52 protein-coding genes (2 of these 52 only partly in view) are annotated in these 56,758 nt (G+C 72.6%); 23 read left to right on the top strand and 29 right to left on the bottom strand.

The features are described 5' to 3' along the window. Window positions 1-2,095 carry the 3' portion of a DEAD/DEAH box helicase gene (locus ABZT87_RS26870; protein ID WP_355068648.1) on the top strand. The gene continues 707 nt to the left of window position 1, outside the view, so only the last 2,095 of its 2,802 coding nucleotides appear in the window; its start codon lies off the left edge, out of view; the stop codon is at window positions 2,093-2,095. Window positions 2,096-2,261: 166 nt separating this feature from the next. Then, window positions 2,262-3,146 carry an MHYT domain-containing protein gene (locus ABZT87_RS26865; protein WP_355139041.1) on the top strand — a complete coding sequence of 295 codons (885 nt, stop codon included), beginning with the start codon at window positions 2,262-2,264 and terminating at the stop codon, window positions 3,144-3,146. Between the two features lie 25 nt (window positions 3,147-3,171). Here the strand turns inward: ABZT87_RS26865 and ABZT87_RS26860 are convergent, their stop codons facing one another. Next, on the bottom strand, window positions 3,172-3,540 hold the full coding sequence (locus tag ABZT87_RS26860) for a nuclear transport factor 2 family protein (protein ID WP_355068644.1): 369 nt from the start codon (window positions 3,538-3,540) through the stop codon (window positions 3,172-3,174). A gap of 137 nt (window positions 3,541-3,677) precedes the next feature. Between ABZT87_RS26860 and ABZT87_RS26855 the strand changes: the two genes are divergently transcribed. From ABZT87_RS26855 to ABZT87_RS26830, 6 genes are all read left to right on the top strand, one after another. Then, entirely contained in the window at window positions 3,678-4,496 is an 819-nt protein-coding gene (locus tag ABZT87_RS26855) for a helix-turn-helix transcriptional regulator (protein WP_355139039.1), read from the top strand. Between the two features lie 97 nt (window positions 4,497-4,593). Beyond that, on the top strand, window positions 4,594-5,445 hold the full coding sequence (locus tag ABZT87_RS26850; protein WP_355139037.1) for a fumarylacetoacetate hydrolase family protein: 852 nt from the start codon (window positions 4,594-4,596) through the stop codon (window positions 5,443-5,445). Then, on the top strand, window positions 5,442-6,191 hold the full coding sequence (locus ABZT87_RS26845; protein ID WP_354861928.1) for an SDR family oxidoreductase: 750 nt from the start codon (window positions 5,442-5,444) through the stop codon (window positions 6,189-6,191). The genes ABZT87_RS26850 and ABZT87_RS26845 overlap by 4 nt, the downstream gene beginning before the upstream one ends. Before the next feature lie 19 nt (window positions 6,192-6,210). Further along, the gene (locus ABZT87_RS26840; RefSeq protein WP_354861926.1) at window positions 6,211-6,978 is read left to right on the top strand and encodes a (Fe-S)-binding protein; all 768 of its coding nucleotides are present in this window, start codon (window positions 6,211-6,213) and stop codon (window positions 6,976-6,978) included. A 20-nt stretch (window positions 6,979-6,998) separates the two neighbouring features. Continuing rightward, complete coding sequence (locus tag ABZT87_RS26835; protein WP_355139087.1) at window positions 6,999-8,435, top strand: LutB/LldF family L-lactate oxidation iron-sulfur protein; 1,437 nt, start codon at window positions 6,999-7,001, stop codon at window positions 8,433-8,435. After that, window positions 8,417-9,031 carry an LUD domain-containing protein gene (locus ABZT87_RS26830; protein WP_355139035.1) on the top strand — a complete coding sequence of 205 codons (615 nt, stop codon included), beginning with the start codon at window positions 8,417-8,419 and terminating at the stop codon, window positions 9,029-9,031. Before ABZT87_RS26835 ends, ABZT87_RS26830 begins: the two co-directional genes overlap by 19 nt. 77 nt (window positions 9,032-9,108) lie before the next feature. Here the strand turns inward: ABZT87_RS26830 and ABZT87_RS26825 are convergent, their stop codons facing one another. Together ABZT87_RS26825 and ABZT87_RS26820 are read right to left on the bottom strand one after the other, a co-directional pair. After that, complete coding sequence (locus ABZT87_RS26825) at window positions 9,109-11,553, bottom strand: DUF4132 domain-containing protein (RefSeq protein WP_355139033.1); 2,445 nt, start codon at window positions 11,551-11,553, stop codon at window positions 9,109-9,111. Window position 11,554: 1 nt separating this feature from the next. After that, entirely contained in the window at window positions 11,555-11,947 is a 393-nt protein-coding gene (locus ABZT87_RS26820; protein ID WP_354861919.1) for a hypothetical protein, read from the bottom strand. Between the two features lie 156 nt (window positions 11,948-12,103). Between ABZT87_RS26820 and ABZT87_RS26815 the strand changes: the two genes are divergently transcribed. Beyond that, window positions 12,104-13,894, top strand: coding sequence for an HSP90 family protein (locus ABZT87_RS26815; protein ID WP_355139031.1), 1,791 nt, complete (start codon window positions 12,104-12,106; stop codon window positions 13,892-13,894). Then, the gene (locus ABZT87_RS26810; protein ID WP_355139029.1) at window positions 13,891-15,957 is read left to right on the top strand and encodes a hypothetical protein; all 2,067 of its coding nucleotides are present in this window, start codon (window positions 13,891-13,893) and stop codon (window positions 15,955-15,957) included. The genes ABZT87_RS26815 and ABZT87_RS26810 overlap by 4 nt, the downstream gene beginning before the upstream one ends. 10 nt (window positions 15,958-15,967) lie before the next feature. On the opposite strand, the gene ABZT87_RS26805 is transcribed toward ABZT87_RS26810, so the two are convergent. Next, entirely contained in the window at window positions 15,968-16,873 is a 906-nt protein-coding gene (locus ABZT87_RS26805; protein WP_355139027.1) for an endonuclease/exonuclease/phosphatase family protein, read from the bottom strand. A gap of 101 nt (window positions 16,874-16,974) precedes the next feature. Here ABZT87_RS26805 and ABZT87_RS26800 point away from each other — a divergent pair, with 101 nt between their 5' ends. Next, a complete protein-coding gene (locus ABZT87_RS26800) occupies window positions 16,975-17,304 on the top strand; it encodes an NIPSNAP family protein (protein WP_355139025.1) in 330 nt (109 codons plus the stop codon). Window positions 17,305-17,349: 45 nt separating this feature from the next. On the opposite strand, the gene ABZT87_RS26795 is transcribed toward ABZT87_RS26800, so the two are convergent. Next, entirely contained in the window at window positions 17,350-18,543 is a 1,194-nt protein-coding gene (locus ABZT87_RS26795; RefSeq protein ID WP_355139023.1) for an endo-1,4-beta-xylanase, read from the bottom strand. A 321-nt stretch (window positions 18,544-18,864) separates the two neighbouring features. After that, window positions 18,865-24,327: a carboxyl transferase domain-containing protein gene (locus tag ABZT87_RS26790; RefSeq protein ID WP_355139021.1), complete on the bottom strand. Its 5,463-nt coding sequence runs from the start codon at window positions 24,325-24,327 to the stop codon at window positions 18,865-18,867. Window positions 24,328-24,814: 487 nt separating this feature from the next. Here ABZT87_RS26790 and ABZT87_RS26785 point away from each other — a divergent pair, with 487 nt between their 5' ends. Then, entirely contained in the window at window positions 24,815-25,792 is a 978-nt protein-coding gene (locus ABZT87_RS26785) for an NAD(P)-dependent oxidoreductase (protein WP_355139019.1), read from the top strand. A 121-nt stretch (window positions 25,793-25,913) separates the two neighbouring features. Here the strand turns inward: ABZT87_RS26785 and ABZT87_RS26780 are convergent, their stop codons facing one another. The 14 genes from ABZT87_RS26780 to ABZT87_RS26715 form a co-directional block, all read right to left on the bottom strand. Continuing rightward, on the bottom strand, window positions 25,914-26,717 hold the full coding sequence (locus tag ABZT87_RS26780) for a methyltransferase (protein WP_355139017.1): 804 nt from the start codon (window positions 26,715-26,717) through the stop codon (window positions 25,914-25,916). Between the two features lie 33 nt (window positions 26,718-26,750). Beyond that, window positions 26,751-27,521: an ABC transporter ATP-binding protein gene (locus ABZT87_RS26775; protein WP_354862134.1), complete on the bottom strand. Its 771-nt coding sequence runs from the start codon at window positions 27,519-27,521 to the stop codon at window positions 26,751-26,753. After that, entirely contained in the window at window positions 27,521-28,264 is a 744-nt protein-coding gene (locus ABZT87_RS26770) for an ABC transporter ATP-binding protein (protein WP_355139015.1), read from the bottom strand. Before ABZT87_RS26770 ends, ABZT87_RS26775 begins: the two co-directional genes overlap by 1 nt. Beyond that, window positions 28,261-29,289, bottom strand: a complete 1,029-nt coding sequence (locus ABZT87_RS26765) for a branched-chain amino acid ABC transporter permease (RefSeq protein ID WP_355139013.1) — start codon at window positions 29,287-29,289, stop codon at window positions 28,261-28,263. Before ABZT87_RS26765 ends, ABZT87_RS26770 begins: the two co-directional genes overlap by 4 nt. Further along, the gene (locus ABZT87_RS26760; RefSeq protein WP_354862129.1) at window positions 29,286-30,182 is read right to left on the bottom strand and encodes a branched-chain amino acid ABC transporter permease; all 897 of its coding nucleotides are present in this window, start codon (window positions 30,180-30,182) and stop codon (window positions 29,286-29,288) included. The genes ABZT87_RS26765 and ABZT87_RS26760 overlap by 4 nt, the downstream gene beginning before the upstream one ends. Next, the gene (locus ABZT87_RS26755) at window positions 30,179-31,372 is read right to left on the bottom strand and encodes an ABC transporter substrate-binding protein (RefSeq protein WP_354862127.1); all 1,194 of its coding nucleotides are present in this window, start codon (window positions 31,370-31,372) and stop codon (window positions 30,179-30,181) included. The genes ABZT87_RS26760 and ABZT87_RS26755 overlap by 4 nt, the downstream gene beginning before the upstream one ends. A 38-nt stretch (window positions 31,373-31,410) precedes the next feature. Then, window positions 31,411-31,815 (bottom strand): roadblock/LC7 domain-containing protein, encoded by a 405-nt coding sequence (locus tag ABZT87_RS26750; protein ID WP_007460021.1) that lies wholly within the window; start codon window positions 31,813-31,815, stop codon window positions 31,411-31,413. Window positions 31,816-31,831: 16 nt separating this feature from the next. Continuing rightward, window positions 31,832-34,210 (bottom strand): nitrate- and nitrite sensing domain-containing protein, encoded by a 2,379-nt coding sequence (locus ABZT87_RS26745; protein WP_355139011.1) that lies wholly within the window; start codon window positions 34,208-34,210, stop codon window positions 31,832-31,834. Window positions 34,211-34,464: 254 nt separating this feature from the next. Next, on the bottom strand, window positions 34,465-34,944 hold the full coding sequence (locus ABZT87_RS26740) for a helix-turn-helix transcriptional regulator (protein WP_354862059.1): 480 nt from the start codon (window positions 34,942-34,944) through the stop codon (window positions 34,465-34,467). A gap of 241 nt (window positions 34,945-35,185) precedes the next feature. Beyond that, a complete protein-coding gene (locus ABZT87_RS26735) occupies window positions 35,186-36,478 on the bottom strand; it encodes a cytochrome P450 (RefSeq protein ID WP_355139009.1) in 1,293 nt (430 codons plus the stop codon). Between the two features lie 369 nt (window positions 36,479-36,847). Beyond that, the gene (locus ABZT87_RS26730; protein ID WP_355139007.1) at window positions 36,848-37,798 is read right to left on the bottom strand and encodes a hypothetical protein; all 951 of its coding nucleotides are present in this window, start codon (window positions 37,796-37,798) and stop codon (window positions 36,848-36,850) included. Between the two features lie 86 nt (window positions 37,799-37,884). Then, window positions 37,885-40,800: a glycosyl hydrolase gene (locus ABZT87_RS26725; protein WP_355139005.1), complete on the bottom strand. Its 2,916-nt coding sequence runs from the start codon at window positions 40,798-40,800 to the stop codon at window positions 37,885-37,887. Window positions 40,801-40,988: 188 nt separating this feature from the next. Next, window positions 40,989-41,372 carry a hypothetical protein gene (locus ABZT87_RS26720; RefSeq protein ID WP_355139003.1) on the bottom strand — a complete coding sequence of 128 codons (384 nt, stop codon included), beginning with the start codon at window positions 41,370-41,372 and terminating at the stop codon, window positions 40,989-40,991. Between the two features lie 88 nt (window positions 41,373-41,460). Then, on the bottom strand, window positions 41,461-42,210 hold the full coding sequence (locus tag ABZT87_RS26715; protein WP_355139001.1) for a DUF1223 domain-containing protein: 750 nt from the start codon (window positions 42,208-42,210) through the stop codon (window positions 41,461-41,463). Between the two features lie 304 nt (window positions 42,211-42,514). Here ABZT87_RS26715 and ABZT87_RS26710 point away from each other — a divergent pair, with 304 nt between their 5' ends. Next, a complete protein-coding gene (locus tag ABZT87_RS26710; protein WP_355138999.1) occupies window positions 42,515-42,784 on the top strand; it encodes a GlsB/YeaQ/YmgE family stress response membrane protein in 270 nt (89 codons plus the stop codon). A 97-nt stretch (window positions 42,785-42,881) separates the two neighbouring features. Beyond that, the gene (locus ABZT87_RS26705; protein ID WP_355138997.1) at window positions 42,882-43,172 is read left to right on the top strand and encodes a GNAT family N-acetyltransferase; all 291 of its coding nucleotides are present in this window, start codon (window positions 42,882-42,884) and stop codon (window positions 43,170-43,172) included. A 9-nt stretch (window positions 43,173-43,181) separates the two neighbouring features. On the opposite strand, the gene ABZT87_RS26700 is transcribed toward ABZT87_RS26705, so the two are convergent. The 3 genes from ABZT87_RS26700 to ABZT87_RS26690 are packed head-to-tail and all read right to left on the bottom strand — an operon-like array spanning window position 43,182 to window position 44,432. Beyond that, window positions 43,182-43,625, bottom strand: a complete 444-nt coding sequence (locus tag ABZT87_RS26700; RefSeq protein ID WP_355138995.1) for an SRPBCC domain-containing protein — start codon at window positions 43,623-43,625, stop codon at window positions 43,182-43,184. A 1-nt stretch (window position 43,626) separates the two neighbouring features. Continuing rightward, a complete protein-coding gene (locus tag ABZT87_RS26695) occupies window positions 43,627-43,977 on the bottom strand; it encodes a metalloregulator ArsR/SmtB family transcription factor (protein WP_355138993.1) in 351 nt (116 codons plus the stop codon). Further along, window positions 43,974-44,432, bottom strand: coding sequence for an SRPBCC domain-containing protein (locus ABZT87_RS26690; RefSeq protein WP_354862077.1), 459 nt, complete (start codon window positions 44,430-44,432; stop codon window positions 43,974-43,976). Before ABZT87_RS26690 ends, ABZT87_RS26695 begins: the two co-directional genes overlap by 4 nt. A gap of 190 nt (window positions 44,433-44,622) precedes the next feature. On the opposite strand from ABZT87_RS26690, the gene ABZT87_RS26685 reads away from it, so the two are divergent. Continuing rightward, the gene (locus ABZT87_RS26685; RefSeq protein ID WP_354862079.1) at window positions 44,623-45,339 is read left to right on the top strand and encodes an isocitrate lyase/phosphoenolpyruvate mutase family protein; all 717 of its coding nucleotides are present in this window, start codon (window positions 44,623-44,625) and stop codon (window positions 45,337-45,339) included. A gap of 82 nt (window positions 45,340-45,421) precedes the next feature. On the opposite strand, the gene ABZT87_RS26680 is transcribed toward ABZT87_RS26685, so the two are convergent. Further along, window positions 45,422-46,348: a 5'-3' exonuclease gene (locus tag ABZT87_RS26680; RefSeq protein ID WP_354862081.1), complete on the bottom strand. Its 927-nt coding sequence runs from the start codon at window positions 46,346-46,348 to the stop codon at window positions 45,422-45,424. Between the two features lie 59 nt (window positions 46,349-46,407). Further along, complete coding sequence (locus ABZT87_RS26675; RefSeq protein WP_355068830.1) at window positions 46,408-46,635, bottom strand: hypothetical protein; 228 nt, start codon at window positions 46,633-46,635, stop codon at window positions 46,408-46,410. Between the two features lie 50 nt (window positions 46,636-46,685). Here ABZT87_RS26675 and ABZT87_RS26670 point away from each other — a divergent pair, with 50 nt between their 5' ends. After that, window positions 46,686-46,967 (top strand): hypothetical protein, encoded by a 282-nt coding sequence (locus tag ABZT87_RS26670; RefSeq protein WP_354862084.1) that lies wholly within the window; start codon window positions 46,686-46,688, stop codon window positions 46,965-46,967. Here the strand turns inward: ABZT87_RS26670 and ABZT87_RS26665 are convergent. Next, window positions 46,951-48,213, bottom strand: a complete 1,263-nt coding sequence (locus ABZT87_RS26665) for an MFS transporter (RefSeq protein ID WP_355138990.1) — start codon at window positions 48,211-48,213, stop codon at window positions 46,951-46,953. The genes ABZT87_RS26670 and ABZT87_RS26665 overlap by 17 nt on opposite strands. Window positions 48,214-48,326: 113 nt before the next feature. On the opposite strand from ABZT87_RS26665, the gene ABZT87_RS26660 reads away from it, so the two are divergent. After that, window positions 48,327-49,214 (top strand): winged helix-turn-helix transcriptional regulator, encoded by an 888-nt coding sequence (locus ABZT87_RS26660; protein WP_355138988.1) that lies wholly within the window; start codon window positions 48,327-48,329, stop codon window positions 49,212-49,214. Between the two features lie 40 nt (window positions 49,215-49,254). Here ABZT87_RS26660 and ABZT87_RS26655 read toward each other — a convergent pair whose 3' ends face one another. Further along, on the bottom strand, window positions 49,255-50,424 hold the full coding sequence (locus tag ABZT87_RS26655; protein WP_355138986.1) for a glycosyl hydrolase family 18 protein: 1,170 nt from the start codon (window positions 50,422-50,424) through the stop codon (window positions 49,255-49,257). Between the two features lie 406 nt (window positions 50,425-50,830). Between ABZT87_RS26655 and ABZT87_RS26650 the strand changes: the two genes are divergently transcribed. The 3 genes from ABZT87_RS26650 to ABZT87_RS26640 all read left to right on the top strand — a co-directional run bounded on the left by ABZT87_RS26650 (window position 50,831) and on the right by ABZT87_RS26640 (window position 53,649). Then, complete coding sequence (locus ABZT87_RS26650; protein WP_355138984.1) at window positions 50,831-51,940, top strand: Xaa-Pro peptidase family protein; 1,110 nt, start codon at window positions 50,831-50,833, stop codon at window positions 51,938-51,940. Beyond that, complete coding sequence (locus ABZT87_RS26645) at window positions 51,937-53,079, top strand: acyl-CoA dehydrogenase family protein (RefSeq protein ID WP_355138982.1); 1,143 nt, start codon at window positions 51,937-51,939, stop codon at window positions 53,077-53,079. The genes ABZT87_RS26650 and ABZT87_RS26645 overlap by 4 nt, the downstream gene beginning before the upstream one ends. A gap of 63 nt (window positions 53,080-53,142) precedes the next feature. After that, a complete protein-coding gene (locus tag ABZT87_RS26640) occupies window positions 53,143-53,649 on the top strand; it encodes an Lrp/AsnC family transcriptional regulator (RefSeq protein ID WP_007460055.1) in 507 nt (168 codons plus the stop codon). On the opposite strand, the gene ABZT87_RS26635 is transcribed toward ABZT87_RS26640, so the two are convergent. Then, the gene (locus tag ABZT87_RS26635) at window positions 53,579-54,190 is read right to left on the bottom strand and encodes a histidine phosphatase family protein (RefSeq protein WP_355138980.1); all 612 of its coding nucleotides are present in this window, start codon (window positions 54,188-54,190) and stop codon (window positions 53,579-53,581) included. The two genes, ABZT87_RS26640 and ABZT87_RS26635, sit on opposite strands and share 71 nt — an antisense overlap. Window positions 54,191-54,346: 156 nt before the next feature. Between ABZT87_RS26635 and ABZT87_RS26630 the strand changes: the two genes are divergently transcribed. The 3 genes from ABZT87_RS26630 (at window position 54,347) to ABZT87_RS26620 (ending at window position 56,059) form a co-directional block, all read left to right on the top strand. Further along, window positions 54,347-54,541 (top strand): CsbD family protein, encoded by a 195-nt coding sequence (locus ABZT87_RS26630; protein WP_354862191.1) that lies wholly within the window; start codon window positions 54,347-54,349, stop codon window positions 54,539-54,541. A gap of 74 nt (window positions 54,542-54,615) precedes the next feature. Further along, a complete protein-coding gene (locus ABZT87_RS26625; protein ID WP_355138978.1) occupies window positions 54,616-54,957 on the top strand; it encodes a YnfA family protein in 342 nt (113 codons plus the stop codon). A 403-nt stretch (window positions 54,958-55,360) separates the two neighbouring features. After that, the gene (locus ABZT87_RS26620; protein WP_355138976.1) at window positions 55,361-56,059 is read left to right on the top strand and encodes a polysaccharide deacetylase family protein; all 699 of its coding nucleotides are present in this window, start codon (window positions 55,361-55,363) and stop codon (window positions 56,057-56,059) included. Window positions 56,060-56,084: 25 nt separating this feature from the next. On the opposite strand, the gene ABZT87_RS26615 is transcribed toward ABZT87_RS26620, so the two are convergent. Further along, a protein-coding gene (locus ABZT87_RS26615; protein ID WP_355138974.1) for a lysine 2,3-aminomutase crosses the window boundary here: on the bottom strand, window positions 56,085-56,758 show its final stretch. The gene runs 739 nt beyond the window's last position; 674 of the gene's 1,413 nt are visible here — the last part of the coding sequence; its start codon lies off the right edge, out of view; the stop codon is at window positions 56,085-56,087.

Below are 56,758 nucleotides of genomic sequence, written 5' to 3'. Positions count from 1 at the left end.
GCGGATGTTCGACCTGTTCCACGACGCCGACGCCGCCCGCAAGCACGACGTGCACCCGGAGCTGCTGCGCTACACCCGCGACACCGTGCGCCGCCTGGAGCTGGGGGAGGGGCGCAGCGCCGGGCCGGGCGCCGGTCGGCGCGGCCCCCGCTGGCGTGGGCCGATGCGCCCGGACATCGTCGACCGGCTGGACCGCGAGGGGCTGCTGCCGGCGATCCTGTTCATCTTCAGCCGGGCGGGCTGCGCCGCCGCCGTGCAGCAGTGCCTGGCCGCCGGGCTGCGGCTCACCTCGCCCGAGGAGCGGGCCGAGATCCGCCGGGTGGTCGAGTCCCGGGTCACCGCCATCCCCGGCGAGGACCTGACGGTGCTGGGCTACTGGGAGTGGCTCGACGGGTTGGAGCGTGGCCTCGCGGCCCACCACGCCGGCATGCTGCCGGTGTTCAAGGAGATCGTCGAGGAGCTGTTCGTCCGGGGTCTGGTCAAGGCGGTCTTCGCCACCGAGACCCTGGCGTTGGGCATCAACATGCCGGCCCGCTGCGTGGTCCTGGAACGGCTGGTCAAGTACAACGGCGAGGCGCACGTCGACCTGACCCCGGGGGAGTACACCCAGCTCACCGGCCGTGCCGGTCGGCGTGGCATCGACGTCGAGGGGCACGCCGTCGTGGTGTGGTCCCCGGAGACCGACCCACGGCACGTGGCCGGGCTCGCCTCCACCCGCACCTATCCGCTGCGCTCCAGCTTCCGGCCCTCGTACAACATGGCGGTGAACCTGGTCGGCACGGTCGGCGCGGAGCCCGCCCGGGCGCTGCTGGAGTCCTCGTTCGCCCAGTTCCAGGCCGACCGGTCGGTGGTCGGCCTGGCCCGGCAGGTGCAGCGCAACACCGAGACCATCGAGGCGTACGGCGCGGAGGCCGCCTGCCACCACGGCGACTTCGACGAGTACTTCGCGCTGCGGGTGGCGATCGCCGACCGGGAGAAGGCCATCGCCCGGCAGGGGCAGACCCAGCGCAAGGCCGCCGCCGTGGCGTCGCTGGAGCGCCTGCGGGTCGGCGACGTGATCCGCGTGCCGTCGGGCCGGCGGGCCGGCCTGGCCGTCGTGCTCGACCCGGCCACCGGTGGTTTCGGCGAACCTCGTCCGCTGGTGCTCACTCAGGACCGCTGGGCGGGGCGGGTCAGCCCCGGCGACTTCACCACCCCGGCCGAGGTGCTGGCCCGCATCCGGGTGCCCAAGCACTTCAACCACCGCTCGCCGGGTGCCCGGCGGGACCTGGCCGCCGAGGTCAGCGGCACCGGCCTGGACCGGCACGGCGGTCGCCGCGGTGGCCGCTCCCGGCAGGCGCCCGGCGAGGACCACCGGCTCACCCAACTCCGCACCGAGCTGCGTAACCATCCCTGCCACGCCTGCCCGGAGCGCGAGGAGCACGCCCGCTGGGCGGAGCGGCGCCGTCGGCTGGAGCGGGACACCGAGGAGCTGCGCGAGCGGGTGTCCGGGCGCACCGGGTCCCTCGCGCGGACCTTCGACCGGATCGTCGCGCTGCTGACCGACCGTGGTTACCTCGCCCGCGACGGCGTGGTCACCGACGCCGGTCGGATGCTCGGCCGGATCTGGACGGAAGCGGATCTGCTGGTCGCCGAGTGTCTGCGCCGACGGGTGTGGGACGGGCTCTCCCCGGCCGAGCTGGCCGCCGCGGTGTCCGTGGTGGTCTTCGAGGCGCGTCGCGACGTCGACGAGCGGGCGTCGCTGCCGCGCGGCCCGGTGGCCGACGCCGTCGACGAGACGCTGAAGCTGTGGGGTGAGATCGAAGCCGACGAGGCGGCGCGCGGTCTGGCCGCGACCCGGGAGCCGGATCTGGGCTTCGCCTGGCCGGTCTACCGGTGGGCGCGGGGCGAGGCGCTGGCCAAGGTGCTCGGCAGCGGGCACGAGATCGACGGGGAGATGCCGGCCGGTGACTTCGTCCGGTGGGCCCGGCAGGTGGTCGACCTGCTCGGTCAACTTGCCGACTCCGGCGGCGCCTCGCCGGAGCTGCGCTCCACCGCCCGACAGGCGATAGCGGCCATCAACCGGGGCGTGCTGGCGTACCACACCTCCGCCTGATCATCATTTTCGGTCAGCGTCGCCCGCGAACCGACGCATCGGACGGTCACCGCGACGGCACCCCCCGAACAGCCCGGGGGGCGCTGTTGCGCCTGGTCGGGGCACCCCTGATCATTGCCCGAGCGCCGTACTTACGCGCCGGTAACGAATGGGGGAGAGGACCGCCGTGGCGGACATCAATCACTTTGAGTACGGGTGGATCACACCCGCGCTGAGCTACGCGCTGTCCGTGCTCGGCTCGATCCTCGGGCTCGTCTGCGCCGGTCGCATCCGTACCGCCCGTACCGCCGGTCAGCGCGCCTGGTGGGGCCTGCTGGCCGCCTGGGCGCTCGGCGGCACCGCGATCTGGGCGATGCACTTCATGGCCATGCTCGGCTTCGCCGTCGGCGGCACCCGCATCCGGTACGACGTGCCCCTCACCGCCGCCAGCACCGCCATCGCGGTGGTCGCGGTCGGTATCGGCCTGGCCATCGTCGGCACCGGCCGGCTGAATCCGGTACGCCTCGTCGCCGGTGGCGTCTTCACCGGCGTCGGCGTCGCCGCCATGCACTACACCGGCATGGCGGCGATGCGCCTCAACGGCAGCCTCGGCTACGACAGCACCCGCGTCATCCTCTCGGTGGTCGTCGCGGTCGTCGCCGCCACCGTCGCGCTGTGGCTCGCGATGACCGTCCGGCGCCCACTGGCGATCTTCGCGTCCGCGCTGGTCATGGGCGTCGCCGTGAACGGCATGCACTTCACCGGCATGAGCGCGCTCTCGGTGCACCTGCACGAACGTGCGGGTGGGGTGACCGGCACCAGGGTGAGCGCCTTGCTGGTGCCGATCATCGTGGCGGTGATCTTCGGGGTGGTCGGGCTGCTCTACGCTCTGCTCGCCGCGCCCACCGACGACGATCGGGCCGCCGCCGCGTACCTCGACGCGCGCCGGGGACCGGAGTCGGCCCCGGCTGCGCCGGTGGCCGCTCCGGACCCGGTCGGGCTGCGTGCGCGCTCCACCCTGGGGCAGCCCGGCACCCCGTTCCCGTCGCGTCGGGACACCCCGCCGCGCTGACGCCCAGCACCCGGGGAGGGAGTGATCAGGCCACCGGGACCCGGTCCAGGAAGCCGAGCACCTGGCTGAGCTGCCCGTTGCCGTCCAGCACGGCGACGTCGAAGCCCACGACCGGCGCCTCGACCCCGTCGGGCCCCAGCTCCCAGGTGAACCGGACCTGGTCGTGGTGGCCGTCGACCGGGCCGGCCAGCCGGAACGTCATGCCGGGAAACTGGCCCTGCACGGCCGCGATCGTCGCGTCGATCGCCTCCCGGCCCTCGGCGACGGTGAGCGGGTCGACGTAGCGGGCGTCGGGGGCCCACACGTCGGCGATCTGGGTGCGGCGACGGGCCGGGTCGGTCTCGTTCCAGATCGCGATGTACCGCTCGGCCAGCGCGTCGAAGCTCGTAGCCATGGCTCTCTCCTCATCGTCGGGTGACGAGCGGCGGTGGGCGCCGCTCTCGGGAGAGATGGTTGCGGCCCGCCCGGGGCGCTGTCGATTACGTCGGAGGTAATGGTCCGTGCGCCGGCGCGATCACTAGGGTCGGTCGCGTGACGACGACGACCAGGCCGGTACGACGGGTCGGCGAGCTGCTGCGCGACTGGCGCCAGAGCCGCCGGATGAGCCAACTCGACCTGTCGATCGAGACGGGGATCTCCGCTCGACATCTGAGCTTCGTGGAGACCGGGCGGTCCCGGCCGAGCCCCGAGCTGATCCTGCGGCTCGCCGAGCAGCTCGACGTACCGCTGGCGGACCGCAACACCATCCTGCTCGCCGGCGGGTACGCGCCCGCCTATCCCCGCCACGAGCTGGACGACCCGGAGCTGGCCCCGGTGCGTGCCGCCGTACGGCGGATCCTCGACGGCCACGGCCCGTACCCGGCGGCGCTCATCGACCGGCACTGGCAACTCGTCGAGGCCAACCCCGCCGTGGCGTTGTTCACCGACGGCGCGGCGCCGCACCTGCTCGTCCCTCCGGTCAACGTCCTGCGGCTCAGCCTGCACCCCGACGGCATGGCCCCGCGGATCGGCAACCTGCCCGAGTGGCGTACGCACCTGCTCACCCGGCTGCGCCAGACGGCCGCCGCCACCGGCGACGCGGCCCTGCACGACCTGTACGAGGAGCTGCGCGGCTATCCCGGCGACAACGGCCATTCGCAGGCTTTGGACGACCCGGTCTCGCGGGTCGCCGTCGGACTCCGGTACCGCCACCACGGCCGGGAACTGTCCTTCCTCAGCACCACCACCGTGTTCGGCACCCCGCTGGACGTCACCGTCGCCGGGCTGGCCGTCGAGTCGTTCTTCCCCGCCGACGCAGCGACGCTGCGCGCCCTCGGCGTACGGGGCGGCGACGAGGTCCCACCGAGCTGACCGAGGTGCTCCCGCTGTGCCGGTCGCGGGGCGTGTCGGTGTTGAATGCGGGGGTGTCCGCCACCCGTCAGTCAGCCCGGACACAGAGGAGAGTGAGATGAACTTCCAGCGCCTCGGCCCGAGCGGCCAGGAGATCCCGGTCGTCCAGCGCGACGGTGCGACCTTCGACCTGCGGCCGCTCACCGCAGACCTGGACGGGGCGTTCTGGGCGTCGGACGGGATCGCGCGGACGCGGGTCGCCCTCGACAGCGGCGAGCTGGCCGAGTTGCCCGACGCGGACAGCCTGCGGGTGGGTGCTCCCATCGCCCGACCTCACAAGATCGTCTGCATCGGACTCAACTACCGCGATCACGCGGCGGAGACGGGTGCGGCGCTGCCGGCCGAGCCGGTGGTCTTCATGAAGGACCCGATGACGATCGTCGGGCCGTACGACGACGTTCTCGTTCCGCGCGGCTCGACGAAGACCGACTGGGAGGTCGAACTCGCGGTCGTCGTCGGCACGACCATCCGCTACGCCGACTCCCCGCAGGAGGCCATGCGGCACATCGCGGGGTACGCGGTGTCGCACGACGTCTCCGAGCGGGCGTTCCAGTTGGAGCGCGGGGGCCAGTGGGACAAGGGCAAGAGCTGCGAGACCTTCAACCCGCTGGGGCCGAGCCTCGTGCCGGCCGACGAGGTCGACGACCCGCAGTCGCTGGCGCTGCGGTTGTGGGTCAACGGGGTTCTCCGCCAGGACGGGTCCACCAAGGACATGATCTTCCCGGTCGCGCACGTCGTCTGGTACCTCAGCCAGTTCATGGTCCTGTACCCCGGCGACGTCATCAACACGGGCACGCCCGCCGGGGTGGCGCTGGGCCTGCCGGACCACCCGTACCTGCGCGCCGGCGACGTGGTGGAGCTGGAGGTCGCCGGCCTGGGGCGGGCACGCCAGACGTTGGTGGCGGCATGAGCGCGGAGTTCGCCGGGCTGGCCGCGCTGGTCACGGGAGGCGCCTCCGGCATCGGCCGCGCCACCGCCGTGGAGCTGCGCGAGCGGGGGGCCCGGGTGGCCGTCCTCGACCTCGACCCGAGCGGCCTGCCGGAGGGCATCGCCGGCATCGCCGCCGACGTGTCGAGCCGCCCGTCGGTGCAACAGGCTGTCGCCGCGGCCGCCGACGCGCTCGGCGGCATCGACGTGGTGGTCAACAACGCCGGGATCGGCGCGACCGGGACCGTCGCCGACCAGACCGACGACGAGTGGCACCGCGTGCTCGACGTCAACGTGGTCGGCATGGCGCGCGTCGTCAGCGCGGCCCTGCCCTGGCTGCGCCGCTCGGAGCACGCGTCGGTCGTCAACCTCTCGTCCATCGCCGCGCTCAACGGATTGCCCGGCCGGGCGCTCTACTCGGCCAGCAAGGGCGCCGTGCTGTCGCTGACCCTCGCCATGGCCACCGACCACGTCCGCGAGGGCATCCGGTTCAACTGCGTCTGCCCCGGCACGGCCGACACGCCCTGGGTGGGACGACTGCTGGCGCAGGCGGACGACCCGGCCGCCGAGCGCCTGGCGTTGCAGGCCCGCCAGCCCATCGGACGACTGGTCACGCCGCAGGAGGTCGCGAACGCGATCGTCTACCTCGCGTCGCCGCTCTCGGCGTCGACCACGGGTACGGTGTTGGACGTCGACGGTGGCCTCACCCATCTGCGGGTCCGGCCGTGACGACGGGCGGGGGTGTGCGGTGCGGATCGCGCTGTTCGTGACCTGCCTGGCCGACACCATGTTCCCGCAGGCGGCCACCGCGACGGTGCGGCTGCTGGAGCGGCTCGGCCACGAGGTGGTCTTCCCGCCGGAGCAGACCTGCTGCGGGCAGATGCACGTCAACACCGGCTACCAGCGCGAGGCCGTTCCCCTGGTACGCCGGCACGTGCGGGTCTTCGACCCGTACGACGTGATCGTCGCGCCGTCGGGCTCCTGCGTCGGGTCGGTGCGCCACCAGCACGCGATGGTGGCCCGGCGGGCCGGCGACGTACGGCTGGCCAGCCGGGCCGAGTCGGTGGCCGAGCGGACGTACGAGCTGTCGGAGCTGCTCGTCGACGTGCTCGGGGTGACCGACGTGGGCGCGTACTACCCGCACCGGGTCACCTACCATCCGACCTGCCACTCGCTGCGGATGCTGCGGGTGGGTGACCGGCCGCGACAGTTGCTGCGCGCGGTGCGCGGCCTCGACCTGGTCGAGTTGCCGGCGGCGGAGCAGTGCTGCGGGTTCGGCGGCACGTTCGCGGTGAAGAACCCGGAGACGTCCACGGCGATGCTGGCGGACAAGATGCGCCACGTGCTCGCCACCGGCGCCGACGTGTGCGCCGCCGGGGACGTCTCGTGTCTCATGCACATCGGCGGCGGCCTGTCGCGACTGCGGACCGGGGTGCGCACCGTGCACCTCGCCGAGATCCTGGCCTCGACCGAGCAGAGCGGCACGGTCAGCGCCCGGTCGGCGGTCCGGTCGTGACCCGCCGGACGTTCCTCGGCATGCCGGCGACCACCCCACCGGTGACCGCGCCGGCGGGCGTGGGGCACCTGCGCGGCGACGAGTCGTTCCCGAGCGCCGCGCGGCGCAGCCTGGCCGACCCGCAACTGCGGCGCAACCTCCGCCACGCCACGTCGACGATCCGGGCCAAGTCCGCGGGTGTGATCGCCGAGCAGGCGGACTGGGAGCAGTTGCGCGCGGCGGGCGCGGCCATCAAGGCCGACACCCTGCACCGCCTGCCCGACCTGCTGGAACAGCTCGAAGAGAAGGTCACCGACGCCGGCGGCGTGGTGCACTGGGCGGCGGACGCGGTTGAGGCCAACCGGATCGTCACCGACCTCGTCCGCGCGGCCGGCGCGGACCGGGTCATCAAGGTCAAGTCCATGGCGACCCAGGAGATCGGCCTCAACGAGGCCCTCGAAGCGGCCGGGATCACCGCCGTCGAGACGGACCTGGCGGAGTTGATCGTGCAGCTCGGCGACGACCGGCCGAGCCACATCCTGGTGCCCGCGATCCACCGCAACCGGGCCGAGATCCGGGAGATCTTCCTCCGCGAGATGCCCGGCGTCGACCCGGCGCTCACCGACGACCCGGCGGCCCTCGCGGCCGCCGCGCGCCGGTTCCTGCGCGAGACGTTCCTGAGTACGCCGGTGGCGGTGTCCGGCGCGAACTTCGCCGTCGCCGAGACCGGCACCCTGGCCGTGGTCGAGTCCGAGGGCAACGGGCGGATGTGCCTGACCCTGCCGGAAACCCTCATCACCGTCATGGGCGTGGAGAAGGTGGTGCCGACCTGGCGGGACCTGGAGGTCTTCCTCCAGCTGCTGCCGCGGGCGTCGACGGGGGAGCGGATGAACCCGTACACCTCGATGTGGACGGGCGTGACCCCGGGCGACGGGCCGCAGGCGTTCCACCTGGTCCTGCTCGACAACGGGCGCAGCGCGGTGCTCGCCGACGAGGTCGGCCGGCAGGCGCTGCGGTGCATCCGCTGCTCGGCCTGCCTCAACGTGTGCCCGGTCTACGAGCGCGCCGGCGGCCACGCCTACGGGTCGGTGTACCCGGGGCCCATCGGGGCGGTGTTGTCGCCCCAGCTCACCGGCATCGAGGACAACGCCTCCCTGCCGTACGCGTCGACGCTCTGCGGCGCCTGCTACGACGCCTGCCCCGTCAAAATCAACATCCCGGAGCTGCTGGTGCACCTGCGTGCCGAGGCCGTCGAGTCGCGACCGCGGCCCACCGCCGAGTCGATCGCGATGGCCGCCGCCGCGTACACGATGGACCGACCCCGGCTGTACGCGGCCGGGCAGCGCGCCGCGCGGCTGAGCCGGCTCGCCGGTCGGCGTGGCCGAGGGCTGCCCCCACCGCTGAACGGCTGGACCGCCAGCCGGGACCTGCCGGACCCGCCGGCGCAGACGTTCCGCGAATGGTGGGCCGGGCGGTGACCTCCCGGGACCTCGTCCTCGGCCGGCTGCGGGCCGCGCTCGCCACCGGCAGCCCCGCGCCGGCGCCGGCGCCCCGCGACTACCGGCAGGCCGACACCGTCGACCTCGACCAGCTGGCGCAGCGGCTGACCGACTACCGGGCGCACGTGCACCGGGTCGCCGAGGCCGCCGTCGCCGACACGATCGCCGACCTCCTGCCGGTGGGGGGCACCGTCGTCGTACCGCCGGGTCTGCCGCCCGCCTGGCTGCCGCCGACGGTGACCGCGCTGACCGACGACGGCCTCGACCACGCGCGGATCGGCGCCGCGGACGCCGTCGTCACCGCCGCCGTCGTCGCCATCGCCCAGACCGGAACGATCGTCCTCGACGGCTCGCCCGACCAGGGCCGCCGGGTGCTCAGCCTCCTACCGGACCGGCACGTGTGCGTCCTCCGCGCCGACCAGGTGGTGGCCACCGTGCCCGAGGCCCTGGCCCGACTGACGCCGCACCGCCCGCTGACCTGGATCAGTGGGCCGTCGGCCACCAGCGACATCGAGTTGATCCGGGTGGAGGGGGTGCACGGCCCGCGCCGTCTGCACGTCGTCCTGCTGCCCTGACCCCGGCCGGCCTGAGCTCATCCCTCGGCTACGTAGACACCCTTGCCGGGATGTCCCTCGACCAACCTCGGTCGGCGTCAGCCGATCTCCGTGGGTCGCAGTTGGCTCAGCACGGTGGGGTCGGTGATCCGGTCGTCGGCGGCCAGCATGATCGCCTTGGACAGGATCGTGGACAGCATGGGGTCGTCGTCGAACGGCAGGTGCAGACGCCCGGTCTGTGCGCGCGCGGCGACGATGCACAGGTACGCGTCGTCGGGCTCCATCATGACGTTGCCCGACCCGAGGTGGATCCGGTACGCGCGCAGGGTCCCCCGGACCCGCAGATACCGGTCCGTGAGGTCCACCCGGTCGGCGATGGCCATCCGGGGCAGCAGCCGCGCGAGCGCGTCCCGGCGTACCTGCGCCGACGGGGTCAGCTCCGCGACCGCCGTGCGCTGCCAGTAGGCGGAGAACCGGTCCTCGCCGCGATCGGCCCACTGCGGGTCGGTGGCGATCGAGGTGACGCCGACGAACAGGTCCACGTCGCGCATGGCCTCGCTGAACACCAGCGGTGGCACGTCGATGACCGGCGCGGGCAGCCAGGTCGTCCCGTCGTGTCGGGCGAAGCGCACCTGGTCGGTGGAGCAGTACTCGACGTCGTAGTGGTGTGGATCCGGGTTGTCGACCAGCGCGTGGTGGAAGGACGCCCGCCACGCCCCGCCGCCGAAGACCTTCGTGGCCTCGCTGTCGTACCCGCCGTCCCAGGTGCCGAGGTAGCCGGCCTGCCAGCCACGGGCGCGCAGCAGGGCGTTGGCCTGCCGGTAGCGCAGGATGTGCCCGGCGTACCGGTTGGAGTAGGTGTGCGTCTTCTCCTCGGCCGGCGTGCGCGGGTAGACCTCCCGGAAGACCTGCTTGAACGGCTGCGTCAGGCTGGCGGCGACCAGGTGCCCACGCCAGGTGAGGACCTCGGCCGTGCTCGCGCGGACGGGATGCCACAGCCGGACCGACCCGTGCGTGAGGGACCCGCCGTCCCGGTCGACGATCGTCCACCCGTCGCTGTCCCGTCGGGGCAGGCCGGCCGTCCAGCGCTGGCCGTCGGTGCTGGTCTCCCACAGCAGGCGCCGCCCGTAGGTCGCCGTGACCGGGTGGTCGAGGAAGCGCGACGACCAGTCCGGGTACGACCAGGTGCGCTCCTCCGACAGCAGCCCCTCCACCCGCTGGCGCTCGCTGACCAGGGTCGCGCCGATCCGCTTGACGACGTCCCGCAGGTGCGTGAGCTCGTCGCCGTGCGCCTGCTTGACCTGGGCCGGGACGCCCTTGAGCGCAACGCCGTCGCGGGCGAAGACCAGGCGTGCCCGGTCGCCCACGATCTCGACCGTCGCCTCGTACGGGCCGACCGGTGTGCGCAGGCACCCGTCGGGCCCGAGCCCGTGGTCGTCGACGGTCAGCTCCATGACCTCGCTGAGCGTCCACCCGCGTCGCGCGCCGAGCTGGGTCAGCGCGGCCTGGACCCGGCTCCGCACGGCCTTGTTCCGGACCGTCACGGCCAGCCGGGCCAGCGTGCGCAGCGGCACGTCGCCGTCGCGGTCGGCCAGCAGTCGTACCGCCGCGATCGCCGTGCGCGGGGCGTACGGGAACCCGGCGGCCTGGCGCGGCGCTGCCGCCGCACCGGCGGTGACCCGCGCCAGCAGGTCCGTCGCTCTTTCGTCGCGCTCGCGCGACAGCGCCCAGACCAGCCCGCGCAGGAGGCGGTCCGAGTCGTCGTGGACGGTCCGGCCGTGGGCGGTGAACGCGTCGAGCAGCCGGCGTACGACCTGCCGGCCGCCGTGCGCGGCCGCGAGCAGTTCGTCGAGGCGGCGCAGCCACTTCGCGGTCGCCGCCGGTTTGTCCAGCGCGGCGCAGTGCTCCAGCAACTCCGGCACCCCCGGCGCGGCGAGGGCGGCGCCCAGGTCGGCGCGTGCGGCCGGCCCGAAGGTGTCCCCGCCGTGCAACAGCGACGACGGCAGGCGGCTGCCGGTGGCGCGGTCGATGGCCCGGCCGAGCAGCGTCACGGCACGTCGGCGGGGCCCCGCCGCGATGAAGTAGTCGTCGACCAGCTCACTGACGAGGGCGGACAGCGCCGGCACCAGGTCGGCCAGCTCGGCGGCCGGCAGGCGCGGAGCGATCAGGGCGGGCAGCTCCAGGTCGGCGCCGTTGTCGAAGCCGGCGCCGCGAGCGAGGACGTCCAGGCACCACACCAGGTCCGCCCGCGTGAACGGGACGTCCTCGGCGGCGAGGCTGCGTACGACGTCGTTCAGCGCGGTGGGGATCGAGCCGTTCGCCGACTCCCGGTGCACGGCCAGGGCGGCGCGGCGACGCTCCTCGGCCGGCCACGACTCGACGGTGGCCCACTCCGGCACGCTGGTCACCGAGGAGCCCCAGAAGTACGTGCTCGCGATCCTCAGCACCGCCCGGATCCGTTCGTCGGCCTCGGCGACGCCGGTCTCCACCTGTCGCCGGTCCGCATCGGTCAGGAGGGGCAGCAGTGCCGTCCAGTCGCCCATGTCAGCCACCCACCAGCGCGACGAGCCGGACGAACGCCACGTCCGGGTCGGTACGCAGGTCGATCTCCTCGTCGAGGTCCTCGATCTGGCGGTCGCCGACCAACAGCAGGAAACCGTTACGGGCGAACGCGGCGCAGGCCCGATCCGCCTGCGCCACCCAGTCGAGCCGCCTGCCCGGGGTGACCCGGTAGCCGTTCAGCGTCGCCTCCGTGTCGGTCGGCTGGACCAGGCCCCGGAAGTGCCGCGGCTGCTGGGCGTTGAACCGCGCCACCTCCTCGCGCACCCGCAGCCGGACCAGTTCCCGCGCCGAGATGCGCTCCGGCAGGCCCGCCAACGGCCAGCTCTCGATGGCTCTGCCGGTCGCTGTCTCATCCCGAACGATCACCGTGACCATGCCCTGTGCTCCCTGCTCTGAGATGAGCGGCAGCATGGCACGACCCTCCGACGAGAAGCGGCGTCGCAGCCCTGTGGGGACGCCGCGGAACGTGCCCCCCAGCACGTCACGCCAGCCGCTACTGTGCAGCGGATCGGATCATGGGAGAGGGCGGTTGTGAGCTACACCTTCCACGTTGACCTGCGCGGCATCGTCGACCTACTCAGTCACCACCTGTACGCCAGCCCCCGCGTCTACGTCCGCGAGCTGATGCAGAACGCCGTCGACGCCATCACCGCCCGCCGGGCGGACGAGCCCGGTGCGCCGGGCGCGATCCGCATCCTCCCGCCGGAGTCCACTGGAGACGGCACGCTGCGCGTGGAGGACACCGGCGTCGGCCTGACCGAGGCGCAGGTGCACGAGCTGCTCGCCACCATCGGGCGTAGCTCCAAGCGGGACGACCTGGGCTTCGCCCGGCACGAGTTCCTCGGCCAGTTCGGCATCGGTCTGCTCTCCTGCTTCCTGGTCGCCGACGAGATCCGGGTGCGCACCCGGGCCTCCGGCTCGCCGACGGTGGAGTGGATCGGCTACGCCGACGGGCGCTACGAACTGCACGTCGCCCCGGCGGGGCGGGAGCGCCCCGAGCAGGGCACCACCGTGACGCTGGTGCCCCGGCGCGGTGCGGAGCACTGGCTGCGCCGCGACGCCGTCATCGAGATCGCCTCGCTGTACGGTTCCATGCTGCCGATCCCCGTGCACGTCGACCACGAGGCGATCACCGCGGGGCTGGCACCCTGGGAGAACGACCCCGCGGAGCCGGCGGCGAGCCGGCGGGCCCGACTCGACGCGTACGCCCAGGAGGTCTTCGGTTTCACGCCCTTCGACGTGATCGACCTCGCGGTGCCCGCCGCGGGCCTGCGCGGGGTGGCGTTCGTGCTGCCCATGCCGGCGAACCCGACGTCGCGGGTGGCCCACCGGGTGTACCTCAAGCAGATGCTGCTCTCCGAGGACATCGAACGGCTGCTGCCCGAGTGGGCCTTCTTCGTCCGCTGCGTGGTCGACACCGGTGAGCTGCGCCCGACCGCGAGCCGCGAGGCGCTCTACGAGGACGCGCTGCTCGACCAGGTACGCGAGTCACTGGGCGACACCCTGCGCGGCTGGATGACCCGGCTCGGGCGCACCGACCCGCATCGCCTGCAGGCGTTCCTGCGGGTGCACCACCTCGGCGTCAAGGCGCTCGCTGTGCACGACGACGAGATGCTGCGCCTGGTCGAGCAGTGGTGGCCGTTCGAGACGAACATGGGCCCGCTGACCCTCGCCGAGTTCCGGGAGCGGCATCAGGTGGTGCGCTACACGCCCTCGGTGGACGAGTTCCGCCAGCTCGCCGCGGTCGCCGCGGCCCAGGGCATCGCCGTGGTCAACGCGGGCTACGTCTACGACGCCGAGCTGGTGGGCCGCCTGCCCGACCTGGACACCACCATCGTCACCGAGGTCCTCACGGCGAGCGACCTGGCGACCCGGCTGGAACCGCTCGATCCAGACGTCGAGTTGGCCGTGCGATCCTTCCTCGTGCTCGCGCAGCGGACCCTCGACCGGCTCGGCGTGCAGGTGCTGGTCCGTGCCTTCGAACCGGCCAGCATGCCGGCGCTGCACCTGCTCGACGGGGACACCGCCCTCGCGGTGGACCTGCGCCAGGGGCAGGAGCAGGCCGACGAGCTGTGGTCGTCGATCCTCGGCACCTTCACTCAGGGGCGCGACGAGCGGCCGCAGCTCGTGTTCAACCATCGCAACCCCCTCGTCCGGCAGGCCATCGCCACCGGTGACGAGGAGCTGACGACGCTCGCGATCGAGGGCCTGTACGTGCAAGCGCTGCTGCTGGGCCATCAGCCGCTGCGGCCCGCCGACACGGCCGCGTTGAACCAGTCGTTCCTCGGTCTGCTCGCCCGCGCCATGGGAGGGACCCGATGACCACCTCCGCGCACGAGCTGCGGGAGCGCCTCACCCAGGCGTACGCCCTACCGAGTGGTCCCGCCCGGTTCGCCGCGCTGGACGCGGTCTTCCGGCACGCCGACGCGGCCGGCGACGTGCCGTTCGCCTTCTCGGCACGGATGAGTGCGATCAGCGACTTCCACCACGGCGGTGACCCCACCCGGGCGTTCCTCGCCTTCTCCTGGTGCCTGGCGACGTTCGACCGGCAGCCGGAGGTGGTCGGCGCGCACCACGCGCGCTCGCTGCTGTGGGACTTCAAGTGGATCGTCTGGGCGCTGCCCCAGTTCCCGGACATTCCGCTGGAGCGCACCATGGCGGTGCTCGACGACATGCAGCGCCGCTACCAGCTCGCCGGGCACAGCCTGCACGCGGTTCACCAGCACCGCTGGCTGGTGGCGCATCACGTCGGGGACATGGCCGCCGCCCAGGAGTCGTACGACCGGATGGTGACCGCCAAGCGGGACTCGATGTCGGACTGCAGCGCGTGTGTCCCGTCGGGACAGGTCCGGCACCTCACGTCGCTGGGCAGGTTCGACGAGGCCATCACGATCGGCGAGCCGTTCAAGCGTGGCGGCTGCACCGAACAGCCCCAGTGGATGCTCAGTGAGCTGCTCACGCCGTACCTGCGGACCGGCCGGTTCGACGAGGCCGTCGAGGCGCACCGGGACGGCTACCGCCGCATCCGCGACGACCGTCACCACCTCGACAATCTCTCCCAGCACGTGCTGTTCTGCGGGCTGACCGGCAACGAGGCGCGCGGCTTGGAGCTGGTGGAACGGCACCTGAGCTGGCTGGAGCGCCCCTCGTCGCCGTACGCCGCGATGGAGTTCGCCGCCTCCGCCGCGCTGGTGCTCGGCCGGCTGCGCGCGGCGGGGCACGCGGACCTCGTGCTCTCCCGTCGCTCGGACGACGGCACCCGCCGCTGGGAGGCGACGGTGGCCGAGGTCCACGACGAGGTGGCCGGCCAGGCCCGCGCGATCGCCGCCCGGTTCGACGTCCGCAACGGCAACCGGCACCAGAGCGAGCGGGTCGAGGCGCGCATGGCCGCGACGCCGGTGGCGCAGCGGGTGCCGCTCACCGTCCTCGCCGGGCGCGTCACCACGCCCGCGCGGGCGGTGGACCCGGCGCTGGCCGCGCTCGTCGAACGGGTCGCCGGGCTCACCGCGACGGGCGACCAGGCCGGCGCCGCGCGGGCCCGTCTGGACGTGGCACACGCCCTGCGCAACGCGGGCCGGCAGGAGGACGCGATCGAGGCCGCCGAGGAGGCGGTCCGCAGCCTCGACCGGGCCGGTCTACGCGACGACGCGACTCGCTGCCGCCACCTGCTGTGGGAGCTGTACCGCCGGGCCTACCACCACCGCGACCCCGCGCGTGTGGTGCTGGCCGAGCTGACCCGGGTCGGGGACCTGCCCGACGGGATACCGCCGCTGGAGGTCATCCTGGAGGACGCGGCCGACGTGCTGCAGGACACGGAGGGGCTCACCCATCTGATCACCGCCGCCGACCGGCACCGGGCCAACGGCAGCGCCGACGCCGAGCTGCGGGTGCTGCGCAAGGCGCTCGTACAGCTGGCCAACCGGCGGCCGGACGATGTCGCCTGGGCGGTGCTGGCGCGGGTGGACGCCCTCGGCGCGGCAGAGCAGCCCACGCCCCCCGAGCAGGCGGGCCGGGATCAGGTGGCCGCCGCGCGGATGCTGGCCGCCGCCGACCGCACCGCCGAGGCGCTCGACCGGCTCGACGCGGCCGTCACCCGGTTCGACGGAGATGAGCTGGCGGCCCACCGTCGCTCGGCCCGACTGCACCGGGCGCGGTTGCGTCTGCGCGTCGGCGAGCCGGCCCGCGCCGAGGCGGAGGCGCGGGAGGTGTTGGCCGAGGATCCCGACGAGTACGGCTACGAGGCCACCGCGGTGCTGGCGTTGGCCCTGCGGGCGCAGGGCCGCGCCGACGAGGCCGACGAGGCGCTGGCCGTACGCGAGATGGACCAGGACGACGTCGATTTCTACACGGAAGAAGACCTCGGACCGTACGACGACGAGGATTGACGGGTCGTCGTCAGCGGCGGGTCGGCCGTGTGTCCTCGATGACGAGGGTGGCCAGCAGGGCGGGGTGGTCGGTCGCCCCGCCCATGCCCACCGACCGGGTGCAGCAGAGCACGATGTCGGTGCTCGTCAGGATGTGCTGCACCGCGCCGTCGCCGACGCGCAGGTAACCGGGCGGCGTGCAGGACCGTACGTCGGGGTCGTCGCCGAGGCGGAGGTTGAGGTCGCCGCTGAGCACGGTGGGCGCGTACCCGGTGCTTCGCGCGATGGCGGGCAGGATCTCGTCGAGCAGGTGGCCGCACTGGGTGAGCGCGACGGCGCGGCTGGTCGCCGCCAGGTGGGTGGTGCAGGCGTTGAGGGCGCCATCGACGTGGACGCAGAGCCAGGGTCGTTCCTCGGGGTCCGCGACGTCCTGTGCGGGGTGGATCCCACTGTGCACGGCGTACCGGCTGTCGGCCGCCGGCAGCCGGGTCAGCAACCCGATGCCGTACGCCTGGCCGTTGCGGCACCGGGTGTCGGCGCCGCTGGGCCGGTCGCCGGCGGCCTGGAAGGCGGACACGACCGCCGCGCCGCGGTGGGTGGCCGCGAACACCGCCTCCAGGGTGGGCACGTCGTCCCGGCAGATCTCGTTGAGGGTGACCAGGGCTGGTCGTTCGGCCCTGATCACCTCGGCGGCCCTGGTCAACGCCCGCCCGGTGTAGCAGCCGGCGCGACCGCTGTTGCACAGGTTCATCTGCAGCACCCGCACCGTCGTGGGCGCGGGAGCCCCGGCCACCGGCGATTGGGCCGGCACCCCGGCGACGGCGATGAGGCAGCCGACGGCGAGCGCTCGGCGGATCGCGCGATACGGGCCGGCGCCACGGCGGCCGAGGAGCGCGCCTCGGATTCGGGTGGTGTCGCCAGGCGGATCTGTCGACATGCGGGCTCCGGCAGGGCAGGCGACAGTCTTCGCCGAGGTGCCCGTGATCCTACTGCCGGCCGTCGCGCGGCAGGGCCCGGCGCGAGCCCTATGGTGGATCAATGATCACGTGCGTTGTGCACTACACCATCGATCCCGCGCAGATCGACGCGTTCGAGCGGTTCGCCCGCGCGTGGATGCGGCTCGTGGCCCGGCACGGCGGCGTGCACCACGGCTACTTCCTGCCCGCCGAGGGTGCCAGCGACCGGGCCGAGGCGCTGTTCAGCTTCGAGAGCCTGGCGGCGTACGAGCGGTACCGCGCACGGTTCGGCAACGACCCGGAGTTCGTCGCGGCCGACGCCATCCGCGACGAGTCCGGTTGTGTGGTGCGCTACGAGCGGACGTTCATGCGCCCGCTCCTGCCGGAGGACGACCTGGCCGTGCCGCGCTGACACGGGCCGTGCGGGGAGGGTGGACCCCGCACGACCCGTGCCGGTTCAGCGGTGCGGCCTGGGCGCGATGCGCGGCAGGACGTACGGCGGGCCGGCGAAGATCAGGTCTGACTTCAGCTCCTGGTACGCCCGCTTGGGCTGGTAGTTCTCGTCGTAGATGGTGGCCAGACCCTCGGGCGGGTCGTTGAACCAGTCCGGCACCCACGAGTACTTGTCACTGAAACCCCAGACGGTGTACGACAGGCAGGTGCGCACCGCGAGGCACGCCTTCATCAACACGCTGAAGTTGGCCGCCGACGCCTGCAACCGGGGGTTGATCTCGGCGGAGTTGCCGGCCCGGACCGCCTCGGTCATCTCGCTGCGGACGTCGACCTCGGTGAACGCGGTGGCCAGGCCGAGCGCGGCGAACCGCTTCAGGGCGGCGGTCACCTGCAGGGTGTCGAAGTTGCCGTACTGGGTGCCCAGGTGGCCCTGCGAGCCGACGCCGTCGATCGGGACGCCCCGCGCGCGCAGCCCCTTGGCCATGTCGTAGACGAACTGCGTCTTGTCGTCGGCCGGGTTGCCCGAGCCGAACGCCTCGATGTTGTAGTCGTTGTAGAACAGCAGCGCCGTGGGATCGGCGGCGCGGGCCCAGCGGAACGCGTCGGCGATGTAGTCGGGGCCGAGGTTCTGCGCCCAGAAGCCCTTGTAGTGCAACGTCGACGGGGTGTCCCAGGGGTCGCTGACCGCCTCGTTGACCACGTCCCACTGCCAGATCTTGCCCTTGTAGCGGTTGACGACCGTGGTGATGTGCTTGCGCAGCAGCTCACGCAGCTCCTGCTTGGAGATGCTGCCGTCGGCGACGCCGCTGGTCAGCCAGGCGGGCAGTTGGTTGTGCCAGACCAGCACGTGGCCGCGCACGGCCTGCCTGTTGCGCTTGGCGAACTCGACGAGCTGGTCGGCGGCCGTCCAGTCGTAGGTGCCCCGGGTGGGCTCCAGGCTCTCCCACTTCATCGCGTTCTCGGCCGTGACCGAGGAGAACTCGGAGGCGGCCAGCCGGCGGTACTGCGGGTCGTTGGCGTCGTTGAGGGCTGTCGCGTTCACCGCGGTGCCGATCTTCAGGCCGTGACGTTGGCCGAGGGTCGCGAGGCTCTGCGTGGTCGGGTCGTACGGCCGGCTCGCGGTGGCCGGCATCGCGTTCAACGCCGCAGCGGTCGCGACGGCGACGAGGCCGGCGCTGATCCACCGTCTTGGCTTCATCTGCCTTCCTTTCGAGCATGATCGACAAACGTCGATCTTTGAAGGGAGGGTGCGGCCCGGGGATGAGTGGGCGGGGTGCGGTCTCGGGTTCGGTGGCGCTCTCCGAAGCACCGGAAACTCGTTCGAAACATTATGGCCGTCGATGGGCCTCGTCAACTCTGAAAACTTCCGGAAAAAACTCGGGTGAGCTGCGCGACTGTGGAGAGTCATCAGATGAAAGTTTCGACGGGTGCGCGGTGCGGCCGGCCTGCCAACGGCAGTGGGGACGGCACCGACCGGGATGGGTCGGCGCCGTCCCCACCATGCGGGATCGGCAGCTGATCAGCCGCGCAGACGCGCCTCGATGGCCTCGATGACGCGCGGACGCAGCTCGGCGGCGCGGATGACGGCGTCCACCGAGCCCACCTCGACGGCGCGTTGGATGTTGTGCACCCGGTCGAACTCCGTGGCCACCTCGCCGAGCTTCTCCGCCCGCACCGACGAGCGCAGCTCGTCGAGCTCGGCGGCCAGCGCGGCGCGCTCGGTGCCGGCCGCGGCGGCGACGCGGGCCTCCAGGGCTCGCACCCGCTCGTCGGCGGCCGTACGGGCGTTGACGTCGGCGGAGAACACCACCGCCGCGGCGGGAGCGCCGCCGAGCACCGAGGCGAACGACCCCTCCAGCGCGAGCACCGTCATGCTCGGGTTCAACGCCTTCGAGAACACCACGAACGCGCCGCCGTGGTAGCGCGAGATCACGCAGAAGACGATCGGGCCCTGGAAGTTCACGATCGCCCGGCCGATCTCGGCGCCGTACTCCAGTTGCAGCTTGCGCATCGACTCGGGCGAGCCGTCGAAGCCGGACAGGTTCGCCAGCACGACCAGGGGCCGGTTGCCGCTGGCGGCGTTGATGGCCCGCGCGGCCTTCTTCGACGAGCGGGGGAACAACGTGCCCGCCGTGTAGGTGTCCGGGCCGTCGGTGGGCGGGAACCCGCGCCGCGGCACCGACCGGGACTCGATGCCGAGCAGGCATACCGGGATGCCGCCGAGGTGGGCGTCCTGCACGACCGCGGTGTCGGCGTCGGCCATGCCCGCCCACCGCTCCAGCACCGGGTGGTCCTGGTCGGCGAGGGCCCGCAGCACCGTCCGGATGTCGAACGGCTTCTTGCGGTCCGGATTGGCCTCGGCGGAGAAGATCTCACCGACCGTGCGGAAGGGGCTGCCCGCCACGTCGTGCGGGAACGTGGAGACGTCGCGGTCCACCGGGTCGGTGGTGCTCGCCCGCCGCGGCGCGGCCTCGCCGGGCGCGACGTACGTGTGCTCGTAGTGGGCCATCAGCACGTCCCGCGCGGCGGTCAGGTTCGGCGCCCAGTACTGCGCCTGCCCGTTCGGCCCCATCACCCGGTCGTAGCCGCCGATGCCGAAGTTGTCCTCGGCGGACACCCCGCCGGAGAAGTCGAGCGACTGCTTGCCGGTGAGCACCATCGCCGAGTCCGGCGTCATCACCAGGACGCCCTTGGTGTGCATGAGCATCGTGGCCTCGGCGTTCCAGTACGGCTGCGCGCCGACGTTGATGCCCGCCACCACAATGTTGATCTCGCCACCGGCCTGGGTGAACTCGACGATCCGCTTGAGGGCGGCGGCCACCCAGTCCATGTTCTCCGTACCCGAGGTCATCGAGATCCGGGCGCCGGCGGACAGCGCCCACCACTCCAGCGGCACCCGCATCCGCTCCGCGAGGTCCAGCGCGGCGATCACCCGCCGGCACTCCGGCTCGGACAGGGCGCCCAACGACTTCGTCGGGTCGCCGAGCAGCACGACCCGGGTGACACCCTCCGGATGCAGCGCGGCCGGCGTGGTGACGACCCCGGCGACGATCGCGGCGCGGTTGCGCCCCTTCGGCCGGTCCACCGGAATTAGCGCGTGCGCGTCGTCGAGGTCGTACTCGACGAAGTCACCGAGTCGGCTGGTCAACTCGTACGGGTACACCGTGTTGCGGCTGCTGGCCCGCAGCACCTTCAGCCGGTACTCGTCGAGCGGCTCGACCGGCTCGACCGGGGGCGTGCCGACGGCCAGCTCCGCGCCGCCCGCGGCGTCGAACGAGATCCGTACCGCGATCTTGGTCAGCTCGCCGGTGCGACGGTCGCGCTGCCGCGCGATGAACAGGATCTCCTCCAGCCCGGCGCCCACTGTCGTCGGGCGCACGCGCCCGGCGATCATCTCCATCTCCTCGCGGGTCAGCTCGCTCGGCGGCCAGACGTAGACGACGATCCGGTTGGTGGTGAAGCGGGTCTTCGACGGCCGCCGCGACTGGGCCCGGCGGATCGAGTCGAGGCAGGCCGCGATGGCGTCCTCGGTCGTCGGCAGCGCCACCAGCCGGCCGTCCTGCTCGCGCAGCTCGGTCAGGTCGCGCACCTGGGCGAACGCCACGAGACGCTCGTCCGCCGGGTTCTCCCGCGCCACGCACTGGAAGAGGTAGACCTCCTCGTCGGACGACGGCAGCCGGGTCAGGTCGAACTTGTGCAGCCGCTCCAGTTGCATCCGCTGCGCGATGTACGGGTGCAGACCGCGGATCAGCCGGTCCTCGACCATTCCGCCGTCCGACGGGCGGAAGGTGAAGTGGTGGTGCATGACCGCCCCGCCGCGACCCGCGACGGTGGCGGTGAGCCGGCGGACCTGCGCCGGAAGCGGATGTGCGGTGATCACCTGGAGCAGCGCGGCGGCCATCGCGTCGAAGTCCTCCGGCTGGTTCTCCCAGCCGAGGTAGATGTCGGCGTCGACGGAGTCCTCGTCGCCGGCCAGCTCGGCGAGCCCACGCAGCGCCCCGCCCAGCGCGTCGAAGCTCACCGCCGTGGAGACCACACTGGAGTCCGCGCGTTCGGCGACCACGAAGGCGCAGTCGGCGACCTCGCGGGTCCGCACCCGGGTGAGGGCCTTGTTGCCGTAGTAGCGGCGGGTGAGCACCTCCAGCATGATCGTGTTGTCCAGGTGGTCACGGACCAGGCGCTGGCCGAGCAGACGCACCAGCGGCTCGGTGCTGCGGACCATCTCGGCGATGCGCTCGGCGCGGTCGGGGGCGTCCGGGTGCGCGTCCAGGTGTCGCAGGTGCGCCCGGATCTGGGCGTAGACGCGGGCCCGGTTGCGGCGCAGCAGCGGCTGCGCGAACCAGGCGAACACCACGCCCCGGGCCAGGTCGGCGATGGCGGGGAAGCGGACCTGCGTCGCGGCGATCAACCGCTCCAGCGCCAGACCGGCCGGCTCGCGCAGCGACTCGTCCGGCGGGGTCTCCCGCAGCCACTCGCGCAGCAGCGACGCCACGACTGTGGCGTCGGCGGACGCGCGCTGCTGGGCCAGGAAGATCCGGAACACGGCGGCTTCCAGGCCGGGGGAGCGCTCCAGGTCGGTGACGCCGTAGTGGCTCAGTGCCTTGGCGAGCCTGGCCTGGAAGGCGTCGGGCAGCCCGGCCCGCTCCACGTCGAGGCTCTGCAGGTAGGTGTGGAAGTACTCCCGGGCGCTGCGGACGTGGGCGCCGCCGTCCTCGCCGGTCGGCCGGTTCCGGCTCAGCTCGGCCAGGTCGGCGAACACGTCGACGAGGTCCACCTCGGCGGCCAGCGGTCGGTGCCCGTCCTCGGCGGCCAACCGTCGCACCACGAGGTAGTCGTCGAGCACCCGGCGGTCGTCGTGCGGGTCCACGTCGAAACCGAGCAGTAGGCCGCGCAGATCCTCCTGACCGCGCCGGCTGCGCTCGTACGCCCCCGCGTTGTCGTCGGCGGCGGGCAGGTCCAGCTCGACGCTGGCGACGCTCGGGCCGGCCGCGGTCTCGGTGGCCTCGTCGGCGAGCGGCTCCAGCCGCAGCAGCGGCGCGCCCGCCTCCACCTGGCTGCCCACCGAGACGGCGCACTCCTTGAGCCGGGCCTTGAACGGCGCGCGCAGCACCGTCTCCATCTTCATGGCCTCCAGCACCAGCACCGGCGCCCCCGCCTCGACCTCGGCGCCGACCTCCAGCGGAGTGGCGACGACAAGCGCGGGCATGGGGGAGCGCAGGACGCCGCCCTCGTCGCGGCTGACCCGGTGCGTCACACCGTCGACCTCGACGAGGTGGGTCGGCCCGTGCGTGCCGGTGAGCAGGCGGTACCGGATGCCGTTGACGACGATCTGGCCGGTGTGCCGGTCGAAGCGGTCCAGCTCGACGTCGGCGGTGCGCTCGGCGCCGCCCGCCTCGATGCCGACGCGGAACCGGTGCGCCCCGATCCGCGCCACCCGCATCCGGTAGGTGACCCCGCGCAGCTTGAGGTCCAGCGGCCGGCCGCTGGCGTGCTGCACCTGCGGGCGGCCACCGGCGGCGGTCGACAGCAGCCGCTGCCGCTCGGCGCGCTCCTCCTCCTCGTACGACTCGATGGCGGCGGCGGCCAGGGCGACCGCGGAGTGCCGGTGCGTCACGAGTCGGCCTTCGCCCCGGACCCGGTCGATCCAGCCGGTGTCGGCGCTGGCGTCGATGATCTCGGGCTGGTCGAGCAGGTCGAGCACGAAGCTCTTGTTAGTCGCGCCACCCTCGATGATCACCGTGGTGTTGGCCATCGCCCGGCGCAGCTTGCCGAGCGCCTCGTCGCGGTCACGCCCGTACGCGATGATCTTCGCGATCATCGAGTCGAAGTCGGCCGGGATGGTGTCGCCCTCGCTCACGCCGGTGTCCACCCGGATGCCCGGGCCGGCGGGCAGGTCCAGCCGCGCGATGCGCCCCGGTGACGGCGCGAAGTCCCGGTCGGGGTCCTCGGCGTTGAGCCGGGCCTCGATGGCGTGCCCCCGCTCGGCCGGCGGCTCGCCGACGAGCCGGCCGCCGGACGCGACGTGCAGCTGCGCCTTGACCAGGTCGAATCCGGTGGTCAGCTCGGTGATCGGGTGCTCGACCTGCAGGCGGGTGTTGACCTCCAGGAACGCGAACAGCCGGTCGCCGGGGTGGTAGAGGAACTCGACGGTCGCCGCGCCCCGGTAGCCGACCGCCACGGCGAGCCGCTCCGCCGAGGTCTTCAGCTCGGCCGCCTGGGACGCGTCGAGCACCGGCGAGGCCGACTCCTCGATGACCTTCTGGTTGCGCCGCTGCACCGAGCAGTCGCGCACGCCGAGCGCCCACGCGGTGCCCTGGCCGTCGGCGATCACCTGGACCTCGACGTGCCGGGCGCCGGTGACCAGACGCTCCAGGAACACGATGCCGCTGCCGAACGCCCGCGCCGCCTCCTGGCTGGTGCGCTCGTACGCGTCGGCGAGTTCGGTCTCGTTCGTGATCACGCGGATGCCGCGCCCGCCGCCGCCGGCCGTCGCCTTCAGCATGAGCGGGTAGCCGATCTCGGCCGCCGCCGCCCGGGCGGCGTCCAGGGTCTCGACGGCGCCGCGGCTCCACGGCGCGACCGGCACGCCGACCTCCTCGGCGAGCAGCTTCGCACCGATCTTGTCGCCGAGCTGGCGCATGGCCTCCGGGCTCGGCCCGACGAACGTGACCCCGATCTTCTCGCACAGCTCCGCGAACGCCGGATCCTCGGCCACGAAGCCCCAACCGACCCACGCGGCGTCGGCGCCGGTCTCGGTCAGGGCGCGCTCCAGCGTCGCCAGGTTCAGGTACGGGCGGGCGGACGCCGGACCGAGGTCGTACGCGATGTCCGCCTCGCGCACGAAGGTGGCCGTGCGGTCGACGTCGGTGTGGAGGGCGACCGTCTCGATCCGGCTGCCCGTCTCCGCGGCCAGCTCTCGGACCGCGTGGATAAGCCGCATGGCGGCTTCACCACGGTTGACGATGGCGACACGGTTGAACACCCGACTGACCCCTTTGGTAGACCATGATGTGCGTGCCGGACGTCGACGGCTCCCGGCAGTGGTCACTTTTCCGGCTCCGGACGGACAGCGCCATGGCGCAACCGCCGAACCAACCGTCGCTGTGTTGTAGGAACCCAACAAAACTTTTTGGCTGTCGAGCCGCGGGCGTCGATCTCCGCCCGATCCTCGGCGTGAGTGCCCAGACGTCACCTTCGGGGTGTTTGCCACCTTTTCTCCATAGCCGCCGGGACGGCTCGGCTGGCCTGCATACGCCGTACCGCCCAGTCGTAGCGTGGAGGGGTGAGTCACCGGGATGACGTGCGAGAGTTCCTGCAGAGTCGTCGCGCACGGGCCGGCACGGAGCACATCGACCAGCGGGCGCGTGAGTCGCTCTCTGCCCAACCCACCTGATCCGGACCGAGCCGAAGCGCTCAATTCGCGGCGACCCCGCCCTTACATGCCGGCCCCTCTGAACGAACGGATCATCATGCGCGTACTCGTCGTCGGTGGCAGCGGCCACATCGGTACCTTTCTCGTTCCCCGCCTCGTACGCGCCGGCCATGACGTGACCAGCATGAGCCGGGGAACCCGTAAGGCGTACTCCGACAGCCCCGAGTGGCAACAGGTCACGCAGGTCGTGGTCGACCGCGAGCAGCAGGACATCGATGGCACCTTCGGAGCCACCGTCCTGGCGCAGCACCCCGACGTCGTCATCGACCTGCTCAGCTTCACCATCGAGAGCACCACCGCCCTGGTCGAAACGATCCGCGGCCAGGTCGGCCACCTCGTGCACTGCGGATCGCTGTGGCGGTACGGCCCCAGCATCAAGCTGCCCATCAGCGAAGGCGAAGGCACCCCCGCCATCGACGAGTACGGCACCCAGAAGGAAATGATCGCCCAGTACCTCAAACGGGAAACCGCGAGCGGCGGCCTGGTGACGACCTCCGTGCACCCGGGTCACATCGTCGGACCCGGATGGCACCCGACGGGTGTGCTCGGCAACACCAACCCCGAGACCTGGGCGGACATCTCCGCCGGTCGCACTCTGCGCATCCCCGGCAGCGGCGCCGAATCGATGCATCACGTGCACGCCGACGACGTCGCGCAGGTGTTCGAGCTCGCGGCCACCCACCGTGACGCCGCGGCAGGCGAAGACTTCCACGCCGTTGCCGCACACGCACTGAACGTGCGCGGTTACGCCACCATCGCGGCCGGCTGGTTCGGACAGCAGGCGACACTCGAATCAATCACCTGGGATGAGTTCCGCAGCATCACGACGCCCGAGTTCGCCGAAGACAGCTGGGGCCACCTGCAGCGCAACCACGTGCTGTCCATCGAGAAGTCCCGCGCCCTCCTCGGCTACGCACCCGCCTGGGAACCGGAAGACGCGATCCTCGAGTCCGTGAGCTGGCTTATCGATCAGGGCGAACTGTCGGTGGAGAACCCGCTCACCGGCAAGCTGTAGAGACGTCATGAGTACCCGATCGCGCACCTGAACCCCGCCAACGACGCCGCAGATCTTTCCTAGGACGCTTCAGGCGGTGTGTGGCCCGCCACGCACACCGGCTGCGGGCCACACCGGGGACCTAACCGGCCCGACGGCCGCGCGTCGAGACGAAGTGGTACGACATGACGGCGAACGCGGGGTCGCGCGTCAGTCGACGGAAGGCGTTCAGCTGCTGGGGCGTCAGGCCGGCCGCCAGCAGGTCCGGCTCCAACTGACGGGAGTTCGTCTCGTAGAGCGACGTGCCTGTCGACCCGCCCGCCCAGCTCTGCGAGTGGGTGATGGTGTCGACGTCGGTGAGGCCGGCGAGCGTCATCTCGGTGTGCACGTCCTGCGCCCACCCCAGGTCGGCGCCGTGGTCCTGCAGCACACCCATCATGGTGTCCATCACCTGCGCGAACAGCTTCGCCGCGTCGTCGCTCGGCGCGTTCAGCACCCGCACCGGCGTGGTGCAGTCGAACTCCTCGACGACCAGCCAGCCGCCGGGCGCCAGCGCGCCGGCGAGGGTGCGCAGGACCCGTCGGCGCTCGGGCAGGTGCAGCAGCACCAGACGGGCGTGGATCAGGTCGAACGCGTCCCCGGGCGAGGGCTCGGTGCGCACGTCGTGCCGGCGTACGCTCAGGTTGCCCTCCGCCCGCAGGTGCGTGGGGTCGATGTCGGTGGCCAGCACGCGGCCGTCGTCGCCGGCCGCGCGGGCGATCCGTCGGGCCATCGAGCCGCCACCGGCCCCGACCTCCCAGCAGGCCGACCCGAGGCGCAGGACCGGGCGGGCCAGGCGGCGCATCGTGATCGGGTCCAGGAAGGACTCCAGCGCCCGCATCTGCGGGACCGCGTCCGGTGCGCCGTTGTCGAAGGTGTACGCGGCATCGCCTGTGGGAGTCGCCATCGTCTTCTGCCTCTCCGAGAGGGATCGGGTGACCTACGGGGTGTCGGCCCAGAGCCGAGGGGTCGATCGGGTGGCCGGGGGCGGCCCGGTGGCGGCGATGCTGACCATCGCCTCCAGCGGGCCCGGGTCGCTGCGCGCCTCGGCGGTCGGCCGGTCGTAGACCACCCGGCCGTACTCCAGCACCGCGACCCGGTCGGCGATCTCCAGCGCGTGGCGGAGCTGCTGTTCGACGAGCAGCACCGTCAACCCGCCGGCGGCCAGGTGACCGATGAGGTCGCGGACCCGCGCGGCCAGGTCGGGGGCGAGCCCCTCACAGGGCTCGTCGAGCAGCAGCACCCGTGGTTGACCGAGCAGCGCGCGGGCGATGGCCAGCATCTGCTGCTCGCCGCCGGAGAGTTCGCAGCCACGGTGGCGCAGCCGGACCGCCAGCCGGGGCAGCAGTTCGAGGATCCGGGGCACCGTCCAGCCCTCGCCGCCGGGTGTCGCGGCCCGCCACGGCGCCGCCGCCAGGACGAGGTGCTCGGCCACCGTCAACCGGGAGAAGACCCGCCGGCCCTGCGGGACGAGACCGACGCCGGACTGGGCGACCCGGTGGGGTTGCCGCCCGGCCACGTGGACGCCGCCGATCTCGATGCGGCCGCTGGAGGCGCGCACCAGCCCGGCGATGGTGTGCACGAGGGTGCTCTTGCCGGCCCCGTTGCGGCCCACCACCGCCTGGATGCTGCCCGGCGGTACCCGCAGGGTCACCTCGTGCAGCACGATTCCCCCGGCGTAACCGGCGCAGAGCCGCTCCACGTACAGCATCAGGACACCCCGTCGGCGTAGGCCTGCCGCACCAGCGGCGAGGTACGGATCTCGTCCGGTGTGCCGGCGGCCAGTGTCCGGCCGTCGCGCAGCACGGTGACGGTGTCGCAGAGGGCGTACACCAGGTCGAGGTGGTGCTCGACCAGCAGCACGGCGACCTGCCGGGGCAGCGCCGCCAGCAGCTCGGCCAGCCGGCCGACCTCGGTGGCCGACAGCCCGGCCGCCGGTTCGTCGAGCAGCAGCAGGCGGGGACGGCCGGCGAGGGCCATCGCGATCTCCAACTGCCGACGTTGGCCGTGGGCGAGGTGACCGGCCGGCACCGTCGCGAGGTCGGACAGGCCCAGCTGGTCCAGCAACCCGGTGGCGCGCTGGCGGGCCGCGTCCCGAGTCCCACCGGGCCACCACCTGCGCCGCCGGATCGTTCGGGGCAGCGCGGCGACCTCGATGTTCTCGGTCGCGGTGAGCGTCGCGAAGACCGCGGGTCGTTGGTGGATCCGGTTGATGCCGCGGCGGGCCCGTGCCGCCGGCCCGAGCCGGCCGACGTCGCGGCCGGCGAAGCGCACCGTGCCGCGCTGTGGCCGCGTCGTGGCGCCGAGCACGTTGAGCAGGGTCGTCTTGCCGGCCCCGTTGGGCCCGATCAGGGCGTGTCGCTGACCGTCGTGCACGCACAGGTCGACGTCGGTGAGCGCGGCGAGTGAGCCGTACCGCACGCTGATCTTCTCGGCGCTGAGCAGGCAGTTCATACGCGCAGCTCCGACGTCGGGCCGCGGTCGCCTGTGGGTGCCGCGTCCGGGTGGCCCGGCGCGGGGATCGGTCGTCGTGGGCTGCCGTGCGGTCGGCGGACCCGGGTGACGCCGGTGGGCAGGAGGTAGACCGTCGCCACGAACAGGGCGCCCAGCACCAGCGGCGCGTGACCGGGCAGCACCCCGAACAACCAGTCGCGTACGGCGATGACGAGCGCCGCCCCGACCAGCGCGCCGCCGACCGAGGCGGTGCCGCCGATGACGACGCCGAGCAGGAGCAGCGCGGAGGTGTCGAAGCCGAAGTCGGCGGGGGAGATGTACCGCTGGGCGACGACGAGCAGGGAGCCGGCGGCGCCGGCGATCGCCCCGGCGGCGACGTGCGCGCCGGACAGGTACAGCCCCACCCGGTGCCCGCTGGCCCGCAGCCGCATCTCGTCGTCCCGGCCGGCGCGCAGCAGCAACCCGACCCGCGTCCGCAGCAGCAGGAGCACCGCGCCGACGAGCGCCGCCACGACGACCAGCGTGTAGAGATACCGGGCCTGGTCGGTGGCCAGGATCGGCAGGCCCCACAGTGGACGGATCGGATCGATGCCGGCCAGGCCGTCGGTGCCGCCGGTCACCGACCGCCAACGCCCGAGAACGGTCACGACGAGCTCACCGACGGCCAGGGTGATCATCAGCACGATGACGCCCCGGGCCGGGACGACAAGCGGCAGGGTCACGGCGGCCAGCGTCGCCCCGGCGAGCGCCGCCACGGTGACCTGCACGACGCCGACGTCGGAGACCTGGCTGCCGAGCACGGCGCTGGCGTACGCGCCTGCGGCGTACGGCGCGGTCTGGCCCAGGGTGGGCATGCCGGCGACACCGGTGAGCAGCGCCACGCTCACCCCGACCAGGCCCAGCGCCAGCGTCCGGGCGAGGATCGCCGCGGTGTAGTCGTCCACCACCCACGGCGCCACGACCAGGCCGGCCAGGACGACCGTCGCGACGGCGACGCGTACCCGGCGGATCACCTCGTCCCTCACGTCGCCGCCCACCGCAGGGCCAGGCCCCGTGCCCGCACGGCGAGTACGGCGGCCATGGCGGCGAACAGCAGGAACGGGGCGGCCGACGGCAGCAGCGCCACGCCCAGGGTCTGGATCTCCCCGATCGCCAGCGCCGCGAGCAGGGTGCCCACCATGGATCCGAGGCCGCCGAGGACGACGACCACCAGCGAGAGCAGCAGCACCGTGTCGGCGGTGTCCGCGCCGGGACCGATGATGGGGGCGCCCAGGACCCCGGCCGCGCCGGCCAGCGCGCCACCGGCGGCGAGCACACCCACCCTGATCCGCGCGGGGCTCACGCCCAGGCAGGCGACCATCTCCGCGTCGTCCACGGCGGCGCGGACCAGCATCCCGGCCCGGGTCCGCCGCACCGTCAGGTAGAGCCCGGCCGCGAGCGCCGCGGCCACCACGATGAACACCAGCCGGTACGCAGCGTAGCGGTGCCCGGCGACCGCCACCGACCCGTCGAGGGCGGCGGGCACCAGGACCTGCGGATCGTCGGGCCCGAAGCCGGCGACGAGCAGGCTGCCGCCGGCCAGCGCCACCCCGAAGGTCAGCAGCGCCTGGGTGAGATGGTTGCCGGTGGCGACCGGTGTGAGCAGGCCGGCGAGCAGCACCCCCGTCGCGGCGGCGGCCAGCACGCCGACACCCAGCGCCAGGGCCAGACTCGCCCAGCCGCCGTCGAACAGCGCCGCGGCGGTGTAGCCGCCGATCGCGTAGAGCATGCCGTGCGCCAGGTTGAGGATGTTGGCGACGCCGAAACAGAAGACCAGGCCCGCCGCCGCCACGAAGACGAGCAGCCCGTAGGCGACACCGTCCAGCGCCGGGATGACGTACGGGTCGATCCGGTTCGGGCCGGCCGCCACCGTGATCACCGGCCGATGGTCGCGAGGTCACCCACGACGGTGTTGGACAGCGCCCGGCCGTCCTGGCGGACCTGACGCAGGTACCACTTCTGCACCGGTGAGTGCGTGACCGTGGAGAACTGCCACGCGCCGCGCGGGCTGGCGACCTGCCCGAGTTTGCCGATCTGCGCGTTGATCGCCTCCGGGGTCGGGTCGCTCCCGGCGGCCCCGATGGCCCGGTCGAGCACCGCCGCCGCGTCGTACGACGCCAGGGCGTACGTCGTCGGCGACCCGTCGTGCTTGGCCTTCCACGCCGCGACGAAGCCCCGGTTCTCGGCGTTGTCGAGGTCGGGGGAGTAGTTGAGCACCGAGAAGATGTCCCGGGCCGCCTCGCCCTGCGCGTTGAGCACGCCGCCCTCGGTGAGGAAACCCGCCGCGTACAGCGGAACGTCCTTGATCTCGGACTGCGCGTACTGCTTGACGAAGTCGACGGCGGCGCTGCCGGCGTAGAAGGTGTAGACCGCCTGCGCGCCGGAGGCCTTGATGCGGGCGAAGTACGGCGTGAAGTTGGTGGTGGCCGGGAACGGGGTGAAGGTGGTCTTGCCGTCGGGGTTGGCGAGCGTTCCGCCGGCCTTGGCGAACGCCTCGGTGAAGCCGCGCAGCTCGTCCCAGCCGCCCTGGTAGTCGGGGCCGATGGCGTACACCGAGCCCTTGACGTTGTCCCGGACGTGCTGGGCGATCGCGGCGCCCGGCTCGTCGGAGAGGTACGAGGTGTGCCAGACCCGGGTGACGTCCTTGATCTCCGGTCGGCCGTTGGAGCCGACGAGGGGGACCTTGGTCTCCTGCAGCAGCGGGTAGACGCCGGCGACCGAACCGCCGCCGACGATGCCGGTGAGCGCGGCCACGCGGTCCTGCTTGAGCAGCTTGGTCGCCGCCGGCACGGCGGTCGCGGCGCCGTTGCCCTCGTCGGCGACGACGAGGTCGACCTGCCGGCCGCCGAGCTTGCCGTCGTGCGTGTCCAGGTACAGCTCGAAGCCGTCGCGGATCTCCTTGCCGACGGACTGGTACGTCCCGGACAGCGAGGCGAGCAGACCGATCTTGATGGATCCGCCGCCGGTCGTGCCGGGCTCGTCGTCGGCGCAGGCTGTGCTGACGGTCAGCACGAGCGCGAGCAGCACGGCGGCGAGGGCACGGCTGCGCGCAGGGGTGGTGAGGGACATGTCGTCTCCAGGGGAAGGGGAGGGGTCTGTCGGTGGGGTCAGCGGCTGCGGGCGAGCGCCGCACGGGCCGCGGGGGTCAGCGCGTCGCCGATCCGGTTGGCCAGCTCCGTCATCTCGTAGGAGACCTTGCCCACGTCGCACTCGGGCGCGGCGAGCACCAGCAGCGACGCCCCGTCGTTGAAGGCCATCGAGAACATGAAGCCGCCTTCGAGCTGGGTGACGTTGGAGATCACCGCCCCGGCGTCGAAGAAGGCCGCCGCGCCGCGCAGCAGGCTGACCAGGCCGCTGCCCGTCGCGGCGAGCTGGTCGGCCCGGTCCGGGGGCAGGTCGCGGGTGGCGGCCACCATCAGGCCGTCACTGGAGATGGCGATCGCATGGCTGACCTCGGTCGCGCGCTCGGCGAAGCTGTCCAGCAGCCAGCCGAGGTCCTGGTGGTCGGTCACGTGCTCTCCCTGTCGGTCATGAGTTGCCGAGGTTGATCGGGGTGCGCCGGCGGGCCGCCACTCCGCGCGCGTACGCGGCCATCGCGCTGGCGACCTGGGCCGGGTCCCGGTATTCGGAGCGTTGCTGTTGCTGCCCCACGGTGACGCCGCCGGGCACCAGGTGCCGTTGCGGCTGTCGTTTGGGCAGGCCGGAGTTGGTGGTCGCGGCCACGTCGGGCGTGTGCGCCTGCGCGGCGGTACGCCAGGCGTCGTCGGCGGGGCTGGACCACTGCCGGCCGTCGGAGGCGTCGACGACATCGGCGTGGAACCAGTGGTTGACCTGTTCGAAGATGAGCAGCTCCTCGGTCGGCGCGTCGCCGCGGTCCGCGCTGGGCGTCGGGCGGAACACGGGCGCCGCCGGCAGGGTCCGCGCCGCGGGGGCGTGCCCGGCGGTCGGCTCCGACCGCGGCCGGTACGGCGGGGGTGCGGACGTGCGGGCTGCCCGCCGCGACAGCCGGCCCGGCGCGAGCAGGAACTCCTCCGGCGGCAACGACCGGATCATCGCCGCGGGCAGCGTCGCCTCGGCGAGGGTGCCGCGGCGGGGGCCGCGACGCAGTTGGACGCTGGCTCCCAGGCGGGCGGCGAGCTGGCCCACGACGACCAGCCCCATGGCCCGCACGGCGGCGACGTCGATGGCGGGCGGCCGGGCCAGCAGCTCGTTGAGCTGCTGCAACCGCCGTGGGGGCAGGCCGACGCCCTCGTCGCTGATCTGGATGATGACCCGGTCGCCGAGGCTGCGGCCGCTCACCCAGGTCTCGCTGCCCGGCGGCGAGTACGCGGTCGCGTTGTCCATGAGTTCGGCGAGCAGGTGCACGACCTCGTCGACGGACTTGGCGGCCACGGCGACGTCGCCGTCGACCATGCCGAGCCGGATGCGCGCGTAGTGCTCGATCTGGGACAGGGCCGCCTGGAGCACCTGTTGCAGCGGCACGTCGTGTTGGCGTACCCGGCCGACGCCGACGCCGCCGAGCACGAGCAGGCTGGCGTTGATGCGGCCCATCCGGGTCGCCAGGTTGTCCAGGGTGTAGAGCTGGTCCAGGCGGTCGGGGTCGGTCTCGTCCCGCTCGACCCGGTCGACCTGAGCCAGGACGGCGTCGACCAGCCGCTGTTCGCGCCGGCTCAGGTGGATGAAGATGTCGGCGGTGTTGGCGCGCATCACGGCCTGTTCGGCGGCGGTCCGCACGGCGGCCTGGTGCACCGCGCTGAACGCCTGACCCAGCTCGCCGATCTCGTCGTCGCTGGAGGGTTCGAGGGCCGCGGTGGACTGTTGACGGGCCAGCTCGTCGGGGTCGACGCTCGCGCTGTCGGGGCGTTGCAACCGGGCCACCACGGCGGGAAGTTGTTCGAACGCGACGGCGTTGGCCGCGTCGCGCAGCCGTCGCAGCCGGCGGGTGATCTGCCGGGCGACGGCCCAGGTCACGAGCGCGGTGAGCAGCAGCGCCAGCAGCACGCCGACCGCCTCGGCCACGGCCCTGCGACGCTGGTCGGCGTGGGCGGCCCGGACGTCGTCGAGCACCGCGACGTCGACGCGCCCCCGCAGGTCGGCGAGGCGGGCGGCGCGCTGCTGCGTCGTGGCCACCCAGTCGGAGGTCTCCAGGCGCAGTGGCGTGCCCGGCTGGGCGCGGGACACCTCGTCCTGCATCCGTTGCAGGGCGAGCGCCTCCTTGCCGGTGCCGGCCTGCTCCCACCAGATGCTCCACTCGGTCGGGGCGAGGGCCAGGAACGACAGGCTGGACTCGGTGTAGCTGGTGCGGGCGGCGGTGATGTCCTGCTGGGTGGCGGGGGTCAACTCGCCGGCGGCGACGGCGCGGAGCACGGCGACCTGCTGTTGGCCGATCGCCTCGGCGGTCTTCGACAGGGCGGCCGAGGCCCGGATCCCGTCGGCGAGCCCGGCGTTGACGACGCCGTGCGAGACGTTCTCCCGGAAGGTGATCAGGTCGGCGATCGCGATGCGGTAGCTGAAGGTCATCGCGGACACCGAGGCGTGCTCGGCCGTGCGGACCTGGGTGCGCAGCGGGGGCAGGCCGTCCAACGCCGCGTCGACGCGGCGCAGGAGCGCCGCGTTGGCGTCGGCGGGCACCTTGTCGCGCTGTCGGCGGTACCGCTCGACGGCGGCGTCGGTGGCGGCCAGCTCCACGCCGAAGGCGTCCTGCTGCTCCGCGTCGGGGTGGGTGAGCAGGTCGGCGGCGGCGGCCCGTTCGCGTTGCAGCCGGTACGCCAGGTCGCCGGCCTCGGCGCCGAGGCGTGCCACGACCTCCAGGTCGCTGGCGCGGGTCGTCTGGCGTGCGCTCTCGGTCAGCGCGAGGCCGGCGAACCCGATCACGGCCACCAGTGGCGCCGCCACGATGAGGCGCATCCGGCCGGCGATCTTCCAGGCGCGTCGTTTCCTCGGGTAGGGTCGGGCCGCGTGGGACCTCGTGCTCGACGCCAAGATTGACTCCCGCGACTCGTCGATGACGGTCTATCCGCACCTTGCCGAATGCAAGTCCCATTCCGCCGGAACCCGCGCTCGGAGGCCAGACCTGGCGGTGGTACAAACTGGCCGTACCAGCATCTGTACCCAGAGTCAGCGGCCGGTGGCGCACGGCGGTCGGTCGGGGGCGCCCGCGCTCAGCGCTGGTCGTCGAGGTGCTCGGGCGCGCGGCGCGGCCCGGGATCGTCCGCTTCCGGTTGGCTGCTGAGCACCTGGCCGATCAGCTCGCGCAGCTCGTCGATGGCGTCCACCACGGCGCCCGGGTCGCGCGCGTCGCGCCGACTCCGCTGGCGCGGTACGGGCGGATCGAGTCGCGCCTGCTCCGGGGATCGTGGGCCCCGTCGGCCATCGGCCGCCAACTGCTCGGCCGCGACCTGCGGCCACAGGGAGGCCAGCAGGCCGCCGGTGTCGAGCACGTCGTCGCAGCGCACCGCGAACTCGTGGCTGCCGAAGCGGCGGCCCGACTCCACCGCGGCGACCGTCTCCCGGCTGAACCGCACCAGGTCCGCCAGGGCCCGCTGGGTCAGTCCCCGTCGGACCCGGCAGCTGCGCAGCTCCCAGCGGAACTGTTGGCTGGCCGCGGAGTGAGCTGCGCTCGGCGGGGGCGTGTGCTCCATGCGCTCACCTTCGTGGCACCCGCGAATCAGCAGCAGGTGTCAGATCGAGATTGGCCGGCGGGCTGAACATTCATAGGGGGCAATTCTTAACCCTGAACGCGATGGGTGTGAAGACATGCGCCGAGATGGATCGCCGCGAAAAGCGCGCGAGGCCACGCGCCGCGCGGCCGGGGCGTGTCGTGTCGGTCCGATCCGGCCGCGTCGGTCGGCCCGCAGGTCACCGCCGCCGGTGTCCTCGTCGTCAGACGGCGTGTGCCTCGGTGGCGGTGGCCGGAGCTTCCGTCGGGTCGTCGGCAGGCGCCAGAATATCGATTGTCGCGACGAGTGTGTGGTGCGCGCGAAATGAAACATTGGGCTTGAACGACCGGCGGTGCTCGGGTGCCAGTCGGAGGCCGGGAATGGCAGCGGCGAGTCGGGTGAGAGTCACGCCGGCCTCCAGTCGCGCCAATGCGGCGCCGATGCAGAAATGCGGGCCGTGGCCGAACGACAGGTGGTCGGCGGCGTCGAGGCGGCGTGGGTCGAACCGGTCCGGGTGGGCGAAGACCGCGGGGTCCCGGTTCGCCGCCCCGATCATCAGCAGACAGCGCGCGCCCGCCGGAATGGTGACCCCGCCCAGGGTGACGTCGCGGCGCGTCACCCGCAGCCAACCGTCGATGGCGGGCGCGAACCGGAGGGTCTCGGTCACGAAGTCGGGCACGGATCGCGGGTCGGCGACGAGCGCCTGCCATCGCTGCCGGTCGGACAGGGCCTCGTCGAGTGCGTGGGCGAGCAGGCCGGCGGTCGTCTCGTGCCCGGCGACCAGAAGGTTGAAGGCGAGGCTCGCCACCTCGGTCACCGTCAGCACCGCGTCGTCGTCGTCGCGGTAGGCCAGCGCCCGGCTGATGAAGTCGGCGCCGTCGTGTCCACTGTCGAGCCGCTGCCGGACCAGGTCCTGGCAGTAGTGCCAGAACTCCAGCAGACCCCGGGCCAGGCGTACCTGCTCCTGCGGGTCCGGCTGCCCCCAGATCAGGGCGAGCTGACCGTCCGCCCACCGCCGGATCTGGTCGACGTCGGCGTCCGGCACCCCGAGGATGTCCAGGATGACCAGCAGCGGAAGTTCGGTGGTGAACTCACCGACGAGATCCGCCCGCCGGCCCGCTCGGGCGACGAGCCGGGACACCAGGTCGTCGACGCGGCGACGGACGATCGCGCCGTACTCGGCCTCGGCCCGGTCCGCGGTGTTGGCGAAGGTGGCCCGCAGGGCGCGGCGGGTGCGGGGGTGCGTCGGCGGGTCGGCGGCGGCCGTCGTCGGTGGCGCGTCGATCTGCATGATGACGCTCATCGCCTCCGGGCAGACCTCGTAGATCGGGGCGAGGGTGAGGGCGTTGCCGAACGTCGCGGCGTCGGCGAGGGCGTGTCGGACGTCCGCGTGCCGGCTGATCAGCCACAGGTCCAGATCCTCGGCGTAGGGCACCCGGTCGGGATCGTCGAGAATGCGTCGCCAGGCGCTGGCGGGATCGGTGAGATAGACCCCGGAAAACGGATTCAACTGCATCGAACGCCTCCTGACGCACCGCGCGAAACCAGCGGCGCTCGCATTCCGTACGTCGCCGAAGGCGGGCCGACAATGGTGCGCATCTGCCGCGCGCCCTTCACGGTGCGCCGGCTCGATGCACAAGTCAAGATTGGTCGCTATCTATTTGATGGCGTGACAATTGTTCCTCGCGGAACCGTTCCGGGCCTGGCCGGCTGCACCTTGCACCCCGGTGTTTGCCAGCTCCATCCTCGGCGGCAAGCACGATCGCGTCTCGGCCGTCCACGGTGGTCGATGGGATTGCCGGATTGTGCAAATCCTCATTCCCGGCAACGATTCCGCAGGGACGAAGGTGACGCCCCAGCGACAGGCACAACCCGGGGAGGGCCCTCAGCCATCGGCGCGCTGAGCCGCCGGCTTGGTCAGGTGGGCCAGCCAACCGCCCAGGCGCCCCAGCGCGCCCGTCGATTCGAGCATCGAGATTCCGCCGCCCACCATCGCCACGCCCGCCGTGGCGGCAATCATGCCGACCGGGTACTCCCGGGCGTGGAACGCCAGCAGGCCCAGCACGGTGACCGCCGCCCCGCTGAGCGCCAGCAGCGCCCCGGCGAGGGCGTCGCGCCGCTCGGCGAACACGAAGACGAGCGTCACGCCCAGCCAGCACAGGCCGGCCACCGCGACCAGGGCGGCGGTCACCAGGGATCCCTCGCGAGCCAGACTCACGCTGGCGGGAACGCTGAGCACGCCCAACGCGCCGGCTCGGGACCACGACATGCGGGCCTCCCGCAGCAGCGCGAGGCCGGGGCTGTCCGCGCCGAAGAGGTGCCGGCGGTCGTGCAGGACGAGGAGGCCCAACACCACGGCGAAGGTCCCCAGGGTCACCCCGACGTACCGGGCGCCGGCCCGCTCGACGTGGACGGCGTCGGTGACGACGAACAGGCCCGCGGTGCAGACGCTGATCCCCGCCAGCGAGGTCAGGGCGGTCGCCCGGTCTCGGGCGACCAGCGCGGAGCAGGCGATCGCCACGACCGCCACCAGGGTGAGCGGCCCGGCCCACGACGACGGCGTCGTCACGGCCAGCGCGACACCGGCGACCGCGACGTAGAGCAGGATCCGGGGCAGCGCCTCGGCCAGCGGGGCGCGCTCGTCGAGTCGATTGTGGCCGTACACCACCGCCACCACCAGGATCACCGCGCCGACGGCGACCGGCGGGAGGACGGTGGCCAGCTGGTTCAGGGCCACGGCCGAACCCGCCGGGCCGAGCCACCCCACCAACCGCAGCCGCCACCGCGCGGTCCCGGCCCGCGGCGGGGAGGGCTGCGGTTCGCGTACGGACGACATGCCGCCAGCCTCGCACCCGGTCGCCAGTCGCCGCGAAGGCTCGCCGCCGGCCGAGGTGCGGCCGGCGGCGAGCGCGGGTGGACGGATCAGGAGTACGGAAGGCGCAGCACCGACTGGTTGCCGATGCCCAGCGAGGTGGGGTTGTTGCCGATGGCGGACCAGACCTCCACCCGTACCGTGCCGTTGCTCAACGTGCCCAACGTGCCGGTGGCCGAGGCCAGGCCGGCGTTCTGGGTGTAGTGCTCGTAGCCGGGGACCGGGTCGGTGGCGAAGTAGCGCCAGGTCTCCGTCCGGTCCCAGCTGCCGTTTCCGGTCAGGTCGTAGGAGACGCGCACCTGCACCCCGTTGCCGACGGCCGTGCCGGCGTCCAGGAACAGGTCGAACGTGGTCTGCGCCCCGGAGTAGGCGAGGTTGAGGCCGGTCGCCGTGAAGACCTGCGGGTTGGTCGGCGTACCGTCGTGGTTTCCGTTGGCGGCCGCGACCGTGGTCGTGCCCGCGCTGCCGGCGGCGCCCAGCCCGCCACCGGCGAGCAGGTACCGCGTGGGCGAGCCCGAGCTCGGCGGCGGCGTGGTCGGTGGCGCGGTGGTCGGCGGCGCGGTCGTCGGCGGCGCCGTGGTGGGCGGCGCGGTGGTCGGTGGGGTCGTGCTCGGCGGTACGCCGCCGGAGGCGTTGCCGCCGCTCCAGGTGTACGCCCCGGTGGTGGCCGTCCGACCGGCGGCCACGGTGAGCCGGGTGCCGGTGGAGAACGTGACGGTGATCGGGTTCGCCGTCGGGTTCGACGCCACGTAGGTGCGTGCCCCGTTGCGGGAGAAGACCGCGCTCAGCGGGTGGTTGGCGGTGACCGTCGTGTCGACGGTGCCCAGTGCCGCCAGGTTGCGGATCCAGTGGAAGGTGTGCGCCCGGCTCTCCCCCTCCTCGGGGGTGTAGCCCGGGTTGGCGCGCAGGTTCGCCAGGGCCGCGTCGGGGTCGCCGAGGGCCTGGAACTGCCAGAGGATGTCCTGCCACACCGTTGGCGGCCCGCCGTTGTTGCGGACCAGCTCGGCGTAGTTGGTGCGCACGTACGCCGGGTTGTTGCCGAGGTAGAGGTGCCCGCCGGTGACCGGCAGCAGGTTGATGCCCTGGATCATCTCCGGGTCGGCGCTGAACCAGGTGGCGTACGCGCCGCCGTCGCCCCAGACCATGCCGACCGTCGAGTGCCCGAAGGCGGCGGGGAAGTTCTGGTCGCTCGCGTCGAACCAGTACTCCTGGATGGCGGCGGCCTGCGTCGTGTAGAGGAAGATGCCGGCGTCACGCACGGCGGTGTCGCCGGTGACCTGACCCCACTGGATGAGGGCGTTGGCGAAGTTCATCCCCTCCGAGGACGACTCCTGGTTGTTGCCGGAGCCGAACGAGCCGTGCCCGGACGCCCAGTCGTGGCCGGCGTAGATGTCGAAGTCGCGCAGGTAGGGAAAACGGGTGTCGTCGCGGCGGTAGTTGTTGGCGTCGCGGATCAGCAGGTCCACCATGCCGCCGTAGCGGCTGGTCGCGGCCCAGGACGGGTCGAACTTGGCCAGTGTCGCGGCGGCGGCGATGAAGTAGCCGTAGTGGAAGTGGTGGTCGTTGAGTTCCTGGTCGGAGCCGTACGACGCCGGGTAGCCGATCAGGGTGCCCCAGTTGGCGTCGTAGTAGAAGAGCCGCTGGGTCTTGCCGCTGGACGCGGTGAACCAGTCGGTGAGGGTGCTGCGGATCGCGTTCAGCGCGCTGTCGCGGGTGGCCGTGTCGTTGACCAGGTCGGCGACCTCGGCGAGCCGGGCGGCCCGGCCGAGCCCCTTGCCGGTCCAGTACGTGTCGTTGCCCCGCTGGTCCATCGGGTTGCCGCGGGCGGCGGCCAGGTGACCGGTGAGCGTGGTCAGGTCCGCGCCGCTGCCGTCGCCGACGGCCGGCAGTTCGGGCAGGACTCCCTGGAACGCCATGGCGGTCCGGAACTGGTTGACGCCGGTGAGGACCTTCATCCGGCCGCGCGCCGACGGGTAGGTCGGCGTGATCGGCGTCGAGCCGGCGAGCGACTTCCACTGGTGCGGGTAGAGGCTGACCACGGTCTGCGTGGCGGTGCCCTCCCGGGCGGTGGTGGTGAACGCGTACGTCGTGCTCAGGCCGTTGGTCGACGGGTCGTAGGCGTAGGAGACGCGGGTGCCGGTGACGTGGGCGTGCGCGTACCGGCCGTAGGTGGTGGCCAGGTCGGCGCGTTCGGTGGCGTTCGCCGTCGGGGGCAGCAGGGCCACCGAGAAGTAGCCGCGACCCGCGAGGGTGGAGGAGATGCGGCCACCGCTGACGGTCCAGGTCGCGCCGCTGGGGGCGTACGCCGCGTAGTCGTGGCCGTTGACCCGGAAGCCGATGGTGGCGCCGTTGGTGGACCAGACGTCGGGGGTGCCGGACGTGCCGATCACCGCGTCGCCGCCGCTGGCCTGGAAGTACGCGAACGGCAGGCCGTGGCCGATGGTGGCGCGCAGGGTGCGGGTGCCGTCGCTCCAGTAGGGGCTGACCGTCCAGTCGGTCCAGCCGTCCACCTTCACCTGGGGCGCGGCGAGTCCGGCCACGCCGACGCGAATGTCCTGCACGTACGGGTAGTGGTACTCACCGACGCCGGTGGCCGTGCCGCTGATGGCGGGTGTGGAGTTGGCGGAGAAGCCGAGGCCGTCGGTGAACGTGTCGTAGGAGGTCGGGTGGGCGTGCAGGGGCTCGCTGAAGGCGCAGTCGGTGCGCTTCCACAGCAGCGAGGACCACCAGTCGTTGGTGGGCACGGCACCGGCGGGAGCGTTGGCGGTGGCGAACTGCCGGGGGTTGCTGGACATCGCGCCGCAGCCGGTGGGGAGCGCGCCGACGGGGGTGGTGGTGTAGCTGCCGGCGCCCACGGGCGCGGCCTCGGCGGCACGGGTGACGGGAATCGTGAGGCCACCGACGACCAGGGCCAGGGCGGTGGCGGCTGCCAGGGCCCAGCGGCGGTGGGGGACGGGAGGTTTCATGGTGCCTCCATCGCGCGTCCCGGTACGGACCGTGCCGACCCGGGCGCGTAGCGTCTGAATTGTGGAAAACGTCGATCGAGAGAGCGCTCTCTCAGCCGGCACGGTAATCGACCCCGGAGATCCCCGTCAATGTGTCAGTCCGGTTGCGTGCTGATGTCGCAAACTGATCGCCCACCGCGCCGCGGTGGCTAGCTGTCCGCCACGCCGAGCCCGTCCAGGTCGGCGTGCAGCGCGTCCGGCGCGCGCATCCGCCACGCGTCGGTCACGAGCTCGCTCAGGCGCTCGACGTCGACCGCCGCCAGGCGCAGCATCACCAGCGGCAGGCCGTCGTACCCAGACGTGGTGAAGAAGACCTCGGGCTCGCCGAGCAGGAGAGCCTGCTTCTCGGCCTCGTCCCCGACGAACAGCACCGCGATGTCGCGCCGGATCACCCGCGGCTTGCCCGGCCTGCGCTCGGGATAGGACCAGACGAAGCCCTTGTCGGCCACCCGGAAGTCGAAGCCCTCGCTCTCGATCTCGACCGTGTGGGGCAGGGCCAGGGCCAGGCGGCGTACGTCGTCGGCGTCAGCCACCGAGACCCCGCACCGCGCGTGCCATCCGCATGCGCCGAGATTACGCACCAGGACCGACAGGTGGCGGGCGGGCCGCCCACCGACGACGTCAGCCGGCCGTGGCGGACAGGTCGACGGCCGTGGCGCCGACGACCGCCCGATCGCCCTCGCGCTGGACGTAGCCGATCACCGTGGACTGGCCGGGGTCGAGATCCGGCGGCGTGACCAGCTCCACCTGTCCCTGCTCGGCGTCAAGGGGCACCGACGCGAAGGCGCGCACCACGTTGTCCTGCCGCAGCGTGCGGCCGGCGTTCTCTCCGCGGGCGATCTCGCTGTGCAGGCCGCGTTGCACGAGCGCCACGTTCACCACGGCGGGCTGCGACAGCCGCTGCGCGCGGTAGCCCAGCACCATCCGCTGCCCGCCGTCGGCGACCTCCGGAACGGACAGGGTGAGGGGCGCGGCGGCGGGCGACATCAGGGCGGACGCGACGGCGCTCGCCGCCCGGCCACGGTCGGAGCCGACGAACTCCACGGTGCCGTTGACGATCATCTGCGGGGTGTAGAGACGCCCCGAGCCGAAGCCACGGGCGTACGCCTCCTGCCGCGCCGTGTACGCCGCGTCCGCGAACTGGTCGGGCCAGCCCAGATCGTCCCAGTAGTCGACGTGGAAACCCAGGGCGAAGACGGGCTCGCGCCGCGCCCGGGAGTCGTGCTCGATCGCGGTCAGCAGCTCCTCGGCGGGAGGGCAGCTGTTGCAGCCCTGGGAGGTGAACAGTTCCACGACGGCGACGCCGCCGCCCTCCGGCGGCCGTTCCGGCTGACCGGCGGGGTCCGATCCATGCGGCGATGGCGTGGTCATGGCGTCTCCTCCCAGAGCCTGCTGGCGGCTCTGCGATTCCCGTTACCGCACCGACAACGCCTGGTCGGCGAGGCCGCGAGGGGGGATGGGGGCGTCCAGTGCCCGTCCGTGCCTGTCCACCCCGAATCCGCCGTTGCGCCCGGAGACGCCACTTCCGACCGGGACCAGCCGCGCGTCGGCATACCGGCCCGCTCATGACAATCGCGTGACAAATTGGCCGGTACGCCGATCACGGGTTTCGACGGTGCCCGAGCCGGGGCACCAGAGCGTCGCTGACGACAACATCTTCGAAGGGACGGCCCCCGTGGAAATCCAGGGCTTCTTCACCGCGATCATCATCGGCCTGGTCATCGGCGCCCTCGGGCGGCTCGTGGTGCCCGGCAAGCAGAACATCTCGATCGTGCTCACCCTGGCGATCGGCGTGCTCGCCGCGATCCTCGGCACCCTCGTGGCCGGTGGGCTCGGCGTGGACGAGACCGCCGGCATCGACTGGATCGAACTGCTCCTGCAGGTGGTGTTCGCCGCGATCGGCGTGGCCGGCACCGCCGCCGTGTTGGGCCGCCGACGCCCCTGACGCCCCGCTCCCTCGCCGGGCCCGCCGGCCCTCACGCGCCCGTGGCGACGACCTGTCGCCACGGGCGCTGTGCTTGGATGATTCGGTGGAGTTCACCGTGACAGACGTGCCCGCGCGGGAGCGGTTCGAGGCGCGCGACGAGACGGGCGCGGTCGCCGGGGTGGTCACCTACCAGCTGACCGGCGCCATCATCGCCTACACCCACACCGAGGTCGATCCGGCGTACGAGGGCCGGGGCGTCGGGTCGACCCTGGCCCGCGCGGTCATGGACGACGCGCGGGCCAGGAGGCGCACCGTGGTGCCGATCTGCCCGTTCCTCGCCGAGTGGCTGGTCAAGCACCCGGAGTACGAGGACATCGTGGTGCGGTCCACCCGGAAGGTGAAGTAGCGGCCGGGCTCAGTGCCAGTCGCTGATCTGGACGTCGTCCGGCGCCGGCCTGCCGCGCCCGGTCTCCACCAGCTCCTTGAGGCTCATCAGGAACGTCGCCCACTTGGTGCCGCAGTGGTGCATGAACTCGCCCGGCTCGCGCCAGCCCTCGTGGCTGAACAGGACGATGGTGTAGTCGCCCCGCTGGTCGAGGCGCCAGTCGATCTCGGTGCCGACCCATTCCCCGGGGCCGTCGGTGACCCGCCAGCGGACGTTGCCGGTGGGGTCCAGCTCCAGGACCTCCATGTCGAAGCCCCCGGCGTCGCCGAACCGGAAGGCCAACTGCCCGCCGACCTCGCTCTTGCCGACCGTGTCGGTCGTCCACCAGGCGGCGAGGCCCTCCGGGGTGGCCACCGCGCGGTAGACGTCGTCGAGCGGGGCGACGACGCCGACCCGGTGCAGGATGTCGACCATCTCATTCTCCCTGGTTGTCGGTACGGTGACGTTCGATCGTCTCGGCGATCCGCTTGATCCGGCGGAGTCGGGCATCCCAGGCGGTGCCGACGGCGGTCAGTTGGGCGACCGCACGCGCGAGCTGCGCCTCGTCGACCTGGTAGTGACGCTCGCGACCGGCCGGCGCCGAGTGGATCAGGCCGACCCGGTCCAGGACGGCCAGGTGCTTCGAGACGGCCTGGCGGGTGACGGGCAGTCGCTCGCTCAGCGACGTGGCGGTGCCGGGCCCGCCGGCGAGCAACAGGTCGATCATGCTGCGCCGGATCGGGTCGCCGATCGCCGACCACAGGGCGTCGTCGACGACCGTGCTCATGACGTGGCGACCAGCCGTGCGACGTACGTGCCGAGCGCGGGGATGTAGTGGTTCCACCCGCTGACGTGATCCTGGTACTGCTTCTCGAGCAGGGCGATCTCCCAGCCCATCTCGCGAAAACCGGTCTCCGTCATGCGGACGCGGGTCCCCGTCGCGATCGGGACGAGGTCGAAGGTGACCAGCAGCGACTGCCCGCCCCGGTCGGGCTCGGTGAAGGACCACCGGAAGGAGAACCGCTTCGGCGGGTCGACGTCCACGACGGCGAGGTCGACGGTCGTCGTCTCGCCGGTCTGCGCGTCGCGCCACACCAACTCGCCGGGAGCGCCCTCGACCGGTTCGAACCGGGCGTCGTCGGGCCACCACTCCCGCACGTGCTCGGGTTGGCTGATCACCTCGAAGACCACCTCCGGCGAGGCGTTGACGTCGATGTCGCGTTCGATGACTCCGTACTCCATGCGTACCACCCTTTCGCAACCTTTGGTTGCGTCAGGTTACAGCGCTCGGGGCGCCTCGCGCAACCGATGGTTGCGTATTGGTCCCGGGCACGGCACGACGCCTGGACCGGGCGATGACGGTACGGTCCATGGTGGGCAGTCGCCCTGCCCTCGCCATCGTCCCTCCACATCCCGTCGGGAGACCTGAACGATGACAGCCGCCACCTTCCGTGCCCTGCATCACGACCGCCCCGCCGGCGACCCGCTCGTCCTGCCGAATGCCTGGGACGCGGGCAGCGCCCGGGTCTTCGCCGACGCCGGCTTCGAAGCGCTCGCCACGCCGAGCGCCGGGGTCGCCGCCTCCCTCGGCTACGAAGACGGCGCCACCCCGCCCGCCGAGATGTTCGCCGCGGTGGCGAGGGTCGTCCGGGCCGTCTCCGTTCCGGTGTCCGCGGACGTGGAGGACGGCTACGGGCTCGCCCCCGCCGAGCTGGTCGAGCGGCTGCTGGAGGCGGGCGTCGTCGGCTGCAACCTGGAGGACTCCGAGGGGCACGCCACGCTCAAGGATCCGCAGCGGCACGCGGACTGGCTGGCCGAGGTGCGGGCGGCGGCAGGCGACGCGCTCGTCATCAACGCGCGCGTCGACACGTTCCTGTTCGGCTCGGGTGACCCGGCCGACGCCGTCGCCCGCGCGAAGCTGTACGTGGCGGCGGGCGTCGACTGCGTGTACCCGCTGCGGGCGCCGATTGAGGTCCTTGCGGTGCTGCGCGAGGGCATCACCGGCCCGATCAACATGGCCGCCGCGCCGAACCGGGAGTCCGTGACCGAGCTGGCCCGACACGGCGCCACGCGCATCACGTTCGGCCCGGGAATGCAGCGCTACGCGATGGCCGCGATCGGTGACCTGGCGGCCAACCTGCGCGCGTGAGGCACCGGCCGACCGGCGCGTCCTCAGCGGCGGCCGGTGCCGCGGGTGCGGGCGGCGCGCCTCGGTGAAGGGCGCCGCCCGGTCAGGCGTCGGCGCGGGCGGCCAGGGCGTCCACGAGGCGGCGGGCGGAGCCGGCCAGGTTCCACCGGCCGGCCAGCTCGAGCAGCCGCTCCGGGTCGGCGGGGGCGGTCGGCAGCGCGGTGGGCAGCTCCGGCAGGGCCACGTCCAGGGCGACCCGGACCACCGTCGGCGCGACGGCCAGGTAGTCGCGGGCGGCGGCCAGCTTGGTGCGCAGGCCCGGCGCGAAGGAAGAGTCGGAGTCGTCCAGCGCGGCCAGGATGCCGTCGATGCTGCCGTACCGCTCGATGAGTCGCGCGGCGGTCTTCTCGCCGACGCCCGGCACCCCGGGCAGTCCGTCGCTGGGGTCGCCGCGCAGGGCGGCGAAGTCGGCGTACCGGTCGGCGGGCACCCCGTAGCGGGCGCGCACCGCCGCGTCGTCGCAGTCGTCGAGCTTGGCCACGCCGCGCCCGACGTAGAGCAGCCGCACGTCCCGGGAGTCGTCGATGAGCTGGAACAGGTCCCGGTCGCCGGAGACCACCTCGACCGGGCCCGGCTGGGTCACCGACAGCGTGCCGAGCACGTCGTCGGCCTCGTAACCGGTCGCGCCGACGGCGGTGATGCCGACCGCGTCGAGGACCTCCAGGATCATCGGCACCTGCGGGGAGAGCGTGTCAGGCACGACCTCACCGCCCTGCGGGGCCACCCGGTGCGCCTTGTACGACGGCAGCAGCTCGACCCGCCACGCCGGCCGCCAGTCGTAGTCCAGAGCGCACACCATCCGGTCGGCGCCCCGACCCCGGATGAGCGTGGCGAGCATGTCGAGGAAGCCGCGCACCGCGTTGACGGGCGTGCCGTCCTCGGCGCGCGCGGCGGACTCCGGGATGCCGAAGTAGGCCCGGAAGTAGAGGCTGGGTGCGTCGATCAGCAGGATCGGGGATCGGTGTGCCACGCCCGACAGCCTGGCACAGCCCTGCGACGATCAGCGGTACGCCCGGCCGCCCGGCGGCGTCAGCGCTGCTCGTCGTGCCGGTAGACGGTGTCGCGGCGGGCGAGGTGCTGCACGACGTAGCTGGTCACCAGCAGCAGGATCGCGACCAGCACCTCGACCCAGGCGGCGACGCCGTCGGCCACGGTGAGCCCGATGACCAGCAGGACCAGGCCGACGAGCGCGAGGACCCCGGCCCACAGTTGCCAGCGACGGCGGGTCGCCGCCCGGTTCGCGTCGTTCGCTGCCACGTCGGCCCTCCCGGTCGGTGCCACCCATGCGGGCGTCCCGATCCCAGGCTATGGCCCCCGCCCCGGTCCTACCCGGAAAACCACAGTGCGGGCAGGCCCTGGAACGGCGCAGACTGCCGGGGTGGCGTTTCCGGCCGTTCCTGGTGCTGCGTGCCGAGCGCGTCGCCGCCGCACTACGCGCCGCGGTGACCGACCCGACGCTGCGCGACCGACCGCTGCTGGGCGCGGTCGACCAGTACGTGCACAGCGTCGATGTGCTCAGCGACGCGACCCGGGCTCGCCGCATGGCCGACGGACTGTGGTCGGGCGCGGCGGTCACCGACCAATGGTGACGGCCGGACGCCGGCCCTCGTCGCGGTCGTGGTCGGTGAGGTCGCGCAGGCGCCGGACGGGGGAGAGCAGCAGCACCAGGGGCGCGCAGATCAGGGTCGCCGCGAAGACGAACAGGGTGGCGCGGGCGCCGAGCGGGCCGGCGAGCCCGCCGGCGACCAGCCCGCCGACCGGGATGGCGCCCCAGGAGACGAACCGCACGGTCGCCATCACCCGGGAGAGGAGTTCGGGTGGGCTGGCGATCTGCCGGTACGTCCGGGTGGTCACGCTGAGCACGACCGTGCCGAGAGAGAAGACGATGCTGCCGGCGGCGAAGGCGACGTAAGCCGGCCAACCGGTGCCCCCGGGGATCAGGAACGCTCCGGCGACCGTCGTGAACCCGGCGGCGACCAGCGCGCGGGCGCTGCCGAGCCGGGTGGTGATCCACGTGGTGAGGGCAGCCCCGACCAGCGCGCCGACACCCTCGACGGCGAGCAGGACGCCGACCAGGCCGGCCGGCGCGTGCAGGTCGCGGACCAGGTAGAGCGGGTGCAGCGCGAACTGCGCGCCGCAGACGAAGTTCATGGCCGTCGCGGCCCACATGCACGGGCCCATGACCGGGTGGTACGCGACGTAGCGCCAGCCCTCGCGGATCAGCTCACCGACCGGCGGCCACTGCTCGGGCGCGTCGACGCGGCGCGCGGGCAGGGTACGCAGCAGAGCCGCCGAGACGAGGTAGCTGGCCGAGTCGACGAGCAGGGTGGGCACCGCGCCGAGCGCCTGCACGGCGAGCCCACCGAGCGATGGGCCGCTGAGCAGGGTCGCGGCGTGGGTGGCCGAGGTGAGGCTGTTGCGCGACTGCAACTGCTCGCGCTCGACGATGCTGGGCAGGAAGGTCGAGTTGGCCACGTCGAACACCACGTTGGCGAAGCTGACGACGAGCGCGGTGACCACCAGGTGGGTCACGGTGAGCTGCCCCCACCACCAGGCCAGCGGGATCGACGCGACGGCGAGGGCGCGGGCCAGGTCCGCGCCGACCTGGGTGCCGCGCAGCGGCAGGCGCTGCACGATCACACCGGCGGGCAGGCCGATCACGATCCAGGCGACGTAGCTGGCCGCGGCGATCAGACCCATCTGCCACGCGGAGGCGTCCAGGACGGTGAGCGCGGTCAGCGGCAGGGCCACCGCGCCGACCGCCGACCCGACCAGACTGGTCGTGCCGGCGGTCCACCAGCGCCAGAACACACCGGCTCGTTCGTCGACGTGCATGTCGTCGGCCCCCGTCCGTCGCGCCGATGCGTTCCCGGTGTCAGTGCGTGCCGGGGATTGTCCGTTCCAATCTGGAACGGACTATAGTCGTGCCGGGCGGAGGGAGGAAGCGGGTGCGACGAGAGGATCTCGCGGACGCGGACTGCGGCATCGCGCAGGCGCTCGGCGTGCTGGGGGACTGGTGGACGTTCCTCATCGTGCGCGACGTCGCCGGCGGCACGACCCGCTTCGACGCGCTCCAGCGCGAACTGGGTGTCAGTCGGCGGGCGCTTACCGAACGCCTCGCCGCCCTGGTCGAGCACGGCGTGCTGGAACGCCGCCCGTACTCGGCGCACCCGCCCCGGCACGACTATCTGCTGACCACGAAGGGCGAGGGCCTGCTGCCGGTGTTGATCGCCCTGCAGGACTGGGGAACGAGGCACCTGATGGGTGACGGAGAGCTGACCGCGACCGCCGACGACGCCTCGGCCGAGGCCCGGCGGGCACACGCGCTGGTGGGCCGACGGCTGCCGGAGGTCGCCCTGCCCGGCGCCGACGGCCGGCCGGTCGCGCTGACCGCGCCGGACGTCTGGAGCGTCCTCTACCTCTTCCCCGGGGCGTACGCGCCGGGGACGCACGGCTACCCGCCGGGCTGGGCGGAGATCCCCGGCGCCCGGGGCTGCACCCTCGAATCGACCACGTACGCCGACCGGCACCCGGCCTTCGAGGCGGCCGGGGTACGCGTGTGCGGGATCAGCACCCAGCGGCCGGACCAGCTCGCCGAGTTCGCCGCGTACGCGGGGCTGCCGTTTCCGTTGCTGTCCGATCAGGACGGTCGGCTCGCCGCGGGGCTGCTGCTGCCGGTCTTCTCCGCCGGCGGGGTGACCCGGTTCAAGCGACTGACGATGCTCGTCGACCCGACGTCGGTGGTGCGGGCGGTGCAGTTCCCGGTCACCGATCCGGCCGGATCGGTCGACGAGATGCTGGTGCTGGCCCGCGACCACGCGACGATCCCCGGCTGACGCGGGGCGTCGACCGGGGATCGCAGCGTCAGGTTCAGGTTCAGGCCGGGAGCGTCCAGCGCTGGTTGGCGCCGGCGAAGCAGTCCCAGATCTGCAACCGGGCGCCGTCGGCCGAGCTGTTGTCGGTGACGTCCAGGCACTTGTTGGACTGCGGGTTGCGCAGCGTGCCGTTGGACTGCGCCTGCCAGACCTGGGCGCCGCTGCCGTTGCAGTCGTACAGCTGCACCTTGGCGCCGTTGGCGGTGGAGCCGCTGGTGATGTCGGCGCACTTGCCGAGGGCGCGCAGCGTGCCGTCGCTGGCGACGGTCCAGGTCTGCGCGTTGGTGCCGTTGCAGCCCCAGAGCTGGATGGCGGTGCCGTTGGCGGTGCTCGCGGACGCCACGTCGACGCACTTGCCGCCGAGGCCGGTGATCTGGCCGGTACGACCGGACGGCGGCGGGGTGGTGCCGCCCATGATGGTGTCGTACATGGCGCTGACCAGCGAGGTGGAGCCGGTGGTGTCCTGCGACAGCTCCCAGTTCATGACGCCGCCGGCGTTGGCCAGCGCCCACTGCGTCTTGCGCTTGACGGTCGGGACGCCGTTGTAGCACTGCTGCGCGCCGCCGGCCGTGGTGCAGTCCCGGTTGGCGTTGGCCGGGTCCAGGGCGACGAGCGCCGAGTACGTGTAGTAGCCGGGGCGGCTGTAGAACGGGATGCCGAGGACGGCCTTGCTGGCCGGCAGGCCGCGGGACTTCCACAGGTTGATGCTGTTGATCGACCAGTCGTAGTTGGAGTGCGGGCTGCCGCCGTCGTACGCCATGATGTTGAGCCAGTCGACCTGGCCGAACACGGCCGTCGGCACGCCGTCGAGGTAGTAGCCCTCGGAGACGACGGCCGCGGTGAGCAGCTTGCCGCGGCTGTGCATGGCGCTGCCGAGCTGCGTCATGAGCTGGCTGTAGTTGTTCGCCGAGGCGCCCGGGTCCGGGTACTCCCAGTCGATGTCGACGCCGTCGAGGTTGTACTGGTTGACGAAGTTGACCAGGTTGTTGACGAAGGCGGTCCGGCTGCCGGAGTTGGCCGCGAGGGCCTCGAAGGCCGAGTCGTTGCCGTCGTTCCAGCCGCCGACGGCGATCGAGACCTTGACGTTGTTGGCGTGCGCCTGGGAGACCAGCGAGGAGAGTTTGCTCGGGTTCTCCACGGCGCGCAGGCTGCCGTCGTTGTTGGGCAGCACGAACGCGTAGTTGATGTGGGTGAGCTTGTTGTACTGGATGGTGTTGACGTTGCCTAGCCCACGAGGGCATGTAGCCGACGCTCTTGAAGTTGTTCGGCAGCACCACGGCCTGCGCGGCGGTGGGGACGAGGGTGACGGTGGCGGCGGCGGTGGCCAGGGCGAGCAGGCCGGCGGTGCGGGCGCGGCGCAGTGGTGAGGACATCGGGGGCCTTCCCGTGGGCGGGGGACGACGCCCGCCCGCGCAGGGTTGTCGCGGGCGGGAAATGCGGTACGCAGAAACGGGTGGCCTCGAGGCAGCCAAATCTTAAAGAGTGTTAACTGTCGGCGTCAATCAACGCCGATGGATTTCCTCGCTCGGGCGGATGCGGGGTTCTGGGGATGCCCAAACGACCGTTAAGCTCACGGGGTGGGAACCGATGAGTTGTACCCGCCGGACCGGCTGCTCGCCGCGCAGCGCGCCACCGCCGCGGCCGGCCTGGACGCGCTGCTGCTCACGCCCGGCTCCGACCTGCGCTACCTGACCGGGTACGACGCCCACGTGGGGGAGCGGCTGACCTGCCTGGTGCTGCCCGCCGAGGGTGCGCCCACGCTCATCGTGCCCAGGCTGGAGCGTCCGGCCGCGGAGGCGGCGCCGAACACCGGCGTCCGCATCGTCGACCACCCCGACGGCGTCGACCCGTACCCCCTGGTCGTCGCCGCCCTCGACGGCCCGCCGGCGGCCGTCGGGCTCGCCGACCGGATGTGGGCCGAGCAGGTCCTCGCCCTACGCGCGGCGCTGCCCGGCGCCGCGCAGCGGCTCGCTGGCGAGGTGCTGCGCGAGCTGCGGATCCGCAAGTCCCCGGCGGAGGTCGCGGCGCTCGCCGAGGCGGGCGCGGCCATCGACGAGCTGCACCTGCGGATGGGCCAGTGGCTGCGCCCCGGCCGCACCGAGGCCGAGGTGGCGGCCGACATCGCGGCGGCGATCCGCGACGCCGGGCACGCCACTGTCGACTTCGTCATCGTGGCCGCCGGCCCGAACGGGGCCAGCCCGCACCACGGCACCTCGGATCGGCCGATCGGCGCCGGCGAGCCGGTGGTGGTGGACATCGGCGGCACGATGCCGTCGGGCTACCGCTCGGACTGCACCCGCACCTACGTGGCGGGCGGGCCGGCGCCGGCCGACTTCGTGGACTACTACGCGGTGCTGCACGCCGCCCAGAGTGCGGCGGTGGCGGCGGTGCGGCCCGGGATCACCGGCGCGGCGGCCGACGCGGCGGCCCGGGAGCCGATCGCCGCCGCCGGTTACGGCGACGCGTTCCTGCACCGCACCGGGCACGGCATCGGCCTGGACGGTCACGAGGAGCCCTACCTGGTGGCCGGCAACGACCGGCCCCTGGAGGCCGGTATGGCGTTCTCCATCGAACCGGGCATCTACCTCGCGGGCCGGCACGGCGCCCGCATCGAGGACATCGTCGTCTGCACGACGGACGGCGTGCAGCGGCTCAACACCACCCCCACGGAGCTCATCGCGCTATGACTGTCGACCGGATCCTCCCCACCGACGAGGCCCATGACCTGCTGGACCTCGCCACCGAGCTGGCCGACCGCGAGCTCGCGCCGAAGGCCGCGAGCTTCGAGGAACGCGCCGAGTTCCCCCGCGAGGTGCTGCGCACCATCGGCCGCGCCGGCCTGCTCGGCCTGCCCTACGCCGAGGAACACGGCGGCGCGGCGCAGCCGTACGAGGTGTATCTGCAGGTGCTGGAGATCCTGGCCAGCCGGTGGCTGGCGGTCGCCGAGGCGGTCAGCGTGCACACCCTGAGCTGCTACCCGGTCGCCGCGTTCGGCAGCGCCGAGCAGCGCAAGCTCCTGCCCGACATGCTCGGCGGGGAGCTGCTCGGCGCGTACTGCCTCTCCGAGCCGCAGGGCGGCTCCGACGCGGCGGCGCTGAGCACCCGGGCGGTCCGCGACGGCGACGCGTACGTCGTCTCCGGCACCAAGGCGTGGATCACGCACGCCCAGGTGGCCGACTTCTACAACGTCTTCTGCCGCACCGGCGGGCCCGGCCCGAAGGGCATCTCCTGCCTGGTCGCCGACGCGGGCACCGCCGGCATCGCGCCGCAGGCCGCCGAGCGGACCATGGGGCTGCGGTCCTCGCCGGTGGCGCAGATCGCCTTCGAGGAGGCGCGGGTGCCGGCCGACCGGCTGGTCGGTGGCGAGGGGGCGGGCTTCACCATCGCGATGTCCGCGCTGGACTCGGGTCGACTGGGCATCGCCGCCTGCGCGGTCGGGCTGGCCCAGGCCGCGCTCGACTACGCCGTCGGCTACGCCCGGGAGCGACAGCAGTTCGGCCGGTCCATCATCGACTTCCAGGGCCTCGGCTTCATGCTCGCCGACGCGGCGACCCAGATCTCCGCCGCCCGCGCGCTGACCCTGGCGGCGGCCCGGCTGCGCGACGCCGGGCGTCCGTACTCGATCGAGGCGGCGAAGGCGAAGCTCTTCGCCACCGACGTGGCGATGCGGGTGACCACCGACGCCGTGCAGGTGCTCGGCGGCGCCGGCTACGTGGCCGACCACCCGGTCGAGCGGTACATGCGCGAGGCGAAGGTGCTGCAGATCGTGGAGGGCACCAACCAGATCCAGCGGTTGGTGATCTCCCGGGCGCTCGCCAAGAGCTGAGCCGGCGGCCCAGCGCGGCGTTCGTCGTCGCCGTCGCGCCGATTTCCCGGTAGGTTGCTCGCCGTGGAGGAGATCGACCGCGCCATCGTCGCCGCGCTGACCGCTGACGGCCGTCTGTCGTACACCGACCTGGCCGAGAAGGTGGGGCTGTCGGTGTCCGCCGTGCACCAGCGGGTGCGCCGGCTGGAGCAGCGCGGGGTGCTCAAGGGGTACGCCGCCCGGGTGTCGTTCGAGGCGCTGGACCTGCCGTTGACCGCGTTCGTGGCGATCCGGCCGTTCGACCCGTCGCAGCCGGACGACGCGCCGGAGCGGCTGGCCCACCTGCCGGAGATCGACTCGTGCTATTCGGTGGCGGGGGAGGACTTCTACCTGCTGCTGGTGCGGGTGGCCAGCCCGGCGGACCTGGAGCGGGTGCTGCAGGAGATCCGCACCTCGGCGAACGTGACGACCCGGACGACTGTGGTGCTGTCCACCCCGTACGAGAACCGCCCGCCGAAGATCAGTGCCGGGGCACCGAGTCGGTCGCGGTCCCGGGCGCCGGAGGAGCCGGCTGGTTCCACCGCAGGATGACCTGCCGGCCGTGCTCGTGACCCAGCGCGCTGACCGTGGCGGTGTCCAGGCGCAGCCGTCCGCCGGCGGACGGGGGCAGCCCGATCCAGCGGGCGCCGAGCACCCGCAGGCTGTGCGCGTGGCCGACCAGCGCCACGGTGCCCCGGTCGAGCAGCGGGGTGACGCGGGCCAGTACCCGGTCGAGCCGATCACCCACCTGGGCGGGTGACTCCCCGCCGGGGCAGCCGTCGGTCCAGATGTTCCAGTGCGGGTCGTCGTCGTGGATGTCGACGGTGGTGCGGCCCTCGTACTCGCCGTAGTTCCACTCGCTGAGGTCCTCGTCGACGTGGTCGACGGTGAGCCCGGCCAGCTGCGCGGTGCGCAGCGCCCGGGAGCGGGGACTGGCCAGGACGGTGACGAAGCGCCGGGCGGCCAGGAACGCGGCGAGGGTGCGGGCCTGTCGCTCGCCGTCGGGGGTCAGCTCCAGATCGGTGTACGAGGTGTGCCGCAGGCTGGCGCTCCAGGTGGTCTCGCCGTGCCGGATCAGCAGGAGCTCTCCCATGCGGCCAGTTAACCATCGCGCCGGGGCGGCCAGTGCCGCCCTCTCTCAACCTATCTTCCTAGGATGCCTTACAGGGTGTGCCGACCGGCACCACCGGTTTCGGCACCGGGAAACCGGGCAACCGAGCCTCGACAACCGCCAGACCGAGGAGGCGCGATGAGCTTCACCGAGAAGGCAAAGAACAAGGTCGAGCAGATGGCCGGCGCCGCGAGGGAGCGCGTCGGCGATATGACCGACAACGAGTCGATGCGTGGTGCGGGCGCGAGCCAGCAGGGTGACGCGCGCGCCAAGCAGGCCGGGCAGAACACGAAGGATGCCGGCAGCAAGATCAAGGACGCTTTCAACAAGTGACCTGAGCGGTCGTCGGGTCCCCGGGCAGGTGCTGCCCGGGGACCCGACGCGTGTGGGCCGTTAGGGTCGGCGGCGTGACTGTGCTCCGTTCCCTGGTGTTGTTCGTGCTGGCCGCCCTGGCCGAGATCGGCGGCGCGTGGCTGGTCTGGCAGGGTTGGCGGGAGCAGCGCGGCCTGTGGTGGATCGCCGCCGGCGTGGTCGCGTTGGGCTGTTACGGCTTCGTGGCCACGTTCCAGCCGGACGCCAACTTCGGCCGCATCCTGGCCGCGTACGGCGGGGTGTTCGTGGCGGGTTCGTTGGCCTGGGCGATGGTGGTGGACGGTTTCCGCCCGGACCGCTGGGACCTGACCGGCGCGGCCCTGTGCCTGCTCGGCGTCGCGGTCATCATGTACGCCCCGCGTGGGGGTTCCGCCTGACCCGCGCGCGGGTGACCTCGCGGGCGGTGTGTCCCTGGAAGGCGACATACCTCAGAGTCATATTCATACCTCTGAGGTATGTCGCTTACCGGAGCGGCACCGCCCAAGCGGGCCTGAGACGTGCCCCCACGAGCCCTCGTGGGGCGCATGCGGGGGACAGTGAGGTGCTTTCGCGTCTGCGATGATCTGCGGCGTGATCCGAGCTGGGCTTCGCCCGTTTCTTGGCGTCGTGGTCGTGGCGGCCGTCCTCGGCAGTGCCGGGTGTGAAGCGTCCCGGGTGCCGCCCGCGGACCAGCCGGTCTTCGTCGGCTCGGCCGCCTCGTCGAGCCCATCCACGCCGTCCGTCGCCTCGTCGGTCGGTGTCCCGTCGGCTGGTGTCCCGTCTGCGCCGGCGGTTGCCTCGGTGCCGGGCGCGACGCCGACCGGGACCAGGGCGCCGGTGGTGGACCACGGGCCGCGGACCGGTAACAAGGTCGCGTTGACCTTCGACGCGGACATGACCGACGGGATGCTCGCCAACCTGCGCAGCGGCAAGGTTCGGTCGTACGCCAACCTGCGCATTCTGGACCTGCTGGAGCGCGAGCAGGTGCCGGCGACGTTCTTCCTGACCGGTAAGTGGGTGCAGCGGTATCCGGAGGTCACCCGGCGCATCGCTGGCAATCCGCGTTTCGAGCTGGCGAACCACACGTACGGGCACGCGGCGTTCACCGGGAACTGCTACGACCTGCCCACGAAGCCGGTGAACGAGTTGCGCGGCGACGTGGCGAAGACGTTCGAGGTGATCGAACCGTACGGGGGTCGGCAGACCCGGTACTTCCGTTTTCCAGGGCTCTGTCACGACGCGGCGGCGCTGGACGCGCTGGCCCCGCTCGGCGTGACGGTCGTCGACGGGGACGTGGTCAGCGGCGATCCGTTCGCGACCGCGTGGAAGCCGTTGGTGCGGGCGGTGGTGGACCACGCCCGCCCCGGGTCGGTGGTGATCATGCATGTGACCGAGGCGAACGCGGCGATGACCGATGAGGCGTTGCCGCACATCCTGGCCGGGCTGGCCGAGCGGGGGCTGGTGCCGGCCCCGCTGTCCGAGGTGCTGGCCGCCGGGTGAGTCGGCGGCCAGCACCTACGGTGGGTCAATCGTCGCGGTGGTCGTTCCACCACTGCTGGCCGCCCTCGGGCAGGGTGTCGATCGGGTCGTAGTAGGCGTAGCGCTTGTTGAGCGCCTCCAGGTCGGCGGACTCGATGGAGGTGCGGTAGTTCTTGGTCCAGTAGGAGATGCCGCGGTCACGGTCGTAGTCGGTGAGCATGTGCACCCAGCGCTTGCCGACGAAGGGCACGTCGCAGACGATCCGTGGGGTGGCGTAGCCGGGCAGGTAGCCCATGATGTCGTGCTGGAGCTGCTGGGCGTGCCAGACCGGGACGCGCCAGTGTTCGGCGTTGGGGATCATGTCGCACATGTAGAAGTAGTACGGCAGGATCCCGGCTTCGCCCTGCAGCGCGAAGCAGAGGTCGAGCAGTTCCGGGGTGGTGGCGTTGACGCCGCGCATGAGGACGCCCTGGTTGCGGACGTCGCGGACGCCGACATCGAGGGCGGTCTGGGCGGCCTTGGCGACCAGTGGGGTGAGCGACTGGGCGTGGTTGACGTGGGTGTGGATGGCGAGGTTGACGCCGCGGCGGGCGGCGGTGCGGGCGACGCGCTCCAGGCCCTCGACGACGTCGGGCTGCAGCCAGTGCTGGGGCAGGCCCATGAGGGCCTTGGTGGCGAGGCGGATGTCGCGGACCGTCTCCAGTTCCAGCAGGCGCATGA

Source organism: Micromonospora sp. NPDC005237 (assembly GCF_040607775.1).
In the GTDB taxonomy this organism is placed as follows: Bacteria; Actinomycetota; Actinomycetes; order Mycobacteriales; family Micromonosporaceae; genus Micromonospora.
This window is presented reverse-complemented; position numbering and strand designations above follow the sequence as displayed.

Excerpts from the sequence above, each read along its gene's own strand:
- ABZT87_RS26800 (WP_355139025.1), top strand. The coding sequence starts at position 16,975 with ATGATCACGTGCGTTGTGCACTACACCATCGATCCCGCGCAGATCGAC.
- ABZT87_RS26700 (WP_355138995.1), bottom strand. The coding sequence starts at position 43,625 with ATGGTCGACATCCTGCACCGGGTCGGCGTCGTCGCCCCGCTCGACGAC.
- ABZT87_RS26715 (WP_355139001.1), bottom strand. The coding sequence starts at position 42,210 with ATGACCACGCCATCGCCGCATGGATCGGACCCCGCCGGTCAGCCGGAA.
- ABZT87_RS26825 (WP_355139033.1), bottom strand. The coding sequence starts at position 11,553 with ATGGGCGACTGGACGGCACTGCTGCCCCTCCTGACCGATGCGGACCGG.
- ABZT87_RS26690 (WP_354862077.1), bottom strand. The coding sequence starts at position 44,432 with ATGGAGTACGGAGTCATCGAACGCGACATCGACGTCAACGCCTCGCCG.
- ABZT87_RS26830 (WP_355139035.1), top strand. The coding sequence starts at position 8,417 with ATGGTGGGCCGGGCGGTGACCTCCCGGGACCTCGTCCTCGGCCGGCTG.
- ABZT87_RS26695 (WP_355138993.1), bottom strand. The coding sequence starts at position 43,977 with ATGAGCACGGTCGTCGACGACGCCCTGTGGTCGGCGATCGGCGACCCG.
- ABZT87_RS26665 (WP_355138990.1), bottom strand. The coding sequence starts at position 48,213 with ATGCACGTCGACGAACGAGCCGGTGTGTTCTGGCGCTGGTGGACCGCC.
- ABZT87_RS26845 (WP_354861928.1), top strand. The coding sequence starts at position 5,442 with ATGAGCGCGGAGTTCGCCGGGCTGGCCGCGCTGGTCACGGGAGGCGCC.
- ABZT87_RS26670 (WP_354862084.1), top strand. The coding sequence starts at position 46,686 with ATGGCCCCCGCCCCGGTCCTACCCGGAAAACCACAGTGCGGGCAGGCC.
- ABZT87_RS26740 (WP_354862059.1), bottom strand. The coding sequence starts at position 34,944 with ATGGAGCACACGCCCCCGCCGAGCGCAGCTCACTCCGCGGCCAGCCAA.
- ABZT87_RS26820 (WP_354861919.1), bottom strand. The coding sequence starts at position 11,947 with ATGGTCACGGTGATCGTTCGGGATGAGACAGCGACCGGCAGAGCCATC.
- ABZT87_RS26810 (WP_355139029.1), top strand. The coding sequence starts at position 13,891 with ATGACCACCTCCGCGCACGAGCTGCGGGAGCGCCTCACCCAGGCGTAC.
- ABZT87_RS26745 (WP_355139011.1), bottom strand. The coding sequence starts at position 34,210 with ATGCGCCTCATCGTGGCGGCGCCACTGGTGGCCGTGATCGGGTTCGCC.
- ABZT87_RS26635 (WP_355138980.1), bottom strand. The coding sequence starts at position 54,190 with ATGGGAGAGCTCCTGCTGATCCGGCACGGCGAGACCACCTGGAGCGCC.
- ABZT87_RS26850 (WP_355139037.1), top strand. The coding sequence starts at position 4,594 with ATGAACTTCCAGCGCCTCGGCCCGAGCGGCCAGGAGATCCCGGTCGTC.
- ABZT87_RS26795 (WP_355139023.1), bottom strand. The coding sequence starts at position 18,543 with ATGAAGCCAAGACGGTGGATCAGCGCCGGCCTCGTCGCCGTCGCGACC.
- ABZT87_RS26755 (WP_354862127.1), bottom strand. The coding sequence starts at position 31,372 with ATGTCCCTCACCACCCCTGCGCGCAGCCGTGCCCTCGCCGCCGTGCTG.
- ABZT87_RS26735 (WP_355139009.1), bottom strand. The coding sequence starts at position 36,478 with ATGCAGTTGAATCCGTTTTCCGGGGTCTATCTCACCGATCCCGCCAGC.
- ABZT87_RS26685 (WP_354862079.1), top strand. The coding sequence starts at position 44,623 with ATGACAGCCGCCACCTTCCGTGCCCTGCATCACGACCGCCCCGCCGGC.
- ABZT87_RS26645 (WP_355138982.1), top strand. The coding sequence starts at position 51,937 with ATGACTGTCGACCGGATCCTCCCCACCGACGAGGCCCATGACCTGCTG.
- ABZT87_RS26730 (WP_355139007.1), bottom strand. The coding sequence starts at position 37,798 with ATGTCGTCCGTACGCGAACCGCAGCCCTCCCCGCCGCGGGCCGGGACC.
- ABZT87_RS26860 (WP_355068644.1), bottom strand. The coding sequence starts at position 3,540 with ATGGCTACGAGCTTCGACGCGCTGGCCGAGCGGTACATCGCGATCTGG.
- ABZT87_RS26780 (WP_355139017.1), bottom strand. The coding sequence starts at position 26,717 with ATGGCGACTCCCACAGGCGATGCCGCGTACACCTTCGACAACGGCGCA.
- ABZT87_RS26630 (WP_354862191.1), top strand. The coding sequence starts at position 54,347 with ATGAGCTTCACCGAGAAGGCAAAGAACAAGGTCGAGCAGATGGCCGGC.
- ABZT87_RS26835 (WP_355139087.1), top strand. The coding sequence starts at position 6,999 with ATGCCGGCGACCACCCCACCGGTGACCGCGCCGGCGGGCGTGGGGCAC.
- ABZT87_RS26805 (WP_355139027.1), bottom strand. The coding sequence starts at position 16,873 with ATGTCGACAGATCCGCCTGGCGACACCACCCGAATCCGAGGCGCGCTC.
- ABZT87_RS26775 (WP_354862134.1), bottom strand. The coding sequence starts at position 27,521 with ATGCTGTACGTGGAGCGGCTCTGCGCCGGTTACGCCGGGGGAATCGTG.
- ABZT87_RS26725 (WP_355139005.1), bottom strand. The coding sequence starts at position 40,800 with ATGAAACCTCCCGTCCCCCACCGCCGCTGGGCCCTGGCAGCCGCCACC.
- ABZT87_RS26785 (WP_355139019.1), top strand. The coding sequence starts at position 24,815 with ATGCGCGTACTCGTCGTCGGTGGCAGCGGCCACATCGGTACCTTTCTC.
- ABZT87_RS26770 (WP_355139015.1), bottom strand. The coding sequence starts at position 28,264 with ATGAACTGCCTGCTCAGCGCCGAGAAGATCAGCGTGCGGTACGGCTCA.